The organism is Methanoculleus oceani (genome assembly GCF_023702065.1).
GTDB classification, from domain to species: Archaea; Halobacteriota; Methanomicrobia; order Methanomicrobiales; family Methanoculleaceae; genus Methanoculleus; species Methanoculleus oceani.
Window position 1 is genome coordinate 667,796 of record NZ_QFDM01000001.1, and the last position, 56,487, is coordinate 724,282.

General features: G+C 63.3%; 52 protein-coding genes and 3 tRNA genes (2 of these 55 only partly in view). 27 read left to right on the plus strand and 28 right to left on the minus strand.

Going from position 1 to position 56,487, the window contains the following annotated elements; translation table 11 throughout:
• Nucleotides 1-220: the 3' portion of a radical SAM protein gene (locus DIC75_RS03480; RefSeq protein ID WP_250986611.1), read on the plus strand. Its footprint begins 725 nt before the window's first position; 220 of the gene's 945 nt are visible here — the last part of the coding sequence; the start codon falls outside the window, past its left edge; the stop codon is at nt 218-220.
• A 31-nt stretch (nt 221-251) separates the two neighbouring features.
• Here DIC75_RS03480 and DIC75_RS03485 read toward each other — a convergent pair whose 3' ends face one another.
• From DIC75_RS03485 to DIC75_RS03510, 6 genes are all read right to left on the minus strand, one after another.
• On the minus strand, nt 252-1,232 hold the full coding sequence (locus DIC75_RS03485; RefSeq protein WP_250986612.1) for a DUF2795 domain-containing protein: 981 nt from the start codon (nt 1,230-1,232) through the stop codon (nt 252-254).
• Nucleotides 1,233-1,435: 203 nt separating this feature from the next.
• Nucleotides 1,436-3,151, minus strand: a complete 1,716-nt coding sequence (locus DIC75_RS03490) for a DUF2795 domain-containing protein (protein WP_250986613.1) — start codon at nt 3,149-3,151, stop codon at nt 1,436-1,438.
• A 153-nt stretch (nt 3,152-3,304) separates the two neighbouring features.
• Nucleotides 3,305-4,612, minus strand: coding sequence for a methyl-coenzyme M reductase glutamine C-methyltransferase (locus DIC75_RS03495; RefSeq protein WP_250986614.1), 1,308 nt, complete (start codon nt 4,610-4,612; stop codon nt 3,305-3,307).
• Between the two features lie 54 nt (nt 4,613-4,666).
• A complete protein-coding gene (locus DIC75_RS03500; protein WP_250986615.1) occupies nt 4,667-5,344 on the minus strand; it encodes a DUF2225 domain-containing protein in 678 nt (225 codons plus the stop codon).
• 118 nt (nt 5,345-5,462) lie between these two features.
• Nucleotides 5,463-6,545, minus strand: coding sequence for an ABC transporter permease (locus tag DIC75_RS03505; protein WP_250986616.1), 1,083 nt, complete (start codon nt 6,543-6,545; stop codon nt 5,463-5,465).
• Nucleotides 6,542-8,347 carry an ABC transporter permease subunit gene (locus DIC75_RS03510; RefSeq protein ID WP_250986617.1) on the minus strand — a complete coding sequence of 602 codons (1,806 nt, stop codon included), beginning with the start codon at nt 8,345-8,347 and terminating at the stop codon, nt 6,542-6,544. The genes DIC75_RS03505 and DIC75_RS03510 overlap by 4 nt, the downstream gene beginning before the upstream one ends.
• Nucleotides 8,348-8,427: 80 nt before the next feature.
• Here DIC75_RS03510 and DIC75_RS03515 point away from each other — a divergent pair, with 80 nt between their 5' ends.
• Nucleotides 8,428-9,315 carry an ABC transporter ATP-binding protein gene (locus DIC75_RS03515; RefSeq protein WP_250986618.1) on the plus strand — a complete coding sequence of 296 codons (888 nt, stop codon included), beginning with the start codon at nt 8,428-8,430 and terminating at the stop codon, nt 9,313-9,315.
• A gap of 389 nt (nt 9,316-9,704) precedes the next feature.
• Here DIC75_RS03515 and DIC75_RS03520 read toward each other — a convergent pair.
• Nucleotides 9,705-9,778, minus strand: a tRNA-Lys gene (locus DIC75_RS03520).
• Nucleotides 9,779-9,849: 71 nt separating this feature from the next.
• Between DIC75_RS03520 and DIC75_RS03525 the strand changes: the two genes are divergently transcribed.
• From DIC75_RS03525 to DIC75_RS03535, 3 genes are read left to right on the plus strand one after another with little or no spacing between them, the layout of a single operon-like run.
• Nucleotides 9,850-11,352 (plus strand): DHH family phosphoesterase, encoded by a 1,503-nt coding sequence (locus DIC75_RS03525; protein WP_250986619.1) that lies wholly within the window; start codon nt 9,850-9,852, stop codon nt 11,350-11,352.
• A complete protein-coding gene (locus DIC75_RS03530; protein WP_250986620.1) occupies nt 11,349-11,972 on the plus strand; it encodes a 6-hydroxymethylpterin diphosphokinase MptE-like protein in 624 nt (207 codons plus the stop codon). The genes DIC75_RS03525 and DIC75_RS03530 overlap by 4 nt, the downstream gene beginning before the upstream one ends.
• Nucleotides 11,962-13,608, plus strand: coding sequence for a radical SAM protein (locus DIC75_RS03535; protein WP_250986958.1), 1,647 nt, complete (start codon nt 11,962-11,964; stop codon nt 13,606-13,608). Before DIC75_RS03530 ends, DIC75_RS03535 begins: the two co-directional genes overlap by 11 nt.
• 486 nt (nt 13,609-14,094) lie before the next feature.
• Here DIC75_RS03535 and DIC75_RS03540 read toward each other — a convergent pair whose 3' ends face one another.
• The gene (locus DIC75_RS03540; protein ID WP_250986621.1) at nt 14,095-15,231 is read right to left on the minus strand and encodes a CBS domain-containing protein; all 1,137 of its coding nucleotides are present in this window, start codon (nt 15,229-15,231) and stop codon (nt 14,095-14,097) included.
• A gap of 52 nt (nt 15,232-15,283) precedes the next feature.
• On the opposite strand from DIC75_RS03540, the gene DIC75_RS03545 reads away from it, so the two are divergent.
• Nucleotides 15,284-15,547 carry a PRC-barrel domain-containing protein gene (locus tag DIC75_RS03545; protein ID WP_250986622.1) on the plus strand — a complete coding sequence of 88 codons (264 nt, stop codon included), beginning with the start codon at nt 15,284-15,286 and terminating at the stop codon, nt 15,545-15,547.
• A 41-nt stretch (nt 15,548-15,588) separates the two neighbouring features.
• On the plus strand, nt 15,589-16,323 hold the full coding sequence (locus DIC75_RS03550; RefSeq protein WP_250986623.1) for a tRNA(His) guanylyltransferase Thg1 family protein: 735 nt from the start codon (nt 15,589-15,591) through the stop codon (nt 16,321-16,323).
• Here DIC75_RS03550 and ileS read toward each other — a convergent pair.
• On the minus strand, nt 16,306-19,485 hold the full coding sequence (gene ileS / locus DIC75_RS03555; protein ID WP_250986624.1) for an isoleucine--tRNA ligase: 3,180 nt from the start codon (nt 19,483-19,485) through the stop codon (nt 16,306-16,308). The two genes, DIC75_RS03550 and ileS, sit on opposite strands and share 18 nt — an antisense overlap.
• A gap of 520 nt (nt 19,486-20,005) precedes the next feature.
• On the opposite strand from ileS, the gene DIC75_RS03560 reads away from it, so the two are divergent.
• Nucleotides 20,006-20,488 carry a TIGR00725 family protein gene (locus DIC75_RS03560; RefSeq protein ID WP_250986625.1) on the plus strand — a complete coding sequence of 161 codons (483 nt, stop codon included), beginning with the start codon at nt 20,006-20,008 and terminating at the stop codon, nt 20,486-20,488.
• Here the strand turns inward: DIC75_RS03560 and DIC75_RS03565 are convergent.
• Genes DIC75_RS03565 through DIC75_RS03575 form a run of 3 tightly spaced genes read right to left on the minus strand, consistent with a single transcriptional unit; the run spans nt 20,415 to nt 23,700 of the window.
• A complete protein-coding gene (locus tag DIC75_RS03565; protein WP_250986626.1) occupies nt 20,415-22,325 on the minus strand; it encodes a molybdopterin biosynthesis protein in 1,911 nt (636 codons plus the stop codon). The two genes, DIC75_RS03560 and DIC75_RS03565, sit on opposite strands and share 74 nt — an antisense overlap.
• Nucleotides 22,319-23,521, minus strand: coding sequence for a molybdopterin molybdotransferase MoeA (locus DIC75_RS03570; protein WP_250986627.1), 1,203 nt, complete (start codon nt 23,519-23,521; stop codon nt 22,319-22,321). Before DIC75_RS03570 ends, DIC75_RS03565 begins: the two co-directional genes overlap by 7 nt.
• On the minus strand, nt 23,518-23,700 hold the full coding sequence (locus tag DIC75_RS03575; protein WP_250986628.1) for a hypothetical protein: 183 nt from the start codon (nt 23,698-23,700) through the stop codon (nt 23,518-23,520). The genes DIC75_RS03570 and DIC75_RS03575 overlap by 4 nt, the downstream gene beginning before the upstream one ends.
• 97 nt (nt 23,701-23,797) lie before the next feature.
• Here DIC75_RS03575 and DIC75_RS03580 point away from each other — a divergent pair, with 97 nt between their 5' ends.
• From DIC75_RS03580 to rpl12p, 8 genes are all read left to right on the plus strand, one after another.
• Nucleotides 23,798-25,111, plus strand: coding sequence for a D-aminoacyl-tRNA deacylase (locus DIC75_RS03580; protein WP_250986629.1), 1,314 nt, complete (start codon nt 23,798-23,800; stop codon nt 25,109-25,111).
• A complete protein-coding gene (gene ftsZ, locus DIC75_RS03585) occupies nt 25,108-26,205 on the plus strand; it encodes a cell division protein FtsZ (RefSeq protein WP_250986630.1) in 1,098 nt (365 codons plus the stop codon). The genes DIC75_RS03580 and ftsZ overlap by 4 nt, the downstream gene beginning before the upstream one ends.
• A 6-nt stretch (nt 26,206-26,211) precedes the next feature.
• The gene (locus DIC75_RS03590) at nt 26,212-26,421 is read left to right on the plus strand and encodes a protein translocase SEC61 complex subunit gamma (protein WP_250986631.1); all 210 of its coding nucleotides are present in this window, start codon (nt 26,212-26,214) and stop codon (nt 26,419-26,421) included.
• A 5-nt stretch (nt 26,422-26,426) separates the two neighbouring features.
• Nucleotides 26,427-26,900: a transcription elongation factor Spt5 gene (locus DIC75_RS03595; protein ID WP_250986959.1), complete on the plus strand. Its 474-nt coding sequence runs from the start codon at nt 26,427-26,429 to the stop codon at nt 26,898-26,900.
• Between the two features lie 197 nt (nt 26,901-27,097).
• On the plus strand, nt 27,098-27,574 hold the full coding sequence (locus DIC75_RS03600) for a 50S ribosomal protein L11 (protein WP_250986632.1): 477 nt from the start codon (nt 27,098-27,100) through the stop codon (nt 27,572-27,574).
• Between the two features lie 51 nt (nt 27,575-27,625).
• On the plus strand, nt 27,626-28,267 hold the full coding sequence (locus DIC75_RS03605; protein ID WP_250986633.1) for a 50S ribosomal protein L1: 642 nt from the start codon (nt 27,626-27,628) through the stop codon (nt 28,265-28,267).
• Nucleotides 28,267-29,292 (plus strand): 50S ribosomal protein L10, encoded by a 1,026-nt coding sequence (locus tag DIC75_RS03610; protein WP_250986634.1) that lies wholly within the window; start codon nt 28,267-28,269, stop codon nt 29,290-29,292. Before DIC75_RS03605 ends, DIC75_RS03610 begins: the two co-directional genes overlap by 1 nt.
• A 33-nt stretch (nt 29,293-29,325) precedes the next feature.
• Complete coding sequence (rpl12p, locus tag DIC75_RS03615; RefSeq protein ID WP_250986635.1) at nt 29,326-29,640, plus strand: 50S ribosomal protein P1; 315 nt, start codon at nt 29,326-29,328, stop codon at nt 29,638-29,640.
• 239 nt (nt 29,641-29,879) lie between these two features.
• Here rpl12p and hypF read toward each other — a convergent pair whose 3' ends face one another.
• Nucleotides 29,880-32,093, minus strand: coding sequence for a carbamoyltransferase HypF (gene hypF / locus DIC75_RS03620; protein WP_250986636.1), 2,214 nt, complete (start codon nt 32,091-32,093; stop codon nt 29,880-29,882).
• A 57-nt stretch (nt 32,094-32,150) separates the two neighbouring features.
• Here hypF and DIC75_RS03625 point away from each other — a divergent pair, with 57 nt between their 5' ends.
• Genes DIC75_RS03625 through DIC75_RS03635 form a run of 3 tightly spaced genes read left to right on the plus strand, consistent with a single transcriptional unit; the run spans nt 32,151 to nt 35,462 of the window.
• On the plus strand, nt 32,151-32,663 hold the full coding sequence (locus DIC75_RS03625; RefSeq protein ID WP_250986637.1) for an ArsR family transcriptional regulator: 513 nt from the start codon (nt 32,151-32,153) through the stop codon (nt 32,661-32,663).
• A complete protein-coding gene (locus DIC75_RS03630) occupies nt 32,647-33,456 on the plus strand; it encodes a DUF7839 domain-containing protein (protein ID WP_250986638.1) in 810 nt (269 codons plus the stop codon). Before DIC75_RS03625 ends, DIC75_RS03630 begins: the two co-directional genes overlap by 17 nt.
• A complete protein-coding gene (locus tag DIC75_RS03635) occupies nt 33,453-35,462 on the plus strand; it encodes a DEAD/DEAH box helicase (protein ID WP_250986639.1) in 2,010 nt (669 codons plus the stop codon). The genes DIC75_RS03630 and DIC75_RS03635 overlap by 4 nt, the downstream gene beginning before the upstream one ends.
• A gap of 338 nt (nt 35,463-35,800) precedes the next feature.
• Here the strand turns inward: DIC75_RS03635 and DIC75_RS03640 are convergent, their stop codons facing one another.
• The 10 genes from DIC75_RS03640 to DIC75_RS03685 form a co-directional block, all read right to left on the minus strand.
• On the minus strand, nt 35,801-36,877 hold the full coding sequence (locus tag DIC75_RS03640) for a PAS domain S-box protein (protein WP_250986640.1): 1,077 nt from the start codon (nt 36,875-36,877) through the stop codon (nt 35,801-35,803).
• Between the two features lie 294 nt (nt 36,878-37,171).
• A complete protein-coding gene (locus DIC75_RS03645) occupies nt 37,172-38,362 on the minus strand; it encodes an MFS transporter (protein ID WP_250986641.1) in 1,191 nt (396 codons plus the stop codon).
• Between the two features lie 113 nt (nt 38,363-38,475).
• A complete protein-coding gene (locus tag DIC75_RS03650) occupies nt 38,476-39,312 on the minus strand; it encodes a class I SAM-dependent methyltransferase (protein WP_250986642.1) in 837 nt (278 codons plus the stop codon).
• Nucleotides 39,309-40,157: a polymer-forming cytoskeletal protein gene (locus tag DIC75_RS03655; protein WP_250986643.1), complete on the minus strand. Its 849-nt coding sequence runs from the start codon at nt 40,155-40,157 to the stop codon at nt 39,309-39,311. The genes DIC75_RS03650 and DIC75_RS03655 overlap by 4 nt, the downstream gene beginning before the upstream one ends.
• 16 nt (nt 40,158-40,173) lie before the next feature.
• The gene (locus tag DIC75_RS03660; protein WP_250986644.1) at nt 40,174-41,409 is read right to left on the minus strand and encodes a 2,3-bisphosphoglycerate-independent phosphoglycerate mutase; all 1,236 of its coding nucleotides are present in this window, start codon (nt 41,407-41,409) and stop codon (nt 40,174-40,176) included.
• Nucleotides 41,410-41,436: 27 nt separating this feature from the next.
• Nucleotides 41,437-41,904 carry a hypothetical protein gene (locus DIC75_RS03665; RefSeq protein WP_250986645.1) on the minus strand — a complete coding sequence of 156 codons (468 nt, stop codon included), beginning with the start codon at nt 41,902-41,904 and terminating at the stop codon, nt 41,437-41,439.
• A gap of 132 nt (nt 41,905-42,036) precedes the next feature.
• A complete protein-coding gene (locus DIC75_RS03670; protein ID WP_250986646.1) occupies nt 42,037-42,630 on the minus strand; it encodes a 30S ribosomal protein S3ae in 594 nt (197 codons plus the stop codon).
• A 77-nt stretch (nt 42,631-42,707) separates the two neighbouring features.
• Nucleotides 42,708-42,932 (minus strand): KEOPS complex subunit Pcc1, encoded by a 225-nt coding sequence (locus tag DIC75_RS03675; RefSeq protein WP_250986647.1) that lies wholly within the window; start codon nt 42,930-42,932, stop codon nt 42,708-42,710.
• Complete coding sequence (locus DIC75_RS03680) at nt 42,929-44,146, minus strand: DHHA1 domain-containing protein (RefSeq protein ID WP_250986648.1); 1,218 nt, start codon at nt 44,144-44,146, stop codon at nt 42,929-42,931. The genes DIC75_RS03675 and DIC75_RS03680 overlap by 4 nt, the downstream gene beginning before the upstream one ends.
• Nucleotides 44,147-44,152: 6 nt before the next feature.
• On the minus strand, nt 44,153-44,611 hold the full coding sequence (locus DIC75_RS03685; RefSeq protein WP_250986649.1) for a 30S ribosomal protein S15: 459 nt from the start codon (nt 44,609-44,611) through the stop codon (nt 44,153-44,155).
• Between the two features lie 244 nt (nt 44,612-44,855).
• Between DIC75_RS03685 and DIC75_RS03690 the strand changes: the two genes are divergently transcribed.
• Complete coding sequence (locus DIC75_RS03690) at nt 44,856-47,108, plus strand: PAS domain S-box protein (protein ID WP_250986650.1); 2,253 nt, start codon at nt 44,856-44,858, stop codon at nt 47,106-47,108.
• 45 nt (nt 47,109-47,153) lie between these two features.
• Nucleotides 47,154-47,224: transfer RNA gene (locus tag DIC75_RS03695), tRNA-Gly, on the plus strand.
• 114 nt (nt 47,225-47,338) lie between these two features.
• Here the strand turns inward: DIC75_RS03695 and msvR are convergent.
• Nucleotides 47,339-48,139 carry a transcriptional factor MsvR gene (gene msvR, locus DIC75_RS03700; protein WP_250986651.1) on the minus strand — a complete coding sequence of 267 codons (801 nt, stop codon included), beginning with the start codon at nt 48,137-48,139 and terminating at the stop codon, nt 47,339-47,341.
• A 307-nt stretch (nt 48,140-48,446) separates the two neighbouring features.
• On the opposite strand from msvR, the gene DIC75_RS03705 reads away from it, so the two are divergent.
• From DIC75_RS03705 to DIC75_RS03720, 4 genes are all read left to right on the plus strand, one after another.
• The gene (locus tag DIC75_RS03705; protein ID WP_250986652.1) at nt 48,447-49,523 is read left to right on the plus strand and encodes a lysylphosphatidylglycerol synthase transmembrane domain-containing protein; all 1,077 of its coding nucleotides are present in this window, start codon (nt 48,447-48,449) and stop codon (nt 49,521-49,523) included.
• Between the two features lie 101 nt (nt 49,524-49,624).
• A complete protein-coding gene (locus DIC75_RS03710) occupies nt 49,625-50,302 on the plus strand; it encodes a DUF5612 domain-containing protein (protein ID WP_250986653.1) in 678 nt (225 codons plus the stop codon).
• Between the two features lies 1 nt (nt 50,303).
• Nucleotides 50,304-50,879, plus strand: a complete 576-nt coding sequence (locus DIC75_RS03715) for an L-threonylcarbamoyladenylate synthase (protein ID WP_250986654.1) — start codon at nt 50,304-50,306, stop codon at nt 50,877-50,879.
• Entirely contained in the window at nt 50,879-51,805 is a 927-nt protein-coding gene (locus DIC75_RS03720) for a DNA polymerase subunit beta (RefSeq protein WP_250986655.1), read from the plus strand. Before DIC75_RS03715 ends, DIC75_RS03720 begins: the two co-directional genes overlap by 1 nt.
• On the opposite strand, the gene DIC75_RS03725 is transcribed toward DIC75_RS03720, so the two are convergent.
• A complete protein-coding gene (locus DIC75_RS03725) occupies nt 51,802-52,464 on the minus strand; it encodes a CRISPR-associated protein Cas4 (protein WP_250986656.1) in 663 nt (220 codons plus the stop codon). The genes DIC75_RS03720 and DIC75_RS03725 overlap by 4 nt on opposite strands.
• Nucleotides 52,465-52,611: 147 nt before the next feature.
• Here DIC75_RS03725 and DIC75_RS03730 point away from each other — a divergent pair, with 147 nt between their 5' ends.
• Together DIC75_RS03730 and DIC75_RS03735 are read left to right on the plus strand one after the other, a co-directional pair.
• Nucleotides 52,612-52,908 (plus strand): DUF3467 domain-containing protein, encoded by a 297-nt coding sequence (locus DIC75_RS03730; RefSeq protein WP_250986657.1) that lies wholly within the window; start codon nt 52,612-52,614, stop codon nt 52,906-52,908.
• Nucleotides 52,909-52,981: 73 nt separating this feature from the next.
• Nucleotides 52,982-53,053: transfer RNA gene (locus DIC75_RS03735), tRNA-Thr, on the plus strand.
• Between the two features lie 143 nt (nt 53,054-53,196).
• Here DIC75_RS03735 and DIC75_RS03740 read toward each other — a convergent pair.
• The 3 genes from DIC75_RS03740 to DIC75_RS03750 all read right to left on the minus strand — a co-directional run.
• Nucleotides 53,197-53,670 (minus strand): ASCH domain-containing protein, encoded by a 474-nt coding sequence (locus DIC75_RS03740; protein WP_491630621.1) that lies wholly within the window; start codon nt 53,668-53,670, stop codon nt 53,197-53,199.
• Entirely contained in the window at nt 53,606-55,105 is a 1,500-nt protein-coding gene (locus DIC75_RS03745; RefSeq protein WP_250986659.1) for a PIN domain-containing protein, read from the minus strand. The genes DIC75_RS03740 and DIC75_RS03745 overlap by 65 nt, the downstream gene beginning before the upstream one ends.
• 1,017 nt (nt 55,106-56,122) lie before the next feature.
• On the minus strand, nt 56,123-56,487 hold the 3' portion of the coding sequence (locus DIC75_RS03750) for a hypothetical protein (protein WP_250986660.1). 244 nt of this gene lie beyond the right edge of the window; 365 of the gene's 609 nt are visible here — the last part of the coding sequence; its start codon lies off the right edge, out of view — the gene reads right to left on this strand; it ends in the stop codon at nt 56,123-56,125.

Below are 56,487 nucleotides of genomic sequence, written 5' to 3' on the forward strand. Positions count from 1 at the left end.
CAGCAGAATGCCGGTGAACGTCAACCTCGCCCCGCGCCGCGACCTCCTCCGCATTCCCGGGATCGGGCCGAAGGCCGCGGACCGGATTCTTGCGCTGCGGAGAGTGCAGCCGTTCACCTGCCCGGCCGACCTTGCGCGTGCCGGTATCCGGGGGCAGACCGCCGGGCGCCATCTCACGTTCGACGGCCGGGACGCCATCCAGACGAAACTTTTCCCGTAACTGCCGATCCGGTTTTTGAAAAATGGTAGGGCTACCTGACCTTCCCGAACTCCGTGCTTACGTCTGTGGCCGATCGGTAGGTCCGGTCGCCGAACATCTCAAGTGCCGCAATCACGTCCTCCGGAGCGCTGCGCTCCCGTGCGTGGCTGATCAGGTCCTGTTTGCCGGCCGGATAGTCCATGCCCTTGAGGTAGACCTGCAGGTCGGCAGCCGAGAGGTGCGCAAGAGACGGTCCCGTCGTCGTCGTGGGGCGTTCGGCTTCCATCACCGGCCGGGTCTCCATCGCGGCCGGCGGCTCTCTCCTGACCTCCTCAACGACGGTTCCGGGGGCAGCGGTCTCCGTCACCGGAACCGCCGTCTTGACCCTGCCCTCTTCCACGTCCTCGGCCTTCATCGTGGGCTCAAGCGTCGGAGCATGAGCCTCCGTCACCGGCCGGGTTTCCACCTCCTCGACGACGGTCTCGCGGGGCGGAGCCCCTGTTACGGGCACCGCCATCCGGGCCTCGCCTTCTTCCACCTCTTCAGCTCGTATCGGCATCTCCTCCCGGTGTGCCCGCTCCCGCACCTCCACGCGTTCTGTCGTGACGACCTCGCGGGGTGGGGCTTCCGTCCGCGTCACGGCCCGGGCCTCCTCCTGGCTCGGGGGCCCCATGGGCCGTCTCGACTCGATCAGGCTCCAGTTTGCTTCTCGCGGCCAATCGCCTTCAGAGAATCCGGGCTCGCTGTCGAGCCGATACTTGCTGATGTTCGCCACGAAGACGTCGTCCCCCGGCCGGTAGACCATGGCCTCGATGGGGATCGCGAAGAGCTTCGCTCCGAGACCGAACATTCCTCCGGTCCTGAGCACCGCGTACGCCACTCTTCCCGTGGGGAGACCTACTCGCAGGCTTGAGATCTCACCGAGGTCATAACCCTCCGGGTTCTTCACCCGCTTCCCCACGACATCTTCAGATGAGAAGAACTCCTGCCCCTCCGTCCTCCGCACCTGCTGCTCAAGAATCGTTTCAGCCATTGCAACCACCATATCCCTTGTATGCTTTCGAAGGCAGTCTTCACCTTCGCGCAGAGCGGGCGATGCGTGTTGCGACTATTTAAGGGTTCCCCGGCTCCGGTGCCGGGGCGTCGGCAGGGGATTTTCCACCGCATAAAATACATACGGGGGAGGGCGGGAGGGGTGTTTCCCGGCTGCCACCCGTAGCGGTGGAATCTATCCTCTCACTTGACGTTGCCGAATTCCGTGCTCACGTCTGCGGCCGACCGGTAGGTCCTGTCACCGAACCGCTCGAGTGCCACAATCACGACCTCCGGCGCATCGTTCTTCCGGGCGTGGGTTATGAGATCCTGCCTGCCCGCCGGGTAGTCCATGCCTTTGAGGTAGACCTGCAGGTCGGCGGCCGAGAGGTGGGCGAGCGATGGTCCCGTCCTCCGGGCAACGGGAGGCTCCTCGTGAACCTCCTCGACGACGCTCTCCCGCCGGGTTTCCATGCTGACCGCTTGCTCCCCACGGGTTTCTCTGCCGAACTCCGTGCTCACGTCGGCAGCGGACCGGTAAGTCCGGTCACTGAAGCCTTCAAGCGCCGTGATCACGTTCCCCGGGGCATCGTTCTTTCGGGCGTGGGCTATGAGGTCCTGCCTGCCCGCCGGGTAATCCATGCCCTTGAGGTAGACCTGCAGGTCGGCAGCAGAGAGGTGGGCGAGCGACGGCGCTCCCGTCCTCCGGGCAACGGGAGGCTCCTCGTGGACCTCCTCGACCATGGTCTCCGCCCGTGCCGCCCGTCCGCCGCGAATCTCGCTGCCGAATTCCACGCTCACATCTGCGGCGGACTGATAGTTCCGGTCGCTGAACCCCTCGAGCACCGTGATCACGTTCCCCGGTGCATCGTTCTTTCTGGCGTGGTTGATCAGGTCCTGCCTGCCGGCCGGATAGTCCATGCCCTTGAGGTAGGTCTGCAGGCCGGCGGCCGAGAGGTGCCCGGGAGCCGGTCCCGGCGTCGTCGTGGGCCGTTCGGCTTCCGTCACCGGCCGGCTCTCCATCGCGGCCGGCGGCTCTCTCCTGACCTCCTCGACGACGGTCTCGGGGGGTTGCGTCACCGTCTCAACCGGTTGTTCTCTTCGGACCTCCTCGACAACAGTCTCCCGGGGCCGTGTCTCCATCCCACCCGTGCGCTCCCTCTGGACTTCCTTGACGCCGGGCTCCCGGATAGGAGGTGCCTCTGTCGTTACCGGCCGCTCCTCGACACGCTGGCCCGTCGGCTGTCCGCCCCAGCCGCCCGCGACCGTCTGGACGCCCGGCGGCGTCGGAACGGTTCTCTCCCTGCCGGGGGGCGTGGGCTCCGCCGTTGCCGCTGCGCCTGTTGCTGCTGCCGCCGTACCTACCTCCCGTGGCGGCGGGACTTCCCTCTCCGTCACCCGGGGCGTGCGCTCCGCAGTTGCCGCTACGCCTGCGGCTGCTGCGCCTGTAACCGCTGCGCCTGTTGCTGCTGCCGCCGTACCCACCTCCCGTGGCGGCGGGACTTCCCTCTCCGTCACCGGGGGCGCGGGCTCCGCTGCCGCACGCGCCGGGGGCGGTGTCCTGATCAGGCTCCAGTCCCCCTCGCGAGGCATCCTGTCCCTGGCAAACCCGTGCGTGGTATCCAGTGTCCGCTTATCCGCATCCACGACGGCGCCCCTCTCCCCCGGGCGGGTGCGAACCGCTTCCCAGGGAATAGCGAAGTGCTTCTCGCCGAACCCGAGTATCCCCCCGTAGGAGAGTACGGCATATGCGACGCAGCCGCTATCGCGGTCAATGGCGACATCGCTGATGTCGCCGATGTTCTCTCCTTCCGGGTTCCGTACCTTGATGTCCCTGATGTCCTGTGCGCGCATCAGGTCCACCGTCTCTTCCCGTCTTGGTCGGGTCTCCAGTACCGACCCTGCCTGTCTCTCAGCCATCGTATCTCCCTCCAACTCGTTTACCTGCGAAGGGGTAACCCCCTTCAAGGCAGGGGAGTAGAGGATCGAGGATACTTAAGCGTTTCCCGTTCGGCCGAACCGGCCGATATCCGGGACGAGAGCGTAGAGAGGAGAAAGGCTGCCGGCCCGAATTTACGCCCGGGCGTACCGGAGGATGAGTTCGGTCGCCGCCCTGATATCCCGGCCCTGCTTCCTTGCCTCGGCAAGGTAAACGTTGTAGACCTCATCGGTCACGAGCCGCAGTTGCGGGCGGAACATATCGGCATGCATCATCAGGTCGAAGCACCGGGCCTCGCTCTCGGTGAGATCGAGCGGCCGGTACTCCCCGGTGTGCGGCACGAACGCCGGGTTCTTATCGCGGGGCGTCCTGGCCGCGAGGTCGGCGAGCGGTGTTGCCGGGATGGGCTCGGCGCTGCTCACGAAGACGTCGTCGAGCGAGAGCGCGGCGATCAGGTCCTTCGTCGCCTCGTAGTCGCGTTCCGTCTCTCCCGGGTAGCCGACGATGAAGCTTCCCGCAACGCGAAGATCGTGTTCCCGGCACCACTCCACCGCCTTCTCGACCTGCCGGACGGTCGCGCCCTTCCCCATCAGCCGGAGCACCCGGTCGCTCCCCGACTCGATCCCGAAGAAGACCCATCCGATGGTGTACTGCCTGATGGCGTCCAGGATCTCGTCGGTGATGCAGTCCACCCGGATGTCCGGGGAAGAGACGTTCTTTTGCCCCATCACCTCAGCCATCCCGCGGAGGAGGCCGATGAAGGCTTCCGGGTTCATCTCCCCGTCGCCGGATCCGTAGAGCGACCCGGTCCCCCCGGAGACCGAGAGCCTTGTGGCCCCGTGTGCCGCAAAAGCCTTCACCTCCTCGATGATGCGCTCAAGCGGCCGGCTCCGGACCGTCCTCCCGAAGAACCGGGGCACCTGGCAGAAGGTGCATCCCCCGATGCACCCCCGGTGGGTCTCGATGTAGGCGCTCGCGCCCCGGATGTTCTGGCTCCCGATCTCGTCCGGGATCAGAGGGAGCGGCCGGTCGATCGGCGCCGGCGGGGCGGGGGGCGTCACGACCGGCCGGCCGCCGTCAAGGTAGGCGATCCCCGGGAGGGTGTCCGATACGCCCTCCTCGACGAGGCGGACAACCGTCTCCTCGCCCTCACCGACGACCACCGCGTCTGGGGCGAGCTCCCCGAGCACCATCTCCGGCGCGGCCGAGACCGGCCCCCCGACATAGACCCTCCCGCCCTGCTCGCGATGGGTCCGGACCAGGTCCCGGATCGCGGGTTCGAGGAGGTGCTGGGTCGAGAAGAGGCTCGCGAGCAGGAGCGAGCCGCCCGGAGCTGCGGGCGTCCGGGTGAGGGTCACCTGGTGGCCCGCGTCGCGAAGGACGCCGCCGATCAGCATGGCGCCATACGTGTAGATGCCGGGGGAGAGGATCGTGATATCCATGATACTGTATCGGCACAACAGTATACAAAGAGTGGGGCTCTACGGGTCACCCTGTCAGACCGGGGCAGGCTGCCTGAACCGTCGGGCCTCGGCGACGGTGTGGGCGCCCCGGTCCGACGCGGCGATCAGCCGGGCCTGGAGCCGCATGATGTCGGCGATGATGGGCTGTGGGTGCCGCTCCAGTGTCTCTTTCACCACGGCGCGAGCCTCCCGGAGCCTGCCCGCCCTGCGGAGCAGGTCCGCGAGGAGCGCCTCGTCCGTCCCCGGCTGGGGTGCCAGGCGTTCGCCCTTCTCCCACGCCCGCCGCAGGAGGTCTGCGGCACGTTTCCGGCAGATCCGGGCGGGCACGTCCTCTCCCTCGTCGTCGCAGATCCACGCAGCATGGAGGGACGCCCACGCCGCCTGAGCCGGGACGCCGAGGTCTTCCTGGATGATCGACCAGCAGAGGAAGGTGTTTGCAATCTTCGGGAACTTGCGGGCGTCAAGCTGCCAGCGGTAGCGCGGGAGTTTCACCACGTCGGCCGCCCCGTCCGGGGCCTTGCCCGGATCGGGGGCGCAGTAGCCGCAGGACGGGCACCGTTTCACCCATGCGTAGATGGTGGACCGCAGGGGTTCGGCGGGACGGGTATCGAGGTCCCGCGACCCGACGCTGCCCGCGGCCTCGGGTATGGTGAACCGGCAGGACTCGCCGCAGACAGCACAGGTGGTATTGAGGTAGCGAAGTTGGGTCATCGATGGGCTGAATTGCATAACCATCGATATATATTTTGCTCTGGATAGAATCCGGTGAAATGCCGGCTATGCCCGAACCCCTCCGCCGTGACCCCCGGGGATGGGCCGGCGGGGAACCTCACCGGGCTCCCCGGACGGCTTCCCCGACCCGCCGGGCGTAGGCCGTGACGGTCCATCCGAGGAGCACCGTCGCGCCCGCGACCAGCGCGAGGATCAGCCAGTGGACGGGGCCGGCGGTATCCACCGCCAGCCTTACCATGAGGTTCAAGGGGTTGTAGGGGACGGCCATGACGAAGAGAAAGACCACGACGAGCGCCGTCGAGAAGATGAACTGGGCGCTCGTCCGTTCGCGGTAGTGGAGCGCGACGAGAGTGCCGAGCAGGATGAGGAAGAGTCCGCCCGCAGAGGCATGGAGGAGGATCGCGGCGGCGTTATCGATGGCGATGCCGTTGAACCCGAGAAGGAGGAGCCATGCTCCCGCCTGGACCGGGACCAGGACCTCGCAGGCGGCGATCTTCCCCCAGACCATCTCCGCGAACGTGACCGGTGTCGAGATGAGCGTCTCCAGGGTCTGGCGCTGGTACTCCTCGGTGATGAGGTCTATGATCAGGGCCGCCGAGACGATCGCCGGGAGAAGGACGAGCAGCGGGATGAGGAGGCCGTAGACGAACTCGAAGAAGTTCTCTCCGCCGCCGGATTCGGGGAAGTTCAGCGAGACCGGGAAGGCGGTCATCCGGTCGGCCCGGACCTCCCGGAGTTCTTTCTCGTAGCCCTGGAGGACCTCTTTTACCTTGACGTTGATGACACTCGACTGCAGGTCGTTCTGGATGAGATAGAGCGTGACCTTGACCGGTTCTTCTGCGTCCGGCGGCGTATCCGGGACATAGACGACTGCCGCGACTTTTCGTTCACCGAGCGCCGCAAGTGCCACATCAAGGTCCATCCGGTGGAGGATGAGGTCGTCTCTCTTCTCGAACTCGTCGATGAGGGCTGAGTCCGCCCCGGCGTAGCCGACGCCGTAGGCGACCGTCGAGTAGCCCTCGAGCGCCTCCGGGTCGTACATGGCGGTGAGTCCCACCATCAGAAACGAGGAGAACATCGCGATGAAGACCTGCAGGAGGATGGCAAAGACGATCGTCTTCTCCGACGAGAGCCCGGAGAGTTCCTTCTTCGCAACGATGCCGATATGGCGTGCGTTCACAGGAGCGCCCCCATGAGGAAGTGGAGGTTGTAGAGGCTGTGCACCACGCTTGCCGCGACGAGCCCCGGCCCGTAGCCCTGCCGCCCCCAGAGCACGAGGAAGCCGCCGGTGATCAGCACCCCGGCGATGTGGAGGAGGAGCGGCATCCAGAGCACCTGGAGGGAGAGGAAGAGGACGCTCCCGAAGATAGACTCGGTGATCTGGGCGAGCGTGGCGAAGAGGAGGAGTTTTTCCCCGGCGAGGAACCCGAGGCCGATGACTGCCGCTGCGCACAGCAGGTTTTTCGGCGTCAGGAACCCGGGACGTTCCCTTGCTATCGCATACAGCCCTATCGACTTGGCAAACTCCTCGATGAACGCCGCAGAGACGGTCAGGAGGACGAGGGAGAGCGGCATCGGGATGTTGAAGAAGAGGACGAGCGTCAGCATCTGGACCATGAAGACGAACGGTATCGTAAAGCCGGAAAGAAGGAAGAGCGAGAGGTGCGGGTGGTCGCGGGAGATCCCGCCCGCGACGAAGTCGGCGAACCTTGCCGTGAGGGGTCTCTCCGAGAAGAGCCGCTCCTCCCGGAAGCTCACGGTTCCTGCGTAGAAGAGGATGATGCTCGTTGCAAAGAAGAGCGCGGTCGAGTAGATGTACTCCGCGACGGTGAACCCGTCGCCCTGGATCTCGAGGACGACCAGGGTGAGGGGGGAGATGATGCTTATGACGTGAGTGTTCGCAAAGACCGTCGGGAAGAAGAGGTACGACGTGGCGAGGGTCGAGAAGAAGATCGAGACGAACGAGAGTTCCTTGAAGCTCCGGGCGGCCATCCCGATGATCAGGGCGCTTGCAAGGAAGAAGAGGATGACCGGGACGAGCGGGAAGAGGATGGTCAGCGGTGCCCCGGCAAAGAGGGTGATCGCGGCCGCGACGAGCAGCATGATCGTGAAGTAGGGGAGCGCTTTGCCGATGATGATCGCGGACGGCCGGACGGGGGTGGAGAGGAGAGCCTCTCCGGCTCTTCCCACCCGCTCGTTCATCACGCTCATCATGAAGAACTGGGAGGTGAAGTAGAGGGGGAAGATGAAGACGAAGACCAGAACGAGCGCGTCGAAGGGGAGCGGCGGGGAGAGCTCCGACGGTGTCCGGAACCGGTCCGTCGCGGGGTCGCCCGAGATGATGCCGGTGTAGCGCTTGAGGGGGTGGCCGCTCCCTGCCTCCGCGAGGTGCTCCCGGAGGTCGTCCTCGGAGACCGGCATGGCCGACGGCGGGACGGTCACCGCCTCGACCGGGCCGGAGGGGGCGGGAGGCCTCCGGGCATCCGCCGGGGCGCCGACCTGCTGCCCGCTCTGGGTAGCCAGGAAGTCGATCTCGCTCTTCACGTACTGGAGATCGATCCAGAGCGGGTAGGCGGCGAAGAGGTCGGGCTCTGCGGCGGCCACGTGGGAGACGTAGGTCTCGTAGTCCCGTTCGAGCGCCTTTAAGGCCGCCCGCCCTTTATCCGTGTCTGCAGCGTAGACCTCGCCCTGCAGGATGACGATGTCGTATGCGAACCGGTTCTCCCAGAGGGCCGGGCCGTCGTCGAGGTAGGCGGCAAAGCGGGTGTCCGGGGCGACGACGCGGGCGACGTCGGGGTCGTCGATGCCGATGCGATACATGCCGTCCTGCATATGGACGCCGCTCTGGGCGGCAAACGCCGTCACCAGCACAAGGAGGACGAGCAGCCCGGCCGCGAGCGGGAGGACGCTTCTCCCCATCGTGGTCATCGACCGGCTCATCTCCCAGACGGCGATCGTCCGTATGGAGGAGGCAAGACTCATGGTAATCCCTGAAGGCTTCGGAGAACCATATCTCTGTGCAGCAACCTATTAGTAGGCATCGGAGACATAAGGGATACCAGATGATCACGGCCCGCTCTCTTGTCAAGCACTACGGCGACTTCCCGGCCCTGGACGGCGTCACCTTCGACCTCGACGACGCACGGATACTCGGGGTGATCGGGCATAACGGCGCCGGCAAGACGACACTCTTGAAGATCATGGCCGGTCTTATCGCGCCGACGGCAGGGAGCCTCGTCATCGACGGGATCGATCCCGCGAAAAGGCCGCTCGACCTGAAACAGAACCTGGGCTACCTCCCCGAGGAGTCCCGGCTCTACGAGACGATGACCACTGACGCGTATCTCGCGTTTTTCGGCGAGATCTACGGTCTCCCGAAGGCGGCCATCCGGGAACGGCGCGACGAACTCCTCGCCTCGCTCGCGCTCGAGCCTGACGGGAAGAAGATCGGGGAACTCTCGAAGGGAATGAAGCGGAAGGTTGCGATCGCGCGGTCGCTGATGCACGACCCCGGCCTGCTCATCTACGACGAACCCACCTCCGGCCTCGACCCCATGACCTCGCGGTCGGTGCTCGACTACGTCAAAGGCTTGCGCGACCGGGGCAAGACGGTGATCTTCTCCGCCCACAACCTCTTCCAGGTGGAGGAGGCCTGTGATCTCGTGCTGATCCTGCGCCGGGGGAAGGTGGTGGCGAAAGGCACCATGCCCGAACTCCGGGAGACCTTCGGCTCGATCACCTACCAGGTCTTCTTCCGGATACCCGATCCGGCGGCCTTCGCCACGTCGGTCGGCTACTCGGCCGGTGACGGCCGGTACCTCGCCGAAGCGCACTCCATCGAGGAGTTGAACCGGACGACCGCGACGCTTGCGGCAGACGGTGCGATGATCGAGCGGATCGAGTCGCACTACCCGACGCTCGAGGAGATGCTCTTGAAGATCGGGCGGTGACCCGGGGAACCGTCGAGTCACCCTGAGAAAACGCGGCGTATCGCGAATCCACTCTTTTCGACCCTGCCGTCCTGCCTGTGGCAGGGAGTGCGGAACAGGGAGCCCCGGGCGATCTCCGTCCCCCGCACAGGGCTCTCCCGGATTTTTCGTCGGAGCAGGATTTATATAGCAGCGACATACATGTGCCTTCGGAACCCTGTTACCATCGCAACGACCGGCCTTCCGTGAGAAACAATGGCGCGGACGGAGGCCGATGGGGGTTGACCTGACGGCCGGGCGCCCCGTCTGCAGTGGAGGAACCAGACTCCGGGGGGTTATCGCGGGAACCGGACGGTCGTCGCTGGAGAATCGATACCGGATGCAAACGATGAAGAGAATCGAGAGTTCGACGGGCCTGAAGGGATTTGAACCCTTGGCCTACGGATTAAGAGTCCGTCGCTCTGCCGAACTAAGCTACAGGCCCATGTATCTGACCTAAAAGTATGGCACGGGAAAGGGTATAAATCTTATGGAACCCTCTCGAAAATCGCCGAAATGGAATCCCTTAATACCATGAGAAGTTACACCATTGTACGCATGCCTGAGGCGGTCCAGAACGTTTCGAAAGAACGTATTAAATATATGATTTTTGGCTGCGGAAGCACCGGCTATAACGTCGCAGAGGAGCTCGAGCAGGAGAACGAAGATCTCATCATCCTCGATAAGGACGAAAAACGGGTGGAGGATCTTCGGGACCAGAAGTACGAAGCGCTCGTTCGCGACCTCCGGGACCCGGACCTCATGGAAGGGCTGCCCGTGCCGGAGGTTGCGTTCATCCTTGCGAACGACCGGGACGCCAACCTGGCCGCCCTTAAGACCGTCAAGAACCGGTACCCGGCGACCTACGTCATCGCACGCGCCACCGACCCGGTCAGCGTCGACCTCCTTCAGCAGGAAGGTGCCGACATCGTCCTCTACCCGCAGGAAGTGGTGGCCAGGACCGCCATCCACCACATCCGGAAGCTCCACTCGTCAAGGCTCGCCCTGCGGCTCTACGATATGCTTGCCGCCTGGGAGGGGACGCTCTGCATCGTCACCCATCTAAACCCCGATCCCGACTCGATCTCGAGCGCCATGGCGCTCTCGATGGTCGCCAGGCACGCGAGCCGCAACAAACTCAACTGCCGCATCCTCTACGAAGGGGACATCGGGCACCAGGAGAACCGGGCGTTCATCAACCTCCTTGAGATCAAGATGGAACGGCTCACTCCCCAGATCCTCGAAGAGTGCAACTACATCGCCCTGGTCGATTCATCCGCACCCGGCGCGAACAACGAGCTCCCCAAGTCCACCCGGGTCAACATCATCATCGACCACCACAAGAACGGCGAGCATCCGGCTACCGTCGCCGACTTCATCGATATCAGGCCGGGGGTCGGCGCCACGGCGAGCATCATGACCCAGTACCTGATGGAGCTCGATATCCCGGTGAGCAAATCGGTAGCCACCGCGCTCCTCTACGGTATCAGAGCCGATACGAGGGACTTCAAGAGGAACGTCACCCCCCAGGACCTCAACTACGCGGCGTTCCTCCTTCCCCTGACCGACTCGGACCTCCTCGACAAGATCACCTCTCCCTCCATATCGCAGGAGACGGTCGAGATCATCGGGAACGCCATCCGGAACCGGCGGATCAAGAGCGGCTACCTCTTCTCCAACGTCGGCTACATCAGGAACCGCGACGCTCTCCCGCAGGCGGCCGATATGCTGATCCACCTCGAGGGCGTGAACACGGCGCTGGTCTACGGCATCAGCGACCAGAATATCATCATTTCGGCCAGGAACAAAGACATCAGGCTTCATCTCGGGAACGTGATGGCCGAGGCTTTCGGGCCTATCGGCGAGGCGGGCGGTCATGCCACGATGGCCGCAGCGATGATACCGCTCAATTACTTCTCCATGGCTAAGGAGAAGGAGGGCCTGCTCGATCTCATCATCGACCCGATCCTGAAAAGGTTCTCCAGCATCGTCGGCCTGGACAACGAGGATAAACAATGAGGTTTTCAGACTGGGAACCTCACTACACTGCAATTCTTGAGTATTTCGGGTTTGAACGCGAGGCGGACGAGGCGGCCGCCCGGCTGCTTGCGGATCTTGTCGACGGCCGGGACGACATCGGGCTGCTTGAAGCGCTCATCCGGGGGAGAACGGTGACGGTCTGCGGGAACGCGCCCTCTCTCCCGAAGGAGCTCGACCGGGTCGAGGGGACGGTGCTTGCCGCCGATGCGGCAGCCGGGGTGCTCGTGGACCACGGGATCCGGCCCGACGCGGTCTTCACCGACCTCGACGGGGCGACCGACACCTTCATCGACCTCTCGGAGCAGGGGACGGTGATGGTCGTGCACGCCCACGGCGACAATGTCCCGCTCCTCCGCCACTGGGTTCCGCGTATCCCCGGCCCGCTCGTCGCCACCACCCAGGCGGCCCCCCTGCCTCACGTCCATAACTTCGGCGGGTTCACCGACGGCGACCGGGCGGTCTTTGCCGCCGACGAACTGGGGGCGGCGAGCGTCCGGATCGTCGGGTTCGACCTCGCCGACAGAGACGTCGACCCCGTCAAGCGGGGAAAACTGTACTGGGCGGGGGAGCTCCTCCGCCTGATTGGCCATGACCTCTAGCGCTCTCATCATCGATGGCTACGTCGACGAGCCCGCGTGCCTCGGTGTTGCGCCCTACATCTCCCCCTATATCAGGGAGGTCGCCGGCGTTCTGATCGAGCACGGGTACGCTCCCCGCTACGTCACCATCGACCAGGTCCGGGCCGACCCCTCCCTCGCGGCCGCCCCCGGCAGGGAAGACCTCGTGGTGATGATCGCCGGCCTGACCGTGCCCGGTGCCTACATCGGGGGGAAGCCTGCAACCCTCACGGAGGTCCAGCAGATCGGGATCCTGCTCCGGGAGCCGACCACCGCGATCGGCGGCCCGATCGCCTTCGGCTATGCTTCCGGCGGCGGGAAGAAGGCAATCCGGCAGGCAATCGCCGGGTTCGACGTCACGCTCTCGGGGTCGCCTGCGGTCGCGCTGGGTGCCTGGCTCTCGGGTGGCGAACCCGCAGGGGCGGGCGACTACTCCCTGACCGACCCCTGGTGCGTGGCGGGCGCAGGGATCATCGGCGAGCATCCGGCGTTCCCCTATGTGATGTGCGAGCTCGAGACCGCGACCGGGTGCTCCCGGGCAACGGTTGGGGGATGCTCCTTCTGCACCGAGCCCTTCTACGGGCTGCCGCGCTACCGGAGCATCGAGGGGATCGCAGAGGAGGTGGCGGCGCTCCATGCGGCGGGTGCTCGCCATTTCAGGCTCGGCCGACAGCCGGACCTCCTTGCCTACAAAAGCAGCGGCGGCGGGGAGTTCCCCGTCCCGCGTCCGGAGGTGCTCGAGGAACTCTTCTCGGCCGTCAGGGCAAGCGCCCCTGACCTCAAAACCCTGCACATCGACAACATCAACCCGGGCACCATCGCCCGGCACGAGGATGCGGCACGGGCGGCGCTCGCGGCGATCGTGGCCGGTCACACCCCCGGCGACACCGCGGCCTTCGGTATGGAGACTGCCGATCCGGCGGTTGTCGCGGCAAACAACCTCAAGGCCATGCCGGACGACGTCTTCCGCGCGATCGAGATCGTGAACGATGTCGGCGGAAAGCGGACGGGGGGCGTTCCGGAACTCCTGCCGGGTTTAAACTTCATCGTCGGTCTCGCGGGGGAGACGGCGGCGACCTTCGACGCGAACGAGACGTTCCTCCAGAGAGTGCTCGATGCCAGTCTTCTCGTCCGGCGGGTGAACATCCGGCAGCTGATGCCGTTCGAGGGAACGACGGCATACGACGAGAACACCCTCGGGGAGCACGATTCCCGGTTCCGCACCTTCAAGGAGTGGGCCCGGACGCAGTTCGACGAGCCGATGCTCCGCCGGGTCTTCCCTGCCGGCACCATCCTTTCGGGTGTCGTCGTCGAGATCCCGGGGAAACCGTCGTTCGGGCGGCAGATGGGCTCGTACCCCATCCTGGTCGGGATCCCCCTCGAACTCCCGGCAAGGACGGTGCTCGACGCCGTCGTGGTGGACTGGGGGATGCGGTCGGTGACGGCCCTCCCCTGCCCGGTGGAGGTCAACACCCTGCCGGTGGCGGCGCTCCGGTGGATCCCCGGCGTCGGCAAGAAGAGGGCCGCAACCATCGCCGCCCGCCGGCCGTTCGGAAGCCTCGCGGAGTTCCGGAAGGTCGTGGGGGAGACGGGGATCGAAGGTGTGATGAGGTTTTAGTTCGGGGGTCTCTTTATTGGTGGTGTTCTCTCCAGAAACCATGTTTGTCCGTATCTGGCTGAGCTCAAACTCCATTCCAGAAGAATGAAGTTCCTATGGTGCTCACCTCCCGCCCTTTAAGTCAGTTGCAAACCTCATTTACGGATTTCCCGTGGATATCGCCATTGGGGGTGGGGCTGACGGGGAGTGCGACGTTCCGATAGGAACAGAGCACGAGAAGCCGTTAGGCTTCGAGGTGCGAGCGTAGCGAGCTTGAGCACCGTTAGGTGCGAGGTGCGAACGGAGTGAGCATGAGAAACTCGAAGAGTTTCGAGGGGGTAGCATCCCCCCTCCCCTGTCTCCTCACACAGGATGGCTCTCCTCAAAAGCCCCCCGCCGCCCGCGCTTCGCGCTCCTCCCGCCCCCCTAGGGGGGCGGGCAGTGCGTGGCGATAGCCGATGGAAATCCGTGCATGGGTTATGCGATGTTTCGGAGGAACGTCGCTTCCTACACCTCCTCTCTCAACTCCATCACCCTGAGCACGTCCGTCCGGGTGACGATCCCGACCAGGGTATCGTCCGCGACCACCGGAATCCTCCCGATGTCCTGGCCCGTTATGATCCTCAGCGCGTCGATGAGCGGTGCCGACGGCAGGAGTGTGGTCGGGTTCCGGGTCATGACGTCCCGCACCTGCATCGCTTCCCGTTCGGCCGGCGATATCTTGTGGACGTCGGCGAGGGCGATGATCCCGACGAGCGATCCCCGGTCCACCACGGGAAAGCCGAGATGCTTCGTCTCGTACATCATCTCCAGCACTCGCGAAAGAGGCGTCGTCGGTTCCACGGTGACGACGGGGCTGCTCATCGCGTCCGCCACGGTGACGTCCTGCAGCAGGATGTTGTAGCGGAGGTAGTTAGCCTCCTGGTTCGCCCCGATGTAGATGAAGAAGGCGATGATGATCAGGATGGGGTTTAAGAGCAGGAGCCCGACGATCCCGAAGAGGACGGCAAATCCCTTCCCGACGTCTGCGGCGATCCGGGTCGCCCGGGAGAGCGGCATCCGCCGGGCGAGCCACGCCCGCAGCACGCGCCCCCCGTCCATGGGGAACGCCGGGAGGAGGTTGAACCCGAAGAGCAGGACGTTTAAGAGACCGAGATAGCCGAAGGTGAAGACCAGGACGCCGGCGATGCCCGGGTCCAGATCGACTGCCGCAAAGACGTAGACCAGGGCGCTGGAGATCACGCCGACTGCAAGGCTCGTGAGCGGGCCCGCGAGCGCCATGGGGAGTTCCACTTTCGGGTCCGGCATCGTCTCCTCCATCTGGGAGACACCCCCGAGGATGAGGAGCGTGATGCTGTGGATCTCGATCCCTTTTGCCTTGGCGATGAGCGAGTGGGCCATCTCGTGGATGAAGACACCGACAAAGAGGCCGAGCGCGACGACGGTGCCGAGGATGTAGGGGTTGAACCCCTCCGTGATCAGCGTCGTGTCGATCGGCACACCGAAGAGGACCTCGATCAACTCGGTCGTGAGCAGGATCTGGCTCCCGATGATCCAGGCAAAGAGGGGGATCACCAGGAGGAAACTCCAGTGCAGTTTGACCGGGATTCCGGCCAGCCTTCCGATCTGTAGCGACGCTTCCATGAAAAGGAGTATCTTTTTATCATTTATAGTAATATACCTTCAGAGGATACCGATGAGAACACAGATCACAGAGATGTTCGGACTTCGCGTCTATACCGACAGGGCTGTCTTTATCGGGAACGTTGATGATGTCGTACTCGATGTGGACCAGAAGAAGATCGACGCCCTTGCAGTCGGCGAGCTCAACCCCGAGATCGGAGAGGTAAAGGGCTACGCAGGAATGCAGATCCCCTTCCGCATCGTAAAGAGCATAGGAGATATCGTCATCGTCCGCCATATCCCCGGGATCTTCAGATCGCCGGCAAAAGATGAGTGACCGCGATATCCGGCCTGTCCGGGGATCTTTGCCGATAGCATATGGATACCAGAGACCGTGAGATATTCTCGAATCTCACCATCTTTCCTCCTGTTTTTGTCAGGCTCGACGGGCGGGCCTTCCACCGCCTGACAAGTACGCTCGATCTTAAAAAGCCGTTCGATCCCGCCTTTTGCGCGAGCATGCGGGCGGTCTGCCGTTACCTCCTCACCGGGAGCGGCCTATCCCCCACGTTTGCCTACACCTTCTCCGACGAGATCAGCCTCTACTTTAAGACGCTGCCGTTCTCCGGGAGGGTGGAGAAGATCGACTCCGTGACCGCCGCGGTTGCGGCGAGCGTGCTGACGATCGAGCTTCAATGTGCCGAACCCATTGCGTTCGATGCCCGGACCATCCCCGCAGCAGGAGAGTTTGCGGTCGAGTACCTCACGTCAAGGCAGAACGAGGCGTGGCGGAACCACATCAACGCCTACTGCCAGAGCGCGCTGGTCGATGAGGGGATGACCACGCGGGAGGCCGCCGCCGCGCTCCGGGGAATGCAGTCCGATGCAATGCACGAGATGATGTTCGAGCGGGGCGTCAACCTGGCGGCGACGCCGGCCTGGCAGCGGCGGGGAACGCTCCTCTACCGCGAAGAGTGCATAAAAGAGGGGTATAACCCCCTGACGGGGGAGACCGTCGAGGCTACGCGAACCTGCATCCGGGAACCGGAGGAGACGCCCCTCTTCTCCACCCCGGAGGGGGTCGCCCTGATCCGGTCACTCACCGGCGCGTGAGATGCCGATCTGCATCTGCACGCCTTCCACGTCCCAGTCCTTCTCGAGCGCAAAGGGTTCCGCCGGCCTCTCTCCGTCGGTGCGGCGGACGGTGAGGGCTGCCGCCCGCACCTCGCCGGCGATCTCGTTCTGCCACTCCTCTTCCCCGATGAGCGAGGCCACCCGCTCATCGGCGACATCCACCGCCGCGACGATGAAATCGTCGACGTTCAGGTCCAGCTGGCGGCGCATCTCCTGGATCCGCCGGATCACTTCGCGTGCATAGCCCTCGGCCTCCAGCGCCGGGGTAAGGGTGACGTCCACGTAGACCATTGCGTCCTTCATGGAGGCGGCAAAGACACCTTCGGGGAGGGCTTCGGTGAAGGTGACGTGGCGCGCGGTGATCTCGTAGCCGTCGAGTCCGACCTTTCCGTCCCGCTCGATGGCGGCCTTCAGGACGGTGCCGTCCGCCTGTTCGATCAGCGCTTTGACCTTCGGCCCCTCCTTGCCGAACTCCGGGCCGATAGCCCGCATCACCGGCTCGGCCTGCCAGAGAATCCTGTCCCATGTCCCGGTAACGACCCTGACCGTACGGGCATTCGCCCGGTTCAGGGCGAGGTCGTTGAGGTCTTCGAGAGCTGCCTTCACGTCAACGCTTTCGGTGACGACCACAGTCTCCGCAACCGGCCAGCGGAGTTTCCGCCTCCCGGCCTGCCGGGCGGTGGCGACCGCATCGTCGAACGACCGGATGACCTCCATGTCGGCTTCCAGATGCAGATCGATCAGGAGGTCGTCCGCCTCGGGCCAGTCGAGCATATGGACGCTCTCCGGGTCTCCTTCCTCGCGGAGGTTGCCGTAGATCTCCTCGGTGATGTGGGGGGCAAACGGCGCGAGGAGCGCTGTCAGGCGGCGCATGACGTAGTAGGAAGTCTCGTAGGCGTACCGCTTCTCCGGCGAATCCTCTTCGAGCCACATCCGGGGCCGGACGAGCTGCACGTACCAGCGGGAGAGGTCCTCGAGGATGAAGGCGGCGAGCGCCCGCGTCTCCCGGTGAAGGTGGTACTCCTGCATGTCCTCCCCGATCGTCCGGGCGAGCGAGTTTACCCGGGAGATGATCCAGCGGTCCTCTTCCGGCATATCGGCGATATGGGTCCGGATGAACGATTCGTCCCAGAGGCCTCCGGCCTCCGATGCCGGCCTGAACGAATCGAGGACCATGTACGGGAGCGGGAACCGGTAGACGTTCCAGAGGATGTTGAGTGCCCGGTGGATGGTCTTCACGCCGTCCCAGTTGAACTTCAGGTCGTCCCAGGGTGCGTTCGCCCAGAGGACGTAGAACCGGAGGACGTCGACGCCGAACTGGTTCATCACCTCTTCGGGCGTCACGACGTTCCCGGTGCTCTTGCTCATCTTGCGCCCTTCGGCGTCGAGAGCGAACCCGTGCATCAGGACGCTCTTGTAGGGGGCGCGGCCGAACGCCACGGTGCTCGCCCCGAGCTGGGAGTAGAACCAGCCCCGGGTCTGGTCCTGCCCCTCGGTGATGAAGTCTGCCGGCCAGAGACGATCGAAGGCCTCACGCTGCCGGGGGAACCCGAGGGTCGCCCAGGATGCGACCGCCGAGTCGAACCAGACATCGAAGATGTCGGCCACCCGGTGCATCTCTCCGCCGCACGAGCACGGTATGGTGACCGCGTCCACGTAGGGGCGGTGGGGATCGGCAACCTTCGCCCCGGACCGATCCTCGAGCTCGGCGATGGTGCCGATGACGGTGTGTCCGCCGCACTGCTCGCAGTGCCAGATGGGGATGGGGATACCCCAGTAGCGCTGCCGGGAGATGCACCAGTCGCGGGAATCCTTGACGAAATCATGGAAGCGGGCGCTCCCCGCCCACTCGGGGTACCACTTCACCTTCGCGATCTCATCGAGCATCGGCTGGCGGATCTCGGTGGCCTTCAGGAACCACTGTGCCGTCGCCCGGTAGATGATGGGGGTCTTGCACCGCCAGCAGTGGCCGTAGCGGTGGGTGATCGTCCGCCGGGCGAGGAGGTAGCCGCCGAGTGCGTCGATGACGACATCGTTTGCGTCCCGGACGTACATATCCGCAAACGCCCCGGCCGCCGGGGTGAAGCACCCGCCTGCATCGACAGGGCAGAAGGTCTCTAGCCCTTCCCGGATGCCGACAAGGTAGTCGTCCCACCCGTGCCCGGGGGCGATGTGGACGAGGCCGGTGTTCTCGAGCGTGACGTAGTCGGCCTCAACGACCCGGTGCCGGATCTCCGCCTGGCGGGGAACCTGGCCGGCGAGCGGGGATGTGTACTCCATCCCGACCAGGTCGCTCCCGCTCAGTCGTTCGAGGACTGTGAAATCCTGGTAACGGCCCATCTTCAGGACGGGCTCGACGAGTTCGTCGGCGATCCAGAGGATCTCTTCGCCGCCGTCCTTCTTCGCCCGCACCCGCGCGTAGGTGAACGCGGTGTTGACCGCCACCGCAACGTTCGCCGGGAGCGTCCAGGGCGTCGTCGTCCAGATCACCAGGAATTCATTCTCGCGCCCGACGATCGGGAACTTGACGAATATGGAGGGGTCGGTCTCGTCCCAGTACTCCACTTCCGAATCGGCGATCGCCGTCTCGCACCGGGGACACCAGTTCACGACCCGGTGGCCGCGCTCGAGGAGCCCGCGCTCGTCGGCCCGCTGGATCGCCCACCAGGCGGACTCGATGTAGCCCGGATCAATGGTCTGGTAGGGGTTGTCGAAGTCGAGCCAGACGCCGAGCTTCCGGAACTGGTCGCTCATGATCTCCATGTGCGTCACGGCAAACGTCCGGCACTGCTCGATGAACGCGGCGATCCCGTACTCCTCGATATCCTTCTTGGAGGTGAACCCGAGCTGGTGCTCCACCTTCACCTCGATGGGGAGGCCGTGCATGTCGTAACCGGCCCGCTCGATGACGTTCGCGCCCCGCATCCGGTGATACCGGAGGATGGCGTCCTTTATGATCTTGTTCCAGGCGGTGCCGAGGTGGATGTGGCCGGTGGTGTACGGCGGCCCGTCGACGAAAAAGAATGCTTTTCCATCCTTCCGCAGCGCCTGGACGCGTGCATAGGTATTTTCGCTCTTCCAGTAATCCTGGACTCGCGTTTCGATGTCACGCGGGTTATAACTGGCGGTGACTTCTTTCACCTCATATCCCTCATATTCAGCACTCTGGTGTACCGTTTGTCCTCGGGGGACAAAGTGTTTTGTACTATGGGGAGTGGTGCAGACTCACGCGAAGCCGTGAAAGGGCGCGACTTGTGACCGTGTGCGACATCGGGGAAGGCTGGAGTAACTGAAGTAGCGCTGAAAGACTCGATACACTGGACCGTGGGAATATCGCCACGCACTGCCCCCGCCCCTTGGAGCGGGGTGCGACTGCTGGAACAGCAGGAGTTTGAGCACCGAAGGTGCGCAGTCCCCTCGGAATCCGTGTACAGAGTTACGACGGGCTGTGGGTCCGGCGTATGATCGCCGGAGATGCTAAGTGTGACCTGAGGGAGTATGAGAGAACCTTTGAATTTCGAGAACAGGAGCTCTAACCTCGAAAATCTGAATCACATCCAGTGGCCCGTAAAAAAAGCATGACCACCCTGGGCGTATCGCTCCCCCCTCTTTTCTCCACCCCGCCCAGCCCTTTATCCCCTAACCCCCCGACTTCCCCACCATGCAGATCGCAGTCATCGGGAGAGGGAACTGCTCCGGGGAAGAGTACGAAGCGGCGGAGACCATCGGCTACCTCATCGCCGGCAACCGCGAGACCGTCTGCTGCGGTGGCCTCGGGGGGGTGATGGAGGCCGTCTGCAGGGGCGCAAAAGAGGCCGGCGGAACGACCGTCGGCATTCTCCCGGACACCGGGGACGGGAACGCCTACCTCGACGTGGTGGTCCGCACCGGGATGGGCCACGCGAGGAACGTCGTCCTCGTCAACTCGGCGGACGCGGTGATCGCCGTCGGGGGAGGCTACGGCACGCTCTCGGAGATCGCAGTCAGCCTCAAGACGGGCAAACCGGTGTTCGGTCTCCTGACCTGGAAGATAGAGGGGGTGATGGCCTGCGCGACGCCCGAGGAGGCGGTCATCCTTGCAGTTCGCGCAGCACGCCTGTCTCGCCCGTCTCGTAGCCCCCGAGATCCCGGAGAATCTGCCTGAACGCCTCTCCCGCGACGGTCTCGACAAGGGCCGCGATCCGGGGGTCGTCGAGCATCTCGCGGTGCATCACGAGTTCGTAGCGCTCCGTCGCCACCGGGACGAACGCGAGACCGAGCGCCTTCGCGGCGCTGTAGACCCCAACACCTGCGTCCGCCTCCCCGGTCCGGACCGCGAGGGCCACCGCAAGGTGTGTCGTCGCCTCGCGCCCGTAGCCCGGGATGGACGCCGGGTCGATGCCGTGCTCCGCGAGATGGTGGTCGAGGAGCATCCTGGTCCCGGACCCCTTCTGCCGGTTGATGAACGTCCGCCCGGGCAGGTCGTCGAACCCGAGTCCGTCGCGCGAGATGACCCCCTGCTGGCGCTGTGCCACGCAGAGGAGGACGAGGTCGGCGCCCGGCATATAGCGCTCCAGGTAATGGGTGTTGTAGGTGCCGTCGGGGGCGAGGAGGTGCATCGGGGCCGCGTGGCACTCCTGCTTTTTTAACGCGATCACCCCGCCCATGCTCCCGGCATGGGTGGAATGGATATCGACGCCTCGCGGCCTCACCAGATCGGCCAGGTAGTCGAGGGCCGGGTCGTGGCTGCCGGTGACGAGCACCGCCTCCTCCGCCTCCGCGCGGGGGACCGTGAGCCGGACGTCGAGGGTCTCCCCGGCCTCGGCACCCTCTTTCTGTGACGGGATCTGCAGGTAGCCGTTCGCCCGCACAGCACTCATCTGGACTCCCGCGCCCCGTGATTGCGGGACCGCAACCCAGCGCTCACCGATCCTGCCTGCCGAGAGGAGGACGAACTCGTCGGTCCCGATATCGGAGTGGAGGCTCGTGGTCAGCCGGGCGGCGACCTGCTCCGGTTCGCGGACCGGAAGGCCGTAGCGGGCGACGAGCGGCAGGACGATCTCGCGGAGCACGGTTGCCGCGGCAAGGGGATAGCCGGGGAGACCGATCACCGGCTTTCCCTCGATCCTGCCGATGATCACCGGCTTTCCCGGCTTGATGGCGACCCCGTGCGCCAGCACCTCGCCGAGATCCCGGACGATATCGGCGGTATAGTCGCGGGTCCCGGCGGACGAGCCGGCCGAGACGAGCAGGATGTCGTTCTCCGCGACGCCGCGCCGGACGGCGTCCCGGATCCGGTCGTAGTCGTCCGGGACGATGGGGTAGCGGTGCGTCTGTGCACCCGTCTCCGCGAGGACGGCCGCGGCCATCAGGGTGTTGCTCTCCACGACCTTCCCGGGCGGGGGCATCTCGCCTGCCGGCACGAGTTCGCTCCCGGTGGGGATCAGGCCCGCCCGGACGTTTTTGACCGCAACCTCCGTGACCCCGTAGTTCGCGAGCGCTCCTGTGTCATGCGGCCGGATCCGGTGGTTGGAGGGGAGGATCATCTCCGACTCGCCGATATCCTCGCCGACCGGGCGGACGTGCTGCCAGGGGCTGACCGGCTTTCTGATGGTGTATGTCTCGCCGTCGCGACGTTCCGTGGGAGCGGAGCGAGAGAAGTCGTCAGACTTCGACCCGACCCAGACATCCTCGATCATGATCACCGCGTCGTAGCCGGGGGGAACGATGTTCCCCGTATTGACCCTCGCCGCATCCGGGAGGGTCACCGGGCGCTGTTCGCTTGCCCCGATAGTATCGGCGCTCCTGACCGCGATCCCGTCCATCGCCGAGATGTGGATGGCGGGGACCGAGAACCGGGCGAATATCGGCGCGGCGGTTATCCTTCCCACCGCCCCGGCGGTCACCGGGATCCGGACGACTCCCGGCACCGCCGAAAAAGAGCGTTCCACGAGTGCCCGGGCTTCAGCGAGCGTTATGACCGAGAGGTAGCGTTTCACCACAGGATCACCTCCACCTCCTCGCCGACCTCGAACCCCTCGCTCGACGCCGGGACACGCACCAGCCCCTCGCTCTGCACCAGGGTGTTGAGGAGCCCCGACTTCCCGAAGACCGGCACGGCCCCGCCGTCCCTGAGAGCGACCCGGACGTAATCTTCCCGCCCGCGGGCGGAGGGAACGTTCTGTGTCAGCCGTGCGCGGACGGTCCGCCGGGAGACGGCGGTCTGCCGCATCGCCGCGAGCAGGTGATCGACGACGGCGACGAGCACGACGAAGGCCGAGGCCGGGTGGCCGGGGAGCCCGATGACCGGCTTTCCCCGCGCCGTCCCGATGATGGTGGGCTTTCCGGGCGCGAGGGCGATCCCGTGCACCAGCACCTCGCCGAGTTCCGCGATGACCGCTGCGGTGTTGTCCCGTTCATCCTTCGAGGACCCTCCCGAGACCAGAACCGCATCGCACCTCTCGAGCGCCGAAGAGACCGCTCTCTTCAGTACCGCCCGCTCGTCCCTGACGATCCCAAAGTAGACCGGGTGGCAGCCCCGCTCCGTCACGAAGGCGCCGGCAAGGTAGGAGTTCGCGTCCCGCACCTCGCCCGGCCCCGGCGTCTCGACGACGGGGACGAGTTCGTTCCCCGTGGATATGATCCCGATCCTGGGGCTCGTCACCACACATACCCGGTCGGCGCCGACCGCTGCGGCGACCCCGATCTCCCGGGGCGAAAGCACGCGGCCCCGCGCGAGGACTCCTTTCCCGGCCGCGAAATCCTCACCCCGGAAGACTACATTCTCACCGGGTGCTACCGGGCGTTGCATCAGGATATCGTCCCCGATCTGCTCGGCGTGCTCGATCATCACCACCGCGTCGGCACCCCCCGGGAGCGCGCCGCCGGTAGGGACGTACCGGCACGATCCCGGGGATATGCTCCCGGCATCCGCATTTCCCATCCCGACCCGGCCCCGGCACTGGAGCATCGCCGGGATGGCCTCGGAGGCCCCGATGGTCTCGGCCGCGGCGACCGCGTAGCCGTCTACCGTCGAACGGTCGAACCCCGGGATGTCGATATCGGCATGGATGTCCCTCGCGAGGACACGATGGAGGGCGTCTTCGAGCGGGACCTCCTCGCACCCGGGTGGAGGCGCGATCCTCCGCACGACCTCTACGGCCTCGCTGACGGGTACGACCTCCAGGAAGAGGCTCATCTGAAGCAGCCCAGCTGACAGCCCCGGATCTTAATTCTCGGTTCGCGCTGGTTGCAGTACCGGGCGATGTCCATCTTCGGGATGCTGTACTTCTCCGATATCTCGAAGGCCTGGGGGCAGGTGATCTCGTCTGTTATACCGTACGCCTCGAATGCTTTCCGTATCTTCTCTTCGTCCATAGTACACACATGATCTGCCTGCAGAGAGATAGGATTTACTGTGGAGGGTCAATCAAGCACTATCATTTAGCATGCATCCCGCCCATGTACGTACCCGATGCGGATCGCGCTGATCAACTCAAAACAGGACATTGCCGGGGCGGCTATCAGGCACCACCTCCGGACCCTGCTCGCGGCGGGCGGGCGGTGGCCGCTTGCGGAACACCATCTGCTGACGTTCCACGAGATCGACGGACGACTGATATACCAGGAACAGGTCGACGAGGGGGTCGATGCCGACCTCATCATCTTCATCTCCCGGCACTCGAGTGCGCAGCCGACGCCCGCCCTGACCGTGCACGTAACCGGCAACTACGAGGCCGCCGATCTCGGCGGGGAACCGGGAACGCTCGCGCCGGCAGCCCCCGCCTGGATGCACGCCATCCTGCGAAACCTCGCCGCCCGGGCCCCGGAGGGCTACCGGGTCTCCTACGAGGTGACGCACCACGGCCCGACGGCGCTCGCGACGCCGTCGCTCTTCGTCGAGATCGGGTCCACCGCCACGGAATGGGCCGATCCGGCCGCAGGGAGAGCGGTTGCGGAGAGCATCCTCTCCGCGGCCCCACTGGAGACGATCAACCTTATCGGCTTTGGTGGGACCCACTACGCCGTGCGGCAGACCGGGATTGCCCTCTCCTCCCGGGGCGCCTTCGGCCACATCGTGCCGACGCGGCAGATCGGCGCCATCAATCCCGGTCTTCTCCGGATGATGCAGGAGGCGGGCTCTGCCGTGGCCGCCTACATCGATAAAAAATCGCTCTCTACCGACCAGATCGGGCGGATCGAGCGGATGCTCGACGACGCGGGGATTCTCCTCCTCTCCGAGTCGGAGATCCTCGCGGCCTCGGGCCTCGAGTGGGCCACCTACCTTGCGGTCCGGGCTCTCGCCGAAGAGATCGCCCCCGGGTCACGCATCCATATCCACGATCTTACAGGAGAGGGAACCCCCGTTGCGGTGCGGATAATCCCCGATCTGATTGAAGAGACGGTAAAAACCGATAAGTCCGGGTTTCTCAACGGTCTCGACCCATTGCCGGCCGTCCATCTCTCGAATGGATCCACGGAAGTGTTATCGACGTTCATCTGCTTTGAAAATGGGTCGTCCCGACTCGCAAGTGATATAACTACCCTGTGTGTAAAACTCTTACTTATCTGTAAAAATGCTGTTATCGACGGTGATCACCTCGTCCTCCGGAAGGTGCGGTTCGACCCCGAGAAGGCGCGCAGACACGGGGTCCCGAAAGGGCCGCTCTTCGCCATGCTTGCCGGCGGGAAAGCGGTTGAGATCGAGGGACGGAAGATCACACCCGATGCAGTGCAGACAACCAGCGCAAAGAGGATACATATCCCGGGATTGGAGAGATACATATGAAATCCATCGTAGAAGAGGCACTTTCACGGGCGCGAGAGGAGCAGCGCTTTGCTGAGCCCATAGAGGTCGACAAGGATCTTGAGGACATCCTCATGGAGCTCCGGACTGAGATCGCAGTCGTCGGGTGCGGAGGCGGCGGTTCGAACACGGTGACCCGGATGGCGGAGGAAGGCATCAACGGGGCGAGGCTGATCGCTCTCAACACCGACGCCCAGCACCTTATCCGGACACGGGCCGAGACCCGTATTCTCATCGGAAGACAGAGGACCCGCGGCCTTGGTGCAGGCTCGATCCCCCAGGTCGGCGAGGAGGCGGCCCTCGAGAACGAGGACGACATCAAGCGGGCCGTCGAGGGGTGCGACATGGTCTTCATCACCACCGGCCTCGGGGGCGGCACCGGCACCGGCTCCGCACCCGTGGTCGCGAAATCCGCCCGGGAAGAGGGCGCACTGACCATCGCCGTGGTCACCCTGCCGTTCACGGCCGAAGGCGCTATCCGGGGTCAGAACGCCGAAGCGGGCCTTGAGCGGCTTCGCGAAGTGGCGGATACCGTCATCGTCGTCCCCAACGACCGCCTGCTCGAGGTCGTGCCCCGGCTTCCGCTCCACGCCGCCTTCAAGGTCTCTGACGAGGTGCTGATGCGGGCGGTCAAGGGCATCACCGAGCTGATTACGATGCCCGGGCTCGTGAACCTCGATTTCGCCGATGTCCGGACCGTCATGGAGCGGGGAGGCGTCGCGATGATCGGGATGGGCGAGAGCGACAGTGAGGACAAAGCCGCCGACTCGGTCAAGAAGGCGCTGCGCTCCCCGCTGCTCGATGTCGATATCTCCGGGGCGACCGCGGCGCTCGTCAACGTGGTCGGCGGACCCGATATGACGATGTCCGAGGCCGAAGGCGTCATCCAGGAGGTCTACGACCGCATCGACCCCGATGCCCGTATCATCTGGGGGGCCCAGGTCGATCCCGATATGCAGGGCAAGATGCGGACGCTTCTCGTCGTCACCGGTGTCCGGTCACCACAAATATATGGGAGAAACGAAAAGAGTATGCCACGCATGATGAAACAGTTTGAGATCGACTTCTTGAAGTGAGCCGGTATGATGGATTATAAAGAGACGCTGGAGGAAGTAAAGTCGTTCAAGATCGAGGAGGAGCTCTTCAAGAAGTACTGGCGCGTGCTGAAGCTGGCACGGACGCCGACTCGCGACGAGTTCTCCAAGATCGCCATCGTGGCGGCGGCCGGGATCATGCTCATCGGCCTTGTCGGCTTTATCATATACGAAATCCTGCTGGTATTGCCCAAATGATGGATATGGCTGAGAGCGCAAACAGAGTCTATGCGATCAAGACGACCGCGAAACAGGAGCGGACGGTAGCCGACAACATCGAGAAGGTGACGAGGGAGCAAAAAGACATCCACGTGATGGCCGTCATGGTTCCCGAGGAACTGAAAGGTTACGTCCTTGTGGAGAGTCCTGACTCCATCGCCCGGATAGAGCAGCTGGTGGAGTTGATCCCCCATGCGCGCGCGGTGGTGCAGGGCTCGACCGCTCTCTCCGAGGTAGAACACTTCCTGGTCCCCAAACCGGTGGTCAGCGGCATTACCGAGGGCACCATCGTCGAGATCATCGCCGGCCCGTTCAAGGGCGAGAAGGCGGTCGTCAAGCGTATCGATACCGGGAAGGAAGAGATCACGGTCGAACTGTACGAGAGCATGGTCCCCATTCCGATCACGGTTCGCGGCGACTCCGTCCGCGTCGTGGAGCGGTCGGAAGACGCCAGCTAATATCACCCCCTCTTCTTTTTGCCCGGGCACGGGCCGTTGCACCGCCGGCGATGCGTTTTACATCCCCCGGTCGCGCCTGCTTGTGCCGGGTCCGGGTGCCGGAGCGGAACCACCGGGCACTGTACTTTAAATCCTCTTACGATGACCTTAGATAACCCAGGCAACTATTCCCCTGAGGAATAAGCTGGTGAACTTGTATGGCAGAAACGGTCGAGGTATTGGTACCCGGTGGCAAGGCAACAGCAGGTCCGCCTCTCGGGCCTGCGCTCGGTCCTCTCGGTATCAACGTGAAGGCTGTCGTCGACGAGATCAACAAAAAGACAGCGGACTTCAACGGCATGCAGGTGCCGGTGACGGTCACGGTCGACGATAAGCGGAACTTCACGATTGAGGTGGGCATTCCGCCCACGACGGCTCTCGTAATGAAAGAGGCCGGTATCGGGAAGGGCTCGGCAGAGCCGGGTGCTTTGGTGGCGGGAGACCTGCCGCTGGAGGCCGCCGTTCGTATTGCCCGTATGAAATTTGATGACATGCTCTCGTACGATCTGAAATCGGCAGTCAAAGAGGTCGTTGGAACGTGCGTGAGCGTTGGTGTCACCGTCGAGGGGAGAAAACCCCGCGAGATGATCCAGGCCATCAATAACGGGGAGTACGACGGCGTGCTCGTCGCATAGATGTCAGACAACCATAGAAGATCATGAGGTCGTGTACTATGGAGGCAAAGGATGGTTGATAAAACCAGTATACAGAAAGCCGTGAAGACGGCACTGGAGAAGGCTCCGGAACGGAAGTTCAAGGAGAGCGTGGATATCACCGTCAACCTCAGGAATATCGATATGTCCCAGCCCAAGAATCGTATCGATGAGACGATTCTCCTCCCGAACGGTTTTGACAACGTCAAGATCGCCGTTCTCGGGAAGGGCGACATTGTCACCCAGGCAAAAGAGGTGAATGTGGAGCTCATCATCGGACCTGAGGAGATCGAGCGGCTCGGGGGAGAACCCCGGGAAGCGCGTAAGGTGGCGGAAGAGTACCGGTTCTTCCTTGCCGAGACGGCAATGATGCCTCTCGTCGGCCGTTATCTCGGTGTCAGGCTTGGCCCGCGCGGGCGGATGCCGATGCCGGTTCCGCAGGGAATGGATATCCGGCCCATCGTTCAGCGTCTGCGCAGTTCCGTGAAGATCCGGACGAAGGACAAGAAGGTCTTCCACACGAAGGTCGGAACTTCCGGGATGGAGCCCGCGGAGATCGCCGAGAACATCGACGCCGTCCTTCACAGGGTCGAGGCCGTCCTGGAGAGCGGGGCACTGAACATCCACTCGGTCTACGTGAAGACAACCATGGGACCGGCAGTGAGGGTGGTCTGATGGCACTTTATACGCATCACCTGCCCAAGTGGAAGAAGGACGAGGTCGACGAGATCAAGCGCGGTATCGAGGAGCACACGCTCGTCGGCGTTGTGGACATGTACGGCATTCCTGCCTCGCAGATCCAGCATATCCGGCGGAACCTCCGCGGCACGGCGAGGGTGAAGATGGCCCGGAACACGCTGATCGAGCACGCTCTAAACGAGCTCGGCGGCAGCGTCGCGGCCTTAAACGACCACGCCGAAGGCCAGAGCGCCCTGATCTTCACGAACGAGAACCCGTTCAAGCTCTTCAAGCTGCTTGAACAGACCAAGACGAAGATGGCGGCAAAGCCCGGCGAGACCGCTCCCGAGGATATCATCGTCCCGAAGGGTCCGACCAGCTTCAAGCCCGGTCCGATCGTCGGCGAGCTTCAGCAGGTGGGCATTCCCGCAGCCATCGAGGGTGGAAAGGTCAAGATTCGCGAGACGAAGACCGTCGTGAAGAAGGGCGAGGTCATCAACAGGAAGGTTGCGGAAGCCCTCGTGAAACTCGGCGTCAAGCCGATGGACGTCGGCCTCATCCTGCAGGCCGCATACTATCGCGAGACCATCTTCACGCCGGATCTCCTGGCTATCGATGAAGAGGCCTACGTCAACAACATCGTGCTTGCGGCCCAGCAGGCGTTCAACCTCTCGGTCAATGCCGTCATCCCGACCCCGCTGACCGTCGGCGCCATCATCGGCAAGGCGGTACGCGAAGCCCGGAACGTGGGCGTCGAGGCGAGCATCTACGAGAAGGATATCGTCGACCTGATCATCGGGCGGGCACAGCGGGAGATGCTGGTCGTCGCGCTCGCGGCGGCAGGCCGTGGGTTCGAGCTCGATGAGGCGACCCTGAAGGCAGCCTCGGCTGCGACCGCTGCGGCACCCGCAGCGGCCCCGGCAGCTGTCGAGGCAAAGCCCGAGGAAGAGGAGACGGAAGAGGAGAAGAAGGAGGAGGAGGAAGAGAGCGGCATGGCCGGTCTCGGTGCCCTCTTCGGCTAATACATTTCAAAGAAAATTACAGGTGAATGAACTATGGAGTATATCTACGCTGCACTGCTCCTGCACAACGCAGGCAAAGATGTAACTGAAGAGAATGTGACTGCTGTCCTGAACGCGGCCGGTGTCGCCGTCCAGGATGCCCGCGTGAAGGCGCTCGTCGCCGCACTCGAGGACGTGAACATCGAGGAGGCCATCAGCAAGGCCGCCGTCGCGCCTGTCGCCGCTGCACCCGCAGCCGCTGCCCCTGCAGCCGCCGCACCCGCAGCCGAGGAAGAGGCTGAGGAAGAGGGGAAGAAGGAAGAGGAAGAAGAGAGCGGCATGGCCGGTCTCGGCGCCCTCTTCGGCTAAACTCTTTTTCTTTCGCGTTCGACGAACCGGACGGGCCGGTTATTTTCAGGAATTCCGGGACGCCCCGCTGTTGTATCATTCTCAAGACTCTTTTGCCGCCATCGCCCCGGTACCGCGTCGCTGCGAAGCATGGGTCGCCAAATGGCGGGGAAAACGGCTGCGAGCCGGCGGTCACCGGTATTCTGCGAAGAAAGGAGATGCCTGCCCGTCAGGCTACGGCCCGGTGCATACGGCCCCTCTCACTCCTCCACGCTCCCCCCGTATACCACCTGCCCGAAACTGATGCACCCGTCGCCGAGGGGATAGTCCCGGTTGATGATGAACTCGAGCCCGGCGGCCCGGATTTCATCCCGGATCGTCTCCCGGATCGCCCGGTTGTAGGCCACCCCGCCCGAGAGCACCACCCGGGGGATCCCACGTTCCTCTGCCGCCCGGACGGCCATCGCGGCGACGCCGCGGGAGAGGTTGTACTGGAACGATGCGGCGATGTCTCCTGCCCGGTCGCCGGCGGCCGACCGCCGGCAGGCCTCCGCGAGGAGCGAGCGGGTCGAGAGAACCTCGCAGCCGTCGTCGCCGCGCAGGAAGTCGAGGTCCCAGGCCGAGGGTTTCCCGGCATACGCCGCCGACTCGAGTTTCATCGCCGGCTCCCCGTCGTAGGTCCGTTCCCGGCAGATCCCGAGGAGGGCCGCGGCGGCGTCGAGAACCCTGCCGGTGCTCGAGGTGGCGGCGACGTTCAATCCCCGCTCCACCTGCCGGGTGAGGACCGCGAGTTCAATATCGCTCCAGCCTCGTGACGCCAGAAGATCCCGGACCCCGGACGTCGGCAGGATGCCGTAGAGCATCCGCTCCGGGAACCGGGTGGCGAGGTCGCCGCCCGGCATCGGGACGACCTCGAGGTGGGCGACCCGGTCCAGATGGGGGACCTTCCCGGCGAAGATCTCGCCGCCCCAGATCGTGGCGTCGTCGCCGTAACCCACGCCGTCTATGGCGATCCCGACGCACTCCTCCCTGGTCGCGGCCGCTATATGTGCCCGGTGGTGCTGGACAGCGAGGAGTTCCGCCCCGGCTGCCTCTGCAACCTCCCTCGCGTAGCGAGTCGAGAGGAACTGCGGATGGAGGTCGTGGACGACGCGGTCGTACCGGGCACCGGTGAGTCCTCCGATCTTCTCCGCCGTCTCCTGCAGGTAGGCGAGGGTCTGGGGGTTCCTGACGTTCCCGACGTGGGGAGAGGTGATGCAGAAACCGCTCCGGTAGACGGAGATGTTCGCGTTCAGCTCCGGACCGACGCCGAGGATGCACGCGCCGCCGAGGTCGATCGCCGTCCGCTTCGGGGCGAGGCCCCTCGATAGGCGGATGATGTAGCCGTCCCTGACGACGGAGTCGTCGCACCGGTTGACGATCCGACGGTTATGGGTGAGGACGTAGTCCACCTGTCCCGGGAGCCGCTCGAGAGCGGTCTCGAGATCGGTGATCATCGGGTAGCCCGGCAGGTTCGCGCTCGTCATCACGAGGAGCGGGTGGGCGAGGTTGGCGAAGAGGAGGTGGTGCAGCCCGGTGTAGGGGAGCATGCACCCGATGGTGTGCAGGCTCGAGATTGCCAGGTGGGATGCGGGGTTCCGCTTCTCGAGCACCACGATCGGCCGTTCCCGGGAATGCAGGATCCGCCGCTCCTCGTCCGATACGACCGCGATCCGCTCGACCTCCTCCGGGGTTGCCATCACCGCGAGCGGCTGCTCCGTCCGGCCCAGGCGGCGTTTGAGTTTCCCTGCCGCCTCTTCGGTGCAGGCGATATGGAACCCCCCGATCCCCCGGATGGCGACGATCGAGCCGGCGTCGAGGAGGGTCGCCGCTTCCCGGACGGGGTCTGCCGTCTCGACCGGCGTCACGTCGGCCCTGAAGAGAGCGAGGTGTGGTCCGCATGCCGCACATGCGATCGTCTGGGCGTGGTGGCGCCGGCACGACGGGTCGGCGTACTCGCTCCCGCAGGCGGGGCAGACCGGGTACTCCGTCATCGATGTCCGCTCCCGGTCGTAGGGGATGGCGTTGATGATGCTGTACCGCGGGCCGCAGTTGACGCAGGACGTAGCCCAGTAGCCTTCATACCGTCCCCCCGCCGTGAAGATATCGGCGATGCAGTCGTCACAGGTGGCGACGTCGGTCGGGATGAATCCCGAGAGGCTCCCGGAACCACTCTCCAGGATCGTAAACCCTTCGGTTGGGCTTTCGCGCAGATTCTGGACATCTACGGAATCTATTTGGGATAACGGCGTACCTTTCGAAACGGCCTCCAGGAACTCCTCGAAGCGGTCCCCGGATGCATGGATCTCCACCTCGCTCCCGAGGTTTTTGACGGTCCCGGTGATCCCGAATTCCCGCGCCTTTGCATAGACAAAGGGGCGAAATCCGACCCCCTGGACGATGCCCCGGATGATGATAGTGCCACGTGTACGCATTGAAATTTCAGCAAAAATTTATGGAGTTATACAACGATATAACAATAGGGTATCGCAGTGACGGGACATATTAAAATTCTTAACGATCCGGTGGAACTGGTTCCTCTTCTCATAACGTTCAATAATTCCGATTACAAGAAGATCTACGAACTCTTAAACAAGGCCTGGCTGACCGAGGAGGATCTCGAGACGTATGCCGGGACATCGACGGTGACCGAGTGCCTCTCTATCCTCAAGAAGGGAAACCTGATCGAAGAACAGTGGCGGATGCCCAAGCCCGGAGAGAAGCCGACGAAGGAATACCGGGCGACATACAGCAAGTTCAGAGCGAGTTTTCAGTGTTCTATGGGCGATATCGGGGACCTGCTGCATATCGCCGTCTCAAACGACGAGGGCCTCCGTACGATCGTGGACTCGGTCGAACGGGAGATCGTGGCCGGGACCACCTCAATCGGCGATATATCCCGAAAATATGGGGTCAGTCCTACCTTCATCAAGGGACTGGCGAAAAGGATCCCCGGCCTCGACGTGAAAGGGCAGGGAATGGTGCTGCTTGACCGGCTTCACTGACGACCCGCTCTACGTCATCCTGCGCAGCAAACGGGAGGCCACCCGGTTCCAGATCCTGGTGGAGATCGCCGAACACCAGCCGGCCGTCCGCCAGCAGGAGATCGCCGGGAAACTCGGCGTGACACCCCAGGCCGTCTCCGAGTACATCCGGGAACTCGTGGATGAAGGACTGGTCACCGCCCACGGCCGGGGGCGGTACGAGGTGACGAAGAGCGGGATCGAGTGGGTCCTGCGGCACGCCGAGGCGCTCGAGTCCTATGCCCGCCACATCAACCGGGATATCATCCAGCAGGTGGCGGTCTGGACGGCCATCGCCCGGGACGAGATCCGGAAGGGAGACACGGTCGGCGTCTTCATGCGGGACGGGTGGCTTTATGCGACGGAAGAGGAGCAGAGCGCCACCGGCCTCGCGACCATGGACGCCCGGCCCGGGGAAGATCTCGGCGTCGCCCGGTTGAACGGCATCATCAAGCATGAGGAAGGCCTCATCCATGTCTGCAAGGTGCCGCGGGTGGAACGGGGCGGGTCCCGGCAGGTCTCTACGGAACTCCTCCGGAATGCCGTCCGGGACGTGGAGATGGTGGCCGCCGTGGGCCTCGAGTCCTACGTGGCCCTCAGGAAGGCGGATATCGAGCCGGATATGTTCTTCGGCTCCCGGGAGGGGGTCATCGAGGCGGCATTCCACGGCCGGGAGTGCGCAATACTTATCGTCGACGAGGAGTTCACCGATTTCCTCAAACGACTGGAGACGGTGGGGCTCACCTACACGATTCACGACCTGATCGCACCATGAAGGTTATCGTCCAGCCTCAGAAAGGCACGTATAAACTGCTGTTTATCGAAGGCGGCCGCGTCGAAGGCTCCGGATTCGTCGACCTGACCGCGACCCCGAAGGGCCAGCGGCCCAAGAACTTCAAGATGCGCCGGCGGGGCAAACAACTCAAGCCCACTCCCACCCGGGACCTGATCACGCTGCTGCGCCGTTCCTCAGTGCACCTTGCGGCGAAGAGCCCGGAGTTCGAGTCGTTCCTTGCCGACCTCCAGATTCCATCGTCAAGGGTCAGCATCTGCCGGTACTGCCAGCTCGAGGACCGGTTCGTACCCGTCGACAAGACGACCGGTGTCAGGTATGGCGGGGAGTGGATCTGCATGGACTGCGCGAAGCGCGAGATGCGGCGGGAACTCGGCTACCTGGGGAAGTTCGGCGGCTCGGTGCTCGTCCATCTCGAGAAACTTCTCGTACAGGTTCGTGACCTCGACCGGGTGCTGGCGTCGGTGGGGCCCGACCATCCCGACCGGAAACGGACCCTCTTTGACCGGCTCGAGGCGCACGAGGTCCAGAAGACGACCCATATCACCGACCTCCCCCTGCCTCCCGCGTTCGCGAAGGCCGCCGGGGTCGAGTACCTGATGCCCGTCCAGCAGCTCGCCGTCCAGGACGGCCTCCTCGAGGGGCAGCATCTCCTCGTCGTCTCGGCCACCGCGAGCGGCAAGACCTTCATCGGGGAGATGGCCGGGATGAAGAACTTCCTCGAAGGGCGGGGAAGGACACTCTTCCTGGTCCCGCTGGTCGCGCTCGCGAACCAGAAGTACCAGCGGTTCCGCGACCGCTACGGCCACCTTGTCCGGGTCACCCTGCAGGTCGGGATGAGCCGCCTCAACCTCCCCGAGACCCGCCCGGCGGGAGACCGTGACGTCAACGCCCCCGTGGTGGTGGGGACCTACGAGGGGATCGACCACGCTCTCAGGACCGGAAGATCCTTAAAGGACATCGGGACCGTCGTCATCGACGAGGTCCAGATGCTCGAGGACCCGGAGCGGGGCCACCGTCTCGACGGGCTGATCGCCCGGCTCAAGCACGTCGCTCCCGACGCTCAGTTCCTCTACCTCTCGGCGACGATCGGGCTCCCCGGGCTGCTCGCAGAGAAACTCCGGGCGAACCTGGTCCGCTACGCGGACCGGCCGGTCCCGCTCGAGCGCCACCTCATCTTCGTGGAGCGGTCCAAGAAGATCGGGTTCATCAAGCAGATGGTCGTCGAGGAGTACAAGGTGCGGTCGTCCAAGGGCTACCGGGGCCAGACGATCGTCTTCACCAACTCCCGGGCCCGCTGCCATGTCATCGCCGATGCCCTCGGCAAGAACGCCGCACCCTACCATGCGGGGCTGACCTCCCAGGAACGCCGCGACGTGGAGCGGCGGTTTGCAAGCGGGGAGATCGCCGCCGTGGTGACCACGGCGGCGCTTGCTGCCGGCGTCGATTTCCCGGCGTCCCAGGTGATCTTCGACGCCCTTGCGATGGGCATCCAGTGGCTCACCGTCCAGGAGTTCCACCAGATGATGGGCCGGGCCGGCCGGCCGGACTTCCACGACCTCGGCCGGGTGGTCATCATGGCGGAACCCGGCGGGTCCTACTCCCGGACGTCCGGAAAGACCGAGGAGGAGGTCGCCGTCGGCCTCCTGCGGGGCGAGATGGAGGAGGTCGCTCCCGAGTACGACATGGAGCAGAGCACGGAGGAGTTCGTCGCGAACGCCGTCGTCTGCGGCGGCGACGAGCAGCAGGTCATCAAGATGACCCATTCGATGGTCGGGACGCTGGAGCCGGCCCTCCCGACGCTCCTCGACTACGGGCTGGTCCGGCGGCGGGCGGGGCGTATCGAACTCACCGATATGGCCCGGGTGATGGCCGAACACTTCATCGGCGCCGAGCGCCTGATCGAGATCAAGGACCTGGTCCGGCGGATGGACGATGCGGCCGAGATCGTCGCGGAACTCGAGTGTGCCGAGGAGAAGACGGCGTAGGGACTTGAGTTAACTCTTCAAACGTCTCCAGATCGCTTGCTTGATGTCTGGGGACTGTCTCGAACTTCTTTTCTTCGGGGTGTTGTTTGCACCGTGCACGGATTTCCAGTGGATATCGCCATGAGGGGTGGGGCTGACGGGGAGGGGGGCGTGCCCCCCTCCCCTGTCCCCTCGCACCTAACGGTGCTCGTGCTCCTGCCCTTCGGCCAGTCGCACTCCCCCGTGGCGATAAACGATGCGTGCCCGAAGGGCAGGCGCAGTTTGAGCACCAAAGGTGCGCTTCCCCCACGGTCCACTGTACGGGCTTTTCCCTCGCTTTCGTCCTTTGACCTTCTTGACTACCGGTACCTCTCCAGGTACTCCCGCACCTTCTCCGACTCCACCCACCCTTCGTCGAGCTGCCGGAGGATCGCCTTGATCTGCCTGACCTGCTCCTGGATCTTCTCTGCCCGCGGATCATCGATGAGGTCGGCCATTCCCTGGACGACCTGGAGGGGGTTTCGGATGTGGTCGGTCAGGACCGCGAACTGCTCGATGTTCCTCTCGATCTGCCGGTATGCCTCCATCCTCTCCCGCTCCATCCTCTCTCGTTCTCTCATCTCGTGCCTGAGACTTTCGTTTGCCGCCCGGAGTTCGTCGGTCCGCTGCGTCACCAGTTCTTCCAGACGGTAGCGGTAGTCCATCAGCTCCTTCTCGGCCCGCCGCCTCTCCGTCACATCCCGGGCGATGACGAGGATGGCCGGCGTGCCCCCGAGGGTGATGCGGTGGATGCTCGCCTCGACGGGAATCCGCTCGCCCTCCCGGGGAATCAGGTCGGCGGAATGCAGGCGTTGGTCGTGTCTCTTGAAGTCGCTCCTGATGAGGATAACCGACCCGGGAGCGATGGAGAAGAGTTCTTCCCGGGCATACCCCAGGCACCGGCAGGCGAGTGCGTTTGCATCCAGTATCCGGTAGGGCGTCCCCTCCCTCCCGATTGCGCATACGAGCAGGAAATCGTTCCCGCTATCGAAGAGGAGACGGTACCGGTCCCTGCTCTCCCGGAGATCCCGCCGGGAGCGTTCCAGTTCGTCGAGCATCAGGTTGACCTCGTCGACAAACCGCGAGACCGGGTCGCCCCCGATTGCGGGGAGGCGGGGCGGAACGCTGCCCACTGTCTTGATGCCCTCGAAACTTGCATCCATGCCGGCGATGCGGGCGGCCACTTCCCGCTCCTTGAGCCAGACGCCGAGCAGCCCGAAGGCGATGCCGACGAGGAGCAGTTCGGCGATCAAGAGCCCCAGGGAGGTCAGGACCTCCTCCGAAAGACCGGACGGGAGGGCGAGCGCGAAGAGAGGGGCAGGACCGCGGGCACGAAGCGTACACCGGGCTACAGGGGGGGCGGCCGGGAGCAGCGGTGCATTCTTGCAGGGGGCCATGCTGTTGTACCGTGTCACTTGTGCCGGGCGGATGCCCGTCCGTGGGTTGCGGGGTGTATCCGGGAGGTCATCCGGTCGCCCTGCAGGCGTTCATCGTGGCGATTCCGGCGCGTTTCCATCCGCGCGCCATTGTAACCCATGATGGTGAATCGACTATATAATGGTTTCCCATGTGGGGGAGAAGTTTACGGCCGGAATACCGTTTTTCAGTCAGACAAGTGAGTGTTCCACGGCATCAGAAGGGGTATGTCGGTATTTCACCCGGCGGTACCGGGGGCATGAGGAGCGGGTGGCCTATCCGGGCCCGGGATCTCCGCCGGTGCCTTCCCGGGCGCTCCTCCGCATCACCAGGGCGAAGATCCCGGTCCCGAGGAGACTTATCGCCCCGCCCACGTAGAAGACGGCGTCGACGCCGACAACGTCCATGAACACGCCCCCTATCAGCGGTGCGATGATCATGCCGACCCCAAAGACCGTATTGTAGGCACCCATCGAGGTCCCCATCCCGATGGCCCGGCCTGCATCGACCGTCAGGGCCATGATGGCCGGCTGCTGGATGGCCCCCCCGACGCCGATGAGGGAGGTGGCCGCGAGCAGGGGCCAGAACGACCCGGAGAAGGGGATTGCGGCGAGCGCTACCGCTGCTATGGCCGAACCCGCGACGATCAGGGCGACCTTGTTCCCGGTGTCGGTGACCCTCCCGATCGGCACCTGGAGGAGTGCCATCAGGAAGGTGTTGGCGGAGAGGACGATGCCCACCTCGAAGGGACTGATCGCGATCAGCGGGGCGAATACCGGGATGAAGACCATCATGCCCCCGCGGCCGAGGGCGTTGATGAAGGTGAAGACGATAATTCCCCGCATGCTCGGTAGCGTGAGGACCGAACCCATCGGGACGGGTTTCCCGTCCGGGACCGTGAACGAACCCGGCTTTGCCTCCGGGAGGGAGACGCCGACGAGGAGTGTGGCGAACGCCGAGAGCCCGGCCATGGCGTAGAAGACCGAGTCCATCCCGAACGCATCGTTCAGGAAACCGCCGAGGAGCGGTCCCACCCCCATGCCGAGGAACATCGAGATGGAGAAATTCCCCATCCGGCTCCCCTCCTTTCCCTTCTCCGAGAAGTCCGCGATGTAGGCCATGGCTATCGGGACGACCATGGCCGATGCGAGCCCGTGAGCAAAGCGGACGGCCGTGAGCGAGTAGACACTGTCGGCGATGAGGTAGGCGAGCGACGCGGCCGCGTAGGAGAACATACCGATGAGGATGATCCATTTTCTCCCCTGCCGGTCCGATATCCGCCCGATGATGGGCATGAAGATCGACCGGGAGAGCGCGAAGGCCGAGAAGATGATGCCGAGCCAGATACCGGTCGCACCCAGGTTCTCCGCGTATATGGGGAGGAGCGGGCTGACGACACCGAGCCCGAGCATGGTGGCAAAGACGGAGATGAATAAGACGTTATAGATGCGTTTGGCGGTATTCATGCAGGTTACACCTGGGGATAAAAATCGCAGGATCCGGTCTGCGACGACGTTTTACGATTGCGGGAAAAAAGATTGGCGATACTCTGCCATATATATTGGCTCGCCGGCCGGGATCACATCCGCCGCGCGACGCAGCACCACCGGTCGTAGATCGGGTCGCGCCGGTTCTCGAAGACCTCGGCGCTCCGCCCCTCGTCCTTGCACCACCCCTCCACCCGGGCCGCTTCGGCCTCCGTGCCGACGGTGATCAGCGTCTCATCGGTGAGGGCGAGGAGCCCGGTGATGATCGGCTCCCAGAGGTTGGTGTTGTAGGAGTAGATCTCCCCGGCCATGAAGGCGGCGCCGAGGGGCACCGGTCCGATGTAGCGGGAGGCCTCCTGCGCGTCGATGCACATGGTGTCGGAAGGCACGAGGCGGCCCCGGGTAAGCCCGAGCGCGAGGAGCGCCGGGTCGTTGTCGTAGGCGAGCGCCCGCACCCCGCCCGCCCGGAGGGCCGCCGTGCCGACACCCGACCCGCAACAGCAGTCGAGGCAGAGGGTTCCCGCACGGTCGCCCCAGACTTCGTCGAGAAGATCGCGGATATTTCCCTCCCGGTCGGGACGCAGGTCTTCGAGGGCAGGAAGGACGTTTGCACAGATGTCGTGGCTGTAATACTCCCGGACCGCTGAGAGCCATGCTTCCCGGCTTTCCTGGTAGATCTCGCCGCCGACGGCCTCGAAGCATTCGATGGCGGCGAGCGTAGGATCCCGGAAGAGGAACGAGGCGATGTGCCAGCCCCTGTCATCGTGGAGCGCGAGCGCGAGCGGCTCCTCCTCCTCGTCGACCAGGAGACGGCCCTCGTCCGGTTTCTCCCGGAATAGCAGGGCCGTACAGGAGTCTTCGGTCAGTTCCGCAAACGACGGTTCGACCAGCCGGTATCCGTCGACCTCAAGGATGTCCCCTACCTTCATGCCGCTCGCCTCTCGATCTTCAGGCCTCCCGGTGCCCGGATGACCCCGTCCACGCGGGCGTCCTCGTGCAGGGTGAGGCACCGGCAGGAAACGTTCCCGAGGATATGCACCTCCTGCTCGACCATCACGTCGCCGTTGCTCTGGACGTCGCCGTGGATGACCGCCCCTCTTGCGATGCTCGCGCCTTCCCGCGCATGCAGGCTTCCGAAGATCGTCGTCTCCTCCCGGACCGCGATCGAGCCGGCACGGATGTTCCCGTGCAGCCGGCACCCCGTTCCGACGGCCATCCCCTCCGGGACCGAGAAGGTCTGCATGTTGAGGACGGCGCCGGCCGGGATCATCAACGGTGTGGCGGTGGGGGCCTCGTCGTCGCCGAAGAGTTTCTGGAGGACGGAGTTCAGTTCCTCCTCCTTCTCGATCCCGAGGACGGCCACCAGGTACATCATGATGTAGATGATCACCGGCATCGGGTTCCTTATGGAGATCCAGCCCTTCGCCTCAAACCCGCGTTCGATCTGGACGTTGTCTCCGATATCGAGGTCGCCTTTGACGACCAGTTTCCCCTGGATCTTCACCCCCTCGCCGAGGTAGGCGTCCTCCTCAACGAGGACGTCGCCGTTGATCTCGCACCAGTTATCTATCCTGGCGTCGCCGCCCGCGACGATATTGCCGTTGATCTTGCTGAATTCACAGACCACGACGTCGTTCCCGAAGAGGCCGTAATCGATCCGGCACCTCTCACCGATGACGATATCCTGCCCGGTCTTGAGCGTCCTCTCCTGGAGTTCGGTATGGTCCGGGAGGGTGCAGGTCCTGATCCAGTCGTGGTCTCCTGTTGATTCCATTTACCCGATATAATCTTCATGCGCCATACTTATGACTCTTATTAATTAGGTCCAGGGCGATCGGCATGAGATCGCAGCCGCGGATACGATGGAGACCCCCCTCCGCACACGAGATCTCGTCGAACCGGGCCGTCCGGTCGGTCCTGACCCCCGGCCCCCTGATGACGACCGGCACCGGGTCGGCGCTGTGGTCTTTGATCGAGCAGGGAGTGCTGTGATCTGCGCAGACGACGATCAGGGTGTCGGGAAGGTCGAGCAGCGGCTCGAGCGCCGCGTCGATCACTTCGATGAAGTCGCGTTTCTGGACGCCTTTCCCGTCGTGGCCGGCCTCGTCCGCGCCCTTGATGTTCATCAGCACGAACTCCTTTTTGTCGAGTTCCCGTATGGCCGTCTTCACCTTGGCGTCGAGATCGGAGTCGACCGACCCGGTCGTCCCCGGCACCGGGATATGTTCCAGCCCCACGACCTTTCCGATCCCGGAGATGAGGGTGGCCGCGGAGATGACGCTCCCGGAGAGCCCGTAGCGCTCGGAGAATTGAGGAAACGCGCCCATCTTCCCGGCACCCCGGATCAGGAGGAGGTTTGCGGGCGGGAGACCCTCCTCCATCCGCCGGACGTTCATCGGGTGGTCGAAGAGGACCCGTGCGGACTGGCGAATGAATTCGTTGCAGGCATCGGCGGTCGCTCTGTCCGCCGGATCGTCGGTGCAGGGCCGGATCGTGAGCGGCCGCACCCCCTCCTTCTTCGGGTCGTTCGAGGAGACCTTATCCCCGAGCCCTTCTCCGACGAGGGCGAGGGCCGCCCGGTGGCCGGCGCCCGACTCGAGCCTGAACCCGACACCGAGCGGCGAGAGATCCACGCCGTCCCGGATGGCCTCGGAAAGAGGTCCGGTCCCGGAGATCCGCCCGGCCCGGCGGTCGGTGACGAGGCCGTCCGCATCAACGGTGGCGAAGTTGCACCGAAACCCGATCATCCCGGCGGTCATGTGGATGCCGGTCCCTTCGGCCTCGAGCGGGCCCCGACCGGTGTAGTACTCCTGCGGCGGGTAGCCGAGCAGGGCAAGGTGGGAGGTGTCGGACCCGGGACGTATGCCGGGCGCGATGGAGTCCATGATCCCGCATACGCCCTCCCCCGCGATCCGGTCGAGCACCGGGGTCCGTGCGGCGGCGAGCGGGGTCAGTCCGTCCAGCGCTTCACATGGACGGTCGGAGATCCCATCCAGTACCAGGAATAGCACCCTGTGAGCAATCATCGAGAACAGATGCGATCCAGAACCTGATTACTCTTCCCGGTGGATGGCGAAGACCCGGGTTGACATCCCGCCCCCTCTCTTCTGCACGAGTGCCAGGCACCGTTCCACCTGGTGGAGCGCCTCCTTCACGAGGGCGTCGTTGTGCTCGCGGCACTCCTTCCCGCAGTCGATCATGATGAGAATGTTGGCCGTCTTGATCATGTCGGCCGAGAGACACCGGATCTCCACGGCGAGGTCTTCGCCGAGGATCGCCTCCATGTCGCATATGACGTCGTAGAGCTGGTGCGAGTACCGGTCGAGCAGCGCGTTCGTGGCGAGAGCCCGGGCCATGCCGCTCTCCCGCTCCACAACGTCGATCCACTCCCGGTGGAACTGGACGAGCATCCTCCTGATGATCCCCCGGGCCATCGTCTGCTGTTCGTCGAGGGCCTGCCGGTTGGACGTAACCGGGTCCGGCCGCCGCGTATCTGCATACTGCTCCTGTGCCGTCACCATCGTCACCTCCCTCTACGCTTCGGCGGAGGTATACCCGGTCATAGGGCATATACCCTTCGTATCGTCTCTGTCACCGGGATCGCGGGAACGGTGAAGACGGGGTGATTATAAAAGTGGGGTGAGCAGGCGGCCCTATACGGCCGCGACCTGCTCCAGTTTGGACTTTGTGATCTCGACCCGGCGGATCGGGTAGATCGTCTTTACGACCTTGAAGACGTCCCGGGCCATGTCGCCGGAGACGATATCCTTGACCAGGGTCTCGAAGTCGCTCTCGGCCGCCTTGGCGGAGAGGGCCTGCGAGATCGCCTGCCGTACGGCGTGGACCTGGCTCTGGTCGGCCCTCGAGAGGGTGAGACAGACGACCGTCACCCGCAGGAGCTTCTTGTCCTTGCTGATGACCGGGTGAATGGTGTCGATGCGGGATGCCCGCCGCTTGACCATCGACCGTAGATAGTCCCGGGTCACCTCGTGCCCGACGAACTCGGTGTATGCGGCGTCGCCGGCCACGTTGTTGATCTTGAACCTCATCTTGATGTGGGACTTCGAGTAGTCCTGCACAACTTCGCCGAGCGTCGCGGTCATGATGCGGCCGACCATGTTCTCGGGGTCGGCCGAGATGGCGTCGCCGATCTCAGCTTTGCCGAAGGCGTCGGGTACGTAGACACGGTACCACTTCTTGGCCTTCCAGCCTTCCAACCTTCTTCCAACCTGTTTCTTCCTTGCCATGGTATCACTTCTTTCTGTTATCTCGATTTTTCAAACCCTGGAGCCTGAACACACTCCGGAACTCCCCGATCCTGCCGTCACCGTGAGGCGGCGGTGCATACGTCCTCCGCTATCGCCAGGTTCATGAGGTAGTCGTCCACCGAAGCGGTGATCGACCGGAGCCTGGTCCCGTCGATCTCGGCCCGCACCCCGCCCTCGATCGGGTAGGTCCTGATCAGGGTGAGGTTGTCGGGCTCGAGTGCCGCCGCCACGCATTCGGGATGGCCGTGCGGCGTCTCGATGGCGCCCTCGATCCGGATCATGCGGGAACCGCCTCCAGGAGATCCTGCCTGAACCGGTCCGCCTGGTCGGCGCCGATCCTGGCGCCGGCCCTCCGGCGATGTCCGCCGCCCTGGCCGCCGCACGCCTCCGCGAGTCTCCGCATCAACGCCTCGAGGTCGAGGTCGATGCCCGGCGGGCAGCGTGCCGATACGGAGCAACGGCCCCCGGTCTCTCCGATGACGAAGACCGGGCCGCTCTGGACGAGGTCGTTTGCGAGCGCATCAGCGACGTCGCTTGCGACCGACCCGTCGTCCACCGCAAAGAGGGCGACGCGTTCGTCGAGACGGCGCGCCCCGCGGATGCCGGCGATGACCGCCTGCCGGTAGCGGGCGGTGATCTCCCAGGCTTCCTGGAGCGCGTGGGTCGAGCGGAGGCAGAGCGATGCGCCGATATCGCCGCTCCCGGCCTTGCCGCAGGCGTCGACGACGGCGGCGAGACTCAGGGCCTCGTCGATCACCTCCCGGCCGAGGCTGTAGGTGGTCCCCCAGATCCCACACATGGCGGAGAGGGATGCCTTCGGGGCGGCCGCAAGAACGACCCGGGAGAGGAGGGACTCGACGTCCACATCGTCCTCGTCGGTGACCTGCGCGACCAGTGCCCGGGCGGTGTCGGGTTCGCCCGAGAACCCGGGGAGGTACGGGTTGACGGCGAGGGCGAGCTGCTCGACGAGGCCCCTTCCCGGGAGGCGGAGGCCGCGGCGGGGTGCGATGAACCCGTTCGCGATGCCTTCGCTGGATATCTCCCGGTTCGGCCCCTCGAGTTCCTGCCCGTCCCCTATGATCCCGAGGAGCGCGAGCCCCGCGAGATCGCGGTTGTCTCCCATGCGCTGGGCGACGAGGTAGGCCGCACCGGCCGCCGAGAGGTTCCGGTCGCCGTCGATCCCGGCGAGGTGCGGGTTGACGTGGTAGTCGCCCTCGAAGTGGGGCAGGTGGTGGTCCACCACCATCACGTCGCCGGGGAGGTCCTGAAGTGCTGATCCAAAGTCGCAGAGAAGCACGCTGCAGTCGCCGGGAACGTCGGCCGTGGTGATGCCCGGGCGGATCCTCAGCCGGAACCGTCCGCCTTCGCGGAACATGGCGTGGCAGAGGATGGACGCGGCGGCTATACCGTCCGCATCGTGGTGCGCCAGCACCTCCACAAACTCCTGCTCGAGCAGGTGACGGGCGAGGCTTGCAGCAGCGGCATCAAGCGACATGGATCATCAGCGGGTGAGCAGGATCTCCGCAGTCTCCGGTTTGTAAGCCCAGCCTTTCGGCATCCGTCCGGACTTGACGTAGTACTTGACCAGTCTGCGCACCTTGGACTCGGCGATCTGCAGCTGCCGGGTGTTGTGCACGTCCTTCTTGTTCTCCGCAAGGTGCTTCCTTATCCCGAGCGCCTTCTGCATCAGGTTCCGGAGATCTTCGGGGATCTCGGATTCAAGGCCCTTCTCGCGGAGGATCTCGTTTACGCGCTTGCCAGTGGCGAGCTTGACGTCAGGGACGGCGTACCTGTCCCGCAGTGCAAGGCCGATCTGGCTGGTCGACATGCCGTCTTTGCGGAGATCGACGATGATCTTCTCGATCTCCGTTGCGTCCGTGTTGGACCACTCGGGTGCTTCCTTCCGGTAGGGTCGGACGGAACTACTGGTTCCACGACGCCGAGCGTACATTCTTGCCATTCATACACCTCCGTTAGATATACTATGCTAAGTCCAGAAAAGAGTCCTTTTACTGACTAATCTCTGTAATCCCGAGCCCTTGCGGGCCGTGCTTCCGGGAGCACGTCGGACTTACCATAGCCAGCACATATCGTGCTGCATCTTATTCACCGGGAGGCGTCTTAAGGGTATCGGGGAGGCGCCCTGTATCAGGGCGGGAAGCGATTCGTGGGGATTTATTAGGGTTCACAGCGACTTCCAATGCGTGAAGGAAGGGCACCCGGAACACCATTTCTCTGGCGCGTTCACAAAGGAGCGCCTTCTCGTCTCTGGCATCGCTGTCTCCACCCTCATCGCGTTCGGGGTCACGACATTCTGTCTCTTCACTGGAATATTCATCGTCTTCTCCCATCTCTTCTACATCCCGATCATCCTTGCGGCCTATCGTTACCCGGAGCGTGGTGTTGGGTTTACCGGTGCGCTTGCCGCCGGCTACCTCGCGGAGGTGTTGTTCTTCTCCGGCAATGGACTGGAGATTGCAAACGCCCTGCTCCGCATTGCGATGTTCTTCGTTGTTGCCGTCGTCATATCGAGTCTCTCCGGCAGCCTGCAGGCGCGGGAGAGCCGGTACCGGGGAATCTTCGAGACATCCGGAGCGGGAATCTTTCTCTTCTCGCCTGATACCGGGAAGATCGGGGAGATGAACCGGGAGTGTTCTGCGATGCTCGGATATGCCGAAGGGGAGGTCCCGGAGGTCTCCGCGATCTGGCCCGGGTATCCCGGGCTCGCCGGAGCCCTCGAGGAGGGCAGGGTTGAAGGCCTGGACTGCAGCCTCGCCGCCCGGGACGGGACGCCCTGCCCGGTGCTCCTCTCGGCAAGCCTTCTCCCCGGCCGGCGGGAAGGCTGCGTGGTGGTCACCGGAACAGCGGAATTGAAGCGGATGGAGAACCGGCTCCGTCGTTCGGAGGAGACGCTCCGGGTCATCCTCAACACCACCGACGTCGGGATCCTCCTTACCGATCCGGGGAAGCGGATCGTGGAGGCGAATACGGCCGCGGTCAGGCTCTTCGGCGGGGCAGGACGGGAAGATCTGGTCGGGCGGAACCCGTACGACCTGATTGCCGGGAGAGACCGGGAGGCCGCCCGGGCTTACCGGAAACTGGCCCTGCGCGGTGAGGGGCCTGCATCGGGAGAGTGTATGTTTCTCAGGCTCGACGGTACCGAATGGCCCGCGGAGATCTCGATCATCCGCTTCGCGCAGGACGGTGCTGCCCCGGAAAGGCTGGTCCTCTCCCTCCGGGACATCACCGAACGGCGTCAGGCGGAGGAGGCGATGCGGGAAGAATACCAGCGTCTCTCGGCCGTCAACGAGGTCGTCACGGCAGCGACTGCATCCCACCGGCTAAAAGACCTTCTCCGGGTCTCGCTCGCAAAGATTGTCGCCCTGCTCGGGTTCGACCACGGGGCGGTCTATCTGATGCGCCCCGGGAGCGATACGGCGGTCCTCTGTGCCCGGGAAGGGACGAGCGGAACCCTGCCTGAAGTGGTGCGCCGGGACGATCCCTTCTATCTGGACTTTGTCCGGGCCGGCGCGGTGCACTGCATCGAGGACTTCTCGACGAGGTATCCCGGGTCCGGGATCCGGGTTCTTGCCGTGGTACCCATCCCCGGCGATGACGGCCCGGCGGGGTGGATCAGGGTCGGGAGCAGGGTCCGGGAGACGATCACGCGGAGCGAGCGCGGGATCCTTCTGGCCATAGGCAAAGAACTCGGCAATACGGTCGTGAAGGGGATGCTCCAGGAGGATCTGGAGGCGGCGCTCGCATCCGCCAACCGCTACCTTGAGGAGGCGAATGCCGCGGCCGCCGAGGTCAACCTCTACATGGATATCCTCACCCATGACATCAACAACGCGAACACCATAGCGATGGGCTACCTGCAGATGTACCTCGAGTCTCCCGCCGAATCGGACGGTGCAATCGTCGGAAAGTCGCTTGCGGCCGTCTACCAGAGCAACGAGATCATACGGAACGTCCTGACGCTTCGCAAGCTCAAATCCGGATCGGACGAACTCGGGCCGGTGCAGCTTGAGCCGGTGATCCGGGGGATCTGCAGTTACCACACGGATGCCCGCATCGCCTGCAACGGAGCCGATGCAACGGTTCTCGCCGACGATCTCATCAGCGAGGTCTTTGCAAACCTGGTCGGCAACGCCATCAAGTTCGGCGGGCCGACCGTCGAGATCACCATCAGCGTCGAGGAGGGGGAGGACAGGGTTGCGGTGACGGTTGCCGACACAGGCCCCGGGATCCCCGACGACCTCAAGCCGCGCCTGTTCGAACGCAACCAGCGTGGGGAGACGAAGAAGAGCGGGAAGGGGCTCGGCCTCTACATCGTCCGGATGCTCGTGGAACGCTACGGGGGGAGCATCCGTGCAGGCGATCGGGTCCCCGGCCACCCGGAGGAGGGGGCCGCCGTCACGTTCACCCTGCCGCGTTGTCCTCCGGCAACGGGGTGAGCCGAATGTTTATCTTCTTTCGGGCCAACATGTACTGGTACCAGTGCGATAGTAGTCTAGCGGTAGGACAGGGGCTTCCCAAGCCTCTAGCCCGGGTTCGATTCCCGGCTATCGCATCGGCATTCCGATCATCGCGCTTTTTTGAACCGTCCCCTCTGCCGGCACGTCCAGTGCTTTTACGGCACCTGCGCAGATGATGCCTGCACGTCTCTTGAGTCAGCCGGGTGCCGTTATGAGCCGCTTCCTCCCTCCGGCACCACCTCGAACCGGCAGTGGTCGAACCCCGTCGAGTAGCACCGGGTCTCGACCGCCGCCGCCGGCCGGCCGTAGTGGCGGGAGAAGAGCGCCCGGAGGATGCCGGAGTCGAACGCGCACGCGGGCCGCCCGGTGACCGGGAGATCGGCGCACTCGAAGCAGTCGTAGACGAGGAGGACAGGGGGCTCCGTCTCCGCGACCTCGACCCGCCCGAGACGGTGCCCCTCCCAGAACCGGGCGATCTTCGTGCAGAAGGCTCCTGTGTCCGGGTCGGCCACCGCCGGGTAGAGTTCCTTCCCTATCCGCTCGCCGGCCCGGGAAAGAAGCGGGTCGAGGAGGACCCCCTCCTGCAGGAGCGAGACCCGGATCGTCCGGAAGGCCAGTTTGTAGAACGCGAAAGGGTCGCCCGATTCCGGCCGGTACGCCCCTGCATAGGCAGCGAGCGCATCGGCTACCCGTTCCTCCGGCGAGACGTTCGCGATGAGGTCGCCGGCGAGGAAGAAGATCTTCCTCCGGGAGTCCTCCGGGTCGGCCCGGGACCCGACCACGCCCGCCGCCGCCATCTCCTGGAGGTGCACCGAGACCGTCGACTTCGCCCGTCCCGCGAGGGCGACGATCTCCTCGAACGTACGCTCGCGCTCCCTGAGGGCCGCGAGGATCGCACGCCGCACCGGATTCTCGACCGCCCGTGTCCCGACCGGGGTCGAGTACAGGTCTATGTCATGGTCCGGCTTCGGCCGGCCGGGCCTCCCTCTGCCGGTCATTCCCTGCTCCATAGAAGAAGATCGAAAGGAAGATATATCAAATGTTCGGATACACCAGAACGTTCCTGTATCAACGAACGTTATGGGGGATGGAACTGACTGCACGTCCTGCCCCGGATGAGGGTCGCTGCCTCGCGGGGCTGCGGCATACCTCTTTTTGATCCGGTCACGCCTGCACCGCCGACCCGACGTGTAGTCCTGTCGTGTCAGAACGAGAGGACTCCCGGAGCCCGCTCCGGGGGAACAATAATCACGGTTGCCGTTGCCTACCCGCCGTGGTGCTGCACGGGATGAACGGCCGGCGGAAGGGAGGACGGCCGTGAGAAACCGGCGCTGGATCGCGCTCTCGCTCTTTATCAGCGGCGCGGTTCTCACGGGGCTGCTCGCGGCGACCTTCACCCCCGAAACCCGGGCCTACCTCGGGGAGGTCGGCGTCGCCGCTCTCCTTCTCGCCCTCGGGTTCCGGGCCGCATCGATCCTCTGCCGGGCGGTGCGGATCGGGGTCCTCTGCCGCGGCCTCGGCTACACTGTGCCGTTCCGGAGCCTTATCGCCACCCAGTTCCTCTCGCTCTTCGCCGGCTCGATCACCCCCGGCCAGGTGGGCGGCGAGCCTGTCCGGATCCACCGGCTCTCGCATTCCGGGCTCGCCGTCGGGGACGCCGTCGCCGTCGTCGTCCTGGAGCGGGTGCTCGACCTCGCCGTCTTCGTCTCCATCACCCTCGCAGCCCTTCTCGCCGCCCGGCACCTCTGGAGTTACCTCGCCGCCACCGTCCTCTACCCGGTGGCGGCCTTCTTCCTCCTCGTCCTCGTCCTCCTGCTCGTGCTCGTCGTCCTGATCCGCCGGCCGTCTCTGATGAAGCGCGTGGTCGGCGGCGTTGCCGTCCGGGTGCTCGACCGGTGCGGCCGGAGCCGGCGCTGGCTCCGGTTCTGCCCGGGCACGGAGGGTGCGGAGTCCCTCACGCAACGGATCGGCCGCGAGGCCGAGACCTTTGCCGCAGGTTCTTCCCGGTTTGCCCGGGCCGGCCGCCGGGCCGTCGGCGGCGCGCTCCTGCTCAGCATCCTCGACTGGGTCTTCCTCTTCTCCACGGCATCGGCGCTGCTCGTCGCTCTGCGGCTACCGCCGTCCCTCCCGGAGTCGTTCCTCTTCCAGGGCGTCCTCCAGATGATCGCAACCGTCCCGCTGATCCCGGGCGCGGCCGGGATCGCGGAGATCGGCGCCGCCACGCTCTACCGCCGGATCGTACCCACCTACCTCCTCGGCCTCTTCGTCGTCCTCTGGCGGCTGATCCTCTACTTCCTCAACATCCCTCTCGGTCTCCTCGCGGCCGCTCTTGCCGCGAGGGAGAGGGGCGGTGGGGATCCCACCGTCAGTGGGGATCCCACCGAAAACCTATAACCCTTATGAGACCAAAATCTATCAATTAACGCGGATATGACGAAAAATACCCTGTTCGTGAAACGATCGGAGGACATTCGGTCCTTCGGCGGGGGAGGGTCATGATCACCGATACCGATATGTATGCCCTGAGCATCATCACCGAGAACAGGGCCGGCGTGTTGCGCGACGTGGCCACGGTGATGGCGAATTACCGGGCCAACATCCAGATGATCCAGCAGTCGATCATCACCTCCGGCCCGAACACCGGGAAGGCCTACCTCTACTTCGAGTTCGAGGAGTGCGGGAACCACCCGGATCTCATCGCCGATCTGGCAAGAGTGCCGTCGGTCGTCGACGTCACCATCTACCCGCCGTTCTCCCGGATATTCGGCTCACGGGTGATCATCATCGGCGGGGGAGCGCAGGTGGCGCAGGTGGCGCTCGGCGCCGTGAACGAGGCCGACCGCCACAACATCCGCGGCGAGCGGATCTCGGTGGACACGATCCCTCTCGTCGGGGAGCAGAACCTGGCGCTCGCCGTGGACGCGGTGGCCCGGCTTCCCCGGGCGTCGATCCTGGTGCTCGCCGGGTCGCTGATGGGCGGCGAGGTCTCGCGGGCCGTGGACCGGGTCCGGGGGGCGGGCATCCCGGTGATCGCCCTCAAGATGGCCGGGAGCGTCCCGGAGCATGCCGACCTGGTCGTGACCGACCCCATCCAGGCAGGCGTCTTTGCCGTGATGCACGTCAGCGGCAAGGCGGTCTTCGATATCAACCGCGTGCGTGGACGTGAGTTCTGACATGGATTCCATCGATATGGCTGTCAAGGTGCTCTCGCGGGACGGGCTCGTCGTCTATCCCACCGAGACGGTCTACGGCCTCGGGGCGGACGCCCTCTCCGAGGATGCGGTGATGCGGGTCTACGAGGCCAAGAACCGGCCGGTCGGGAAACCGATATCGATCGCGGTCTCGGATATGGAGATGCTCGCCGCCGTCGCGGTGGTGGACGACGCCGCGCGGCCCTTCATCGAGCGGTTCCTGCCCGGCCCGGTGACGGTGATCCTCCCGGCGAAGTCCTGCCTGCCGGCGGTCCTCACGGGCGGCACCGGCCTTATCGGGATCCGGTGGCCCGATCACGAGGTCGCCATCGCTATCATCGCCCGGCTCGATGCGCCCATCACGGCCACCAGCGCGAATTTGTCGGACGATATAGCGCCGACGCGGCCCGAGGAGGTCTCGGTCCCCCACGACTACCTGGTCGACGGCGGGGAACTCCCCGGAACGCCGAGCACGGTGGTGGACCTGACCGTCCGGCGTATCCTGCGGAAGGGTGCGGGATGGGAAGCGGTGGAAGCGTTTCTGGAGACTCTGCGGTGATGCAATCGGTACGGCTCCGGGATTTCATCGAGGACGCCGAGGGCTGCCTCTATGCGGTCTCGAACTACGACAACGCCGACCGGATCGGGTGCATCCTCCGCTACGTCCCCGATCCCGGGGGGGAGCGGACGAACCTCTCCGGCCGGCGGTACCGCAAATACGATTTCGCCGAGTCCTTCGACTGGATCCGGGAGCATAAGCCGGCGTATCTCGACTCGGTCCACCGGGTGCCCTACTGCGACGTGGCCCGGGTCTACAAGCCGGAGGAGGAGATCGGGAGGGTGGCGGCAAGAAACCCCCGGGTGGCAAGGCTCCTCTCTCACTTAGATCTTTTACCGGGCTCGTTCGGGTGCACGGGCTCGCTCCTCTGCGGCCTCGAGAACGCCGCCTCCGACATCGACCTCGTCGTCTACGGCGATGCCTGGTTTGCCGCCCAGCGCCGGCTCCGGCGCCTGGTGGAGACGGGGGTGATCCCGGGGATGAGCACCGCGATGTGGCGGAAGGTCTACGACAAGAGGGTGCCTGAGATATCGTTCGACGCCTTCGTCCTGCACGAGCAGCGGAAGTGGAACCGGGGAGAGTTTGAGGGGACCTACTTCGACCTCCTCTACACCCGGGACTACGCCAACCTGGACGCGGTCCCCGCCGGTCCGGGGAGGGTGGTCGGCCGGGCAATGATCGAGGCGACGGTCACCGACGCCTCCCTCTCCTTCGACAGCCCGGCGGTCTACGCCGTGAACCACGACGAGATTGCCCGGGTCCTCTCCTTCACCCACACCTACTCGGGCCAGGCGCTCGCCGGGGAGGTCATCGAGGCTCAGGGTGTCGTCGAGGAGCACGGCGACGAGCGGTGGCTGATCGTCGGCACGACCCGCGAGGCGAAGGGCGAGTACATTTTATCGAAGACGCTGCTCGAGAACGTTTAGAAGAGGTCCGAGAGCCGCCGCGGCCCGGCGGTGCACCGCTCGAGGTGGGGGCAGCCGTCGCAGGGGGCCCGGAGGGGGCGCGGCGGGATATCGCCCGCGACGACCCTCTTTGCCGCCCGGATCGCCTTGATCAGCTCCCGCCGGTCCCGCGGCTGGGGCTCGACGTAGCGGCAGACGCCGCTCGCGACGTACTCGACGTAGCCGCCGCCGACGGGCCGGCCGAGGGTCTCTTTGAGGCAGGCAACGTAGCAGGCGACCCGGAGCCGGTCGGTGCCGTAGACCCCGGCCTTCGGGGCGGTGCTCGACCGGGCGACGGCGAACGTGCCGTCCTCGAAGACTTTGTCGATTCTTCCCCGGATGCCGAGGATGTCGGACTCGACGGCGAGGTCGGCCTGGACGGGCCGCTGCCAGGCCGTCTCGCGGCAGGCGGCGACGCATTCGTCGAGGAGCTCCCGGGCCTCCGCTGTTGCGTCGGGGAGGACGCAGAGGACCTCCTGCCAGATTTGGTCCGCTTCGAGGAGTTCCCCGAGGTGCGTGGAGACCTGTTTGCAGACGGTGTAGCGCGGAGACTCCGGGTGCTCCTCCGACCGCTCGAAGTAGTAGCGCCGGGGGCAGATGTGGCAGGCGACGACGCCGGATACCGGGATGTACTCGTTCATGGATAGCGGGTCCCGTTTGAGAAGACGTATGCCCTCCCTGTATAAAGCGGGATACGCTCCGCACCGGCGCGGGGTCCCGGGCGGCCCGGAGGGGAGATGCGGCTGGAAGACCAACTCTTATGCCGGAGCGGATCACAGAAGATGGGTATGGCAAACCGCGAGATATCGGTCAACATCCCCGGCGACCTCGACCCGGTCTATTCGAACCGGATCCAGATTGCCTACAAGGAGGACGAGTTCACGTTCCTCTTCCTGCACGAGATCCCCGGCATGAACCAGGCGCGGGGGAAGGCGATCGTCTCGATCAGTCCCCGGCACGCGAAGAACCTGGTCGAGGTGCTCGCGAAGAGCGTCGCCGACTACGAGCAGAAGTTCGGCAAGATAACCACCCCGGAGGCCGCCCCGCACCAGGAGAGCAACGTCACCATCCGCGGGTACTCCTGAACGGGGCCGGACCGGCGAGTTCCCGGCAGGTGATACCTTTTTAATTCCGAAGATGCAACATTGTAAGGCAGTTGCCGCTGTGGCTTAGCGGTATAGCGGCTGATTCGTAATCAGCAGGTCGGGGGTTCAAGTCCCCCCAGCGGCTCTTTTCGTCGAAGGTTCAAATCCCTTGAAAATGCTTCTATCCTCATTCTGTGACCCCTCAATCATGAGGACCATCGGCGAGCCTATTCGGCCCGCAATCTTCACCCTCTGATGTAAGTATGCGACAAGTACAGAACAGCCAAATCAGCTGTTTTCCCCGCAGAAATTCATGGTGTTTGTTATTTGATTTTGGATGTCGCCACAGTCTACGTAACAAAATGATTGTGGTGGCACAAATTTCTCAAACAATGCAACTGGATCAAGTGGCTCAGCGAATTGCTCTAACTCTTCGATCTTGATTGCGAAACCATACTCCTTTCCAGAGAAATAATCAAAAAAATCTTCTTTACTGACGCCGGAAACATCCTTGAACTGTTCCCACAGACGGTCAGGATGCCCTTCCACAATCTCACCAAGTAGGAAATACGCGACAATCTTCTTTATGGGGGATGATGCATAGATAAAGATCATATCCCTTGACCGGTCCCGAAAGATCTGCTTGCGAAACTCGTACTGCTTGTTACCATTCAGAATCTCTCTAACATATTTTGGCTTAATGGACAGTAAAACGCCGGTCAATTCCGCAGGCCTCCGATAATAGATAATATTTACTATCATTTATATATGTTATGGATTGCGGTGCGAAAGTGAGAATGCCCAACTCTTTGAGTGCCTTATAAGGAACTGGGCTTTTTACATGGAAATGATGACGGAACATAATCACAGTCAGAGGTTTTTTCATTCTTTCGATATCATCACGACTATACACCGTTCGTTTTCCAACGATTTTGATGATATCATCAGGTGTAGTTAGATCTGTGTGAACGGTTTCGATCACCCCAACAGATGTCACCATTCTTAAATCTCGGGATCGATAGAAGAAGATTAAATCTCCTGTTGCAATGTGCTTGTTTTTGGTATGTGAGAGGTATGCCTTCTTGATGGTATTCCCTTCGATGATGAACATACCCGAGTGTTCTGGAAGTTTTGTTTGTCTTCCCTTGAAGTCAGTAAATAACCTTTCATGATTCTCTGGCCATATGGGAATGATAAATTTCCTGACTTTAGGACCATCATAGAATGATGGATAATACTGCCGACTGACCTCCAGCGGCAAGAGGGTTTGAGCCAGTTCAAGACTTGCGTAAATCCTTTTTATAAATACTTCTTCACCACGTAAATTTCGAGCCTCTAGTTTGAATCCGTATTCCGATATCAGTTCGACCAGACGATCATCTGGTTTAGTGAAATGTGTGAGATATATCTCTTCAGTCCCGTTTTTTATAGCAATGTCGACAGCCAGTTTAATGAAGAGTTCACCGATTTTCTGACCAATATTCCGAACAATGAAGGTAGATATCTTCTCTCGCTTCTTTTTTGGGAACGGCGGGATCGTATCAAGGGGCTCCTCCTCAATTTTATAGATTAACAAAGCTCCGATCGATCCATCAGAATTGTAATGAACCCAGCACTTCCTTCCCTGCCGAGAACTTTTCCTGAACCACTCTTCAAATTCTTTATAGTCCTCTTTTAGTGTTGTGAAAATGGGATCGGACAATTTGAGATTGTAAATGAAATCTTCTTCAACCCCTGGCGGAGCCGTGGTCTTCTCTGTGGGAATGAGGCTTTGGAAGAGATCAAGTGCATCAGAAATTGAGAAGACGCGGTTATCGATGCCGAGACGTGCCGCTTTTGCAGTTAGTCTTCTGTCTTCGGTAACAAGTAAGTCCACTGCGTCTTTATAAACACAATACAGGAGGGCATTATCGATTTCATTGTTACTTCCAACTCTTGCAGGTATTTTTTCACTAAATACTGAATCGTGATTGGGGTTTGGCGGAGATTCTAGTTGAGGATAAGCCCTGACCTTGGAGAGCATAATCCCTCTTCTTTGAGGATCAGGATTTTTCTCCAGTTCATAGACTGACAGGGGATGAACAAGTGGAGTAACGCCAACTTTATGGAATATTTGGTTGAGGCTTTGCAAATTTTGAGATAGGATTTGATTGTCCTCACGGTAAATGATAATATTGGTATCAATCAGAACCCGCATGGTTAAACAATAGTAACTCTAGAATCCATACTATAAAGATATCTAATTGTATTGAAGAACCTTCTGTCGTTAAAATCTTTAAGATAACATAGAATAGTCACTTTCCACTTTTCACGGTGAGGTGTAATATCATCCCATTGTCACAGGCGAACTTCACCAGCACCCAAGTATGCGCTATAAGTGCCAGAGTGTGAGGTCGTCCCAAAATGCCTCTGCCGGGAGGAGGACACCCCCTCCCGGTCCCTCCCCCGTGTGGCGATATGCGACGTCCCGGCAGGAACGGAGCTGGAGCACGAAGGTGTGACTCCTGGTGGGAAGCCGTGTCAGGTATCTGCCGCAGAATTTCGCTTAATTCTCCTAGAGAGTACGTAAGAACGTTCAAACCATGTGGAGCTTCAACCAAGAGTATTTTTAGGACGACTTCTGTGTCAACCACCAGTATGTAGAGGTTATACCACTGCGGTCAGTCTCGTCGCTCTGCCAATTAACTACACTAACTCAATGCAGTGAAGAGTTGGAATCTCCACTCTCCAGGATAGCGCATCTTGCGCTAATGGTGAGAATCCTCCATAGAGGGCTATTCGCTAGCCTGATGTAAAAAAGAGTCTTTGAGTTCTTTCCGGTGATATTCTTGGTATACTCTTTAGAATTGGCTTTTGGAACCCGTTTTGAAGGTTCTAATGTAGGCCTAAGCTAGATAGTCCATTTCTACATGCCCCTGCTCCGAAATCCATGCCAAACGACACTGGCAATCACCCTCCCTCTCCCCGGCAGCCGGTTACTACCTCATCGGCTCCCCGCCGACGGGGCTCGGCACCGGCCCCTCGGCCTGTTCCCTGCGTCGTCGGGGTGCTTCTCGCCACCTGTGCCGCCACACCTCTGACAGGTCATGGTAAAACACCCACCCCTCTTCCGTTCCAAACATCCGAAGGCACGGGATCGAAGAGAGATCCCACATAAAGGACGCCTTGCCTGCCGTGACGAAAAGAGAGGACTGTGCCGATGCAACGACTTCAATTAAAAAAGCCAGTTCCAGATTCTCATCTTATAATGCCTGTTTATACTGATATTGGGATCGCCATCGAGCATTTTGCTCACCTTCACCTTCATTTTATAGCCTTTTTTAATTTTTAAGAACGTCTTGCTGAATAGCGTGTTGGGAGACATTACCTGGTTGAGGTAGCCGTACTGCTCCTTTATCGAGTCCAGTTTCAAGCCGGCCGTAATTTCGTCGCAATCTTTTGCTCCCGAATCCGTGAACGTATGACACTCCCTTATGAAGTCCGTAAGGATCTTCACTCCCTGTTCATTCCTGTTCAGCGTCTCGGTCAGGTTCAGTATTCTATCGGAGAATGAAATGACAAATATCAGGAACCCCAGAA

Bases quoted from the DNA above. Each gene is read 5' to 3' on its own strand.
- DIC75_RS03485 (WP_250986612.1), bottom strand. From the start codon at position 1,232: ATGGCTGAAACGATTCTTGAGCAGCAGGTGCGGAGGACGGAGGGGCAG.
- DIC75_RS03490 (WP_250986613.1), bottom strand. From the start codon at position 3,151: ATGGCTGAGAGACAGGCAGGGTCGGTACTGGAGACCCGACCAAGACGG.
- DIC75_RS03495 (WP_250986614.1), bottom strand. From the start codon at position 4,612: ATGGATATCACGATCCTCTCCCCCGGCATCTACACGTATGGCGCCATG.
- DIC75_RS03500 (WP_250986615.1), bottom strand. From the start codon at position 5,344: ATGACCCAACTTCGCTACCTCAATACCACCTGTGCTGTCTGCGGCGAG.
- DIC75_RS03510 (WP_250986617.1), bottom strand. From the start codon at position 8,347: ATGAGTCTTGCCTCCTCCATACGGACGATCGCCGTCTGGGAGATGAGC.
- DIC75_RS03515 (WP_250986618.1), top strand. From the start codon at position 8,428: ATGATCACGGCCCGCTCTCTTGTCAAGCACTACGGCGACTTCCCGGCC.
- DIC75_RS03525 (WP_250986619.1), top strand. From the start codon at position 9,850: ATGGAATCCCTTAATACCATGAGAAGTTACACCATTGTACGCATGCCT.
- DIC75_RS03530 (WP_250986620.1), top strand. From the start codon at position 11,349: ATGAGGTTTTCAGACTGGGAACCTCACTACACTGCAATTCTTGAGTAT.
- DIC75_RS03535 (WP_250986958.1), top strand. From the start codon at position 11,962: ATGACCTCTAGCGCTCTCATCATCGATGGCTACGTCGACGAGCCCGCG.
- DIC75_RS03540 (WP_250986621.1), bottom strand. From the start codon at position 15,231: ATGGAAGCGTCGCTACAGATCGGAAGGCTGGCCGGAATCCCGGTCAAA.
- DIC75_RS03545 (WP_250986622.1), top strand. From the start codon at position 15,284: ATGAGAACACAGATCACAGAGATGTTCGGACTTCGCGTCTATACCGAC.
- DIC75_RS03550 (WP_250986623.1), top strand. From the start codon at position 15,589: ATGGATACCAGAGACCGTGAGATATTCTCGAATCTCACCATCTTTCCT.
- DIC75_RS03560 (WP_250986625.1), top strand. From the start codon at position 20,006: ATGCAGATCGCAGTCATCGGGAGAGGGAACTGCTCCGGGGAAGAGTAC.
- DIC75_RS03570 (WP_250986627.1), bottom strand. From the start codon at position 23,521: ATGAGCCTCTTCCTGGAGGTCGTACCCGTCAGCGAGGCCGTAGAGGTC.
- DIC75_RS03575 (WP_250986628.1), bottom strand. From the start codon at position 23,700: ATGGACGAAGAGAAGATACGGAAAGCATTCGAGGCGTACGGTATAACA.
- DIC75_RS03580 (WP_250986629.1), top strand. From the start codon at position 23,798: ATGCGGATCGCGCTGATCAACTCAAAACAGGACATTGCCGGGGCGGCT.
- ftsZ (WP_250986630.1), top strand. From the start codon at position 25,108: ATGAAATCCATCGTAGAAGAGGCACTTTCACGGGCGCGAGAGGAGCAG.
- DIC75_RS03590 (WP_250986631.1), top strand. From the start codon at position 26,212: ATGATGGATTATAAAGAGACGCTGGAGGAAGTAAAGTCGTTCAAGATC.
- DIC75_RS03595 (WP_250986959.1), top strand. From the start codon at position 26,427: ATGGCTGAGAGCGCAAACAGAGTCTATGCGATCAAGACGACCGCGAAA.
- DIC75_RS03600 (WP_250986632.1), top strand. From the start codon at position 27,098: ATGGCAGAAACGGTCGAGGTATTGGTACCCGGTGGCAAGGCAACAGCA.
- DIC75_RS03605 (WP_250986633.1), top strand. From the start codon at position 27,626: ATGGTTGATAAAACCAGTATACAGAAAGCCGTGAAGACGGCACTGGAG.
- DIC75_RS03610 (WP_250986634.1), top strand. From the start codon at position 28,267: ATGGCACTTTATACGCATCACCTGCCCAAGTGGAAGAAGGACGAGGTC.
- rpl12p (WP_250986635.1), top strand. From the start codon at position 29,326: ATGGAGTATATCTACGCTGCACTGCTCCTGCACAACGCAGGCAAAGAT.
- hypF (WP_250986636.1), bottom strand. From the start codon at position 32,093: ATGCGTACACGTGGCACTATCATCATCCGGGGCATCGTCCAGGGGGTC.
- DIC75_RS03635 (WP_250986639.1), top strand. From the start codon at position 33,453: ATGAAGGTTATCGTCCAGCCTCAGAAAGGCACGTATAAACTGCTGTTT.
- DIC75_RS03640 (WP_250986640.1), bottom strand. From the start codon at position 36,877: ATGGCCCCCTGCAAGAATGCACCGCTGCTCCCGGCCGCCCCCCCTGTA.
- DIC75_RS03645 (WP_250986641.1), bottom strand. From the start codon at position 38,362: ATGAATACCGCCAAACGCATCTATAACGTCTTATTCATCTCCGTCTTT.
- DIC75_RS03650 (WP_250986642.1), bottom strand. From the start codon at position 39,312: ATGAAGGTAGGGGACATCCTTGAGGTCGACGGATACCGGCTGGTCGAA.
- DIC75_RS03655 (WP_250986643.1), bottom strand. From the start codon at position 40,157: ATGGAATCAACAGGAGACCACGACTGGATCAGGACCTGCACCCTCCCG.
- DIC75_RS03660 (WP_250986644.1), bottom strand. From the start codon at position 41,409: ATGATTGCTCACAGGGTGCTATTCCTGGTACTGGATGGGATCTCCGAC.
- DIC75_RS03665 (WP_250986645.1), bottom strand. From the start codon at position 41,904: ATGGTGACGGCACAGGAGCAGTATGCAGATACGCGGCGGCCGGACCCG.
- DIC75_RS03670 (WP_250986646.1), bottom strand. From the start codon at position 42,630: ATGGCAAGGAAGAAACAGGTTGGAAGAAGGTTGGAAGGCTGGAAGGCC.
- DIC75_RS03675 (WP_250986647.1), bottom strand. From the start codon at position 42,932: ATGATCCGGATCGAGGGCGCCATCGAGACGCCGCACGGCCATCCCGAA.
- DIC75_RS03680 (WP_250986648.1), bottom strand. From the start codon at position 44,146: ATGTCGCTTGATGCCGCTGCTGCAAGCCTCGCCCGTCACCTGCTCGAG.
- DIC75_RS03685 (WP_250986649.1), bottom strand. From the start codon at position 44,611: ATGGCAAGAATGTACGCTCGGCGTCGTGGAACCAGTAGTTCCGTCCGA.
- msvR (WP_250986651.1), bottom strand. From the start codon at position 48,139: ATGGAGCAGGGAATGACCGGCAGAGGGAGGCCCGGCCGGCCGAAGCCG.
- DIC75_RS03710 (WP_250986653.1), top strand. From the start codon at position 49,625: ATGATCACCGATACCGATATGTATGCCCTGAGCATCATCACCGAGAAC.
- DIC75_RS03715 (WP_250986654.1), top strand. From the start codon at position 50,304: ATGGATTCCATCGATATGGCTGTCAAGGTGCTCTCGCGGGACGGGCTC.
- DIC75_RS03720 (WP_250986655.1), top strand. From the start codon at position 50,879: ATGCAATCGGTACGGCTCCGGGATTTCATCGAGGACGCCGAGGGCTGC.
- DIC75_RS03725 (WP_250986656.1), bottom strand. From the start codon at position 52,464: ATGAACGAGTACATCCCGGTATCCGGCGTCGTCGCCTGCCACATCTGC.
- DIC75_RS03730 (WP_250986657.1), top strand. From the start codon at position 52,612: ATGGCAAACCGCGAGATATCGGTCAACATCCCCGGCGACCTCGACCCG.
- DIC75_RS03740 (WP_491630621.1), bottom strand. From the start codon at position 53,670: ATGATAGTAAATATTATCTATTATCGGAGGCCTGCGGAATTGACCGGC.
- DIC75_RS03745 (WP_250986659.1), bottom strand. From the start codon at position 55,105: ATGCGGGTTCTGATTGATACCAATATTATCATTTACCGTGAGGACAAT.